General features: G+C 51.9%; 59 protein-coding genes and 2 pseudogenes (2 of these 61 only partly in view). 32 read left to right on the top strand and 29 right to left on the bottom strand.

Going from position 1 to position 56,527, the window contains the following annotated elements; genetic code table 11:
• On the top strand, positions 1-255 hold the 3' end of the coding sequence (locus tag IP581_RS09775; protein WP_193822426.1) for a sulfurtransferase. Its footprint begins 609 nt before the window's first position; only the last 255 of its 864 coding nucleotides appear in the window; its start codon lies off the left edge, out of view; its stop codon occupies positions 253-255.
• On the top strand, positions 255-671 hold the full coding sequence (locus IP581_RS09770) for a pyrimidine (deoxy)nucleoside triphosphate diphosphatase (RefSeq protein ID WP_193822425.1): 417 nt from the start codon (positions 255-257) through the stop codon (positions 669-671). The genes IP581_RS09775 and IP581_RS09770 overlap by 1 nt, the downstream gene beginning before the upstream one ends.
• Here the strand turns inward: IP581_RS09770 and IP581_RS09765 are convergent.
• Positions 637-924, bottom strand: a complete 288-nt coding sequence (locus tag IP581_RS09765; RefSeq protein WP_086869485.1) for a DUF1496 domain-containing protein — start codon at positions 922-924, stop codon at positions 637-639. The genes IP581_RS09770 and IP581_RS09765 overlap by 35 nt on opposite strands.
• Positions 925-1,159: 235 nt before the next feature.
• Between IP581_RS09765 and gdhA the strand changes: the two genes are divergently transcribed.
• The gene (gdhA, locus tag IP581_RS09760; RefSeq protein WP_193822424.1) at positions 1,160-2,503 is read left to right on the top strand and encodes an NADP-specific glutamate dehydrogenase; all 1,344 of its coding nucleotides are present in this window, start codon (positions 1,160-1,162) and stop codon (positions 2,501-2,503) included.
• A 29-nt stretch (positions 2,504-2,532) separates the two neighbouring features.
• Here gdhA and IP581_RS09755 read toward each other — a convergent pair whose 3' ends face one another.
• Positions 2,533-4,488, bottom strand: coding sequence for a DNA topoisomerase III (locus tag IP581_RS09755; RefSeq protein ID WP_193822423.1), 1,956 nt, complete (start codon positions 4,486-4,488; stop codon positions 2,533-2,535).
• Between the two features lie 4 nt (positions 4,489-4,492).
• On the bottom strand, positions 4,493-5,536 hold the full coding sequence (gene selD / locus IP581_RS09750; RefSeq protein ID WP_065368685.1) for a selenide, water dikinase SelD: 1,044 nt from the start codon (positions 5,534-5,536) through the stop codon (positions 4,493-4,495).
• A gap of 264 nt (positions 5,537-5,800) precedes the next feature.
• Here selD and phoC point away from each other — a divergent pair, with 264 nt between their 5' ends.
• On the top strand, positions 5,801-6,547 hold the full coding sequence (gene phoC, locus IP581_RS09745) for an acid phosphatase PhoC (protein WP_193822422.1): 747 nt from the start codon (positions 5,801-5,803) through the stop codon (positions 6,545-6,547).
• 126 nt (positions 6,548-6,673) lie between these two features.
• On the opposite strand, the gene IP581_RS09740 is transcribed toward phoC, so the two are convergent.
• The gene (locus IP581_RS09740) at positions 6,674-7,225 is read right to left on the bottom strand and encodes an NAD(P)H nitroreductase (protein ID WP_097400022.1); all 552 of its coding nucleotides are present in this window, start codon (positions 7,223-7,225) and stop codon (positions 6,674-6,676) included.
• 162 nt (positions 7,226-7,387) lie between these two features.
• Between IP581_RS09740 and sppA the strand changes: the two genes are divergently transcribed.
• From sppA to pncA, 3 genes are all read left to right on the top strand, one after another.
• Entirely contained in the window at positions 7,388-9,241 is a 1,854-nt protein-coding gene (gene sppA, locus IP581_RS09735) for a signal peptide peptidase SppA (RefSeq protein WP_193822421.1), read from the top strand.
• A gap of 61 nt (positions 9,242-9,302) precedes the next feature.
• On the top strand, positions 9,303-10,319 hold the full coding sequence (ansA, locus tag IP581_RS09730) for an asparaginase (RefSeq protein ID WP_086869499.1): 1,017 nt from the start codon (positions 9,303-9,305) through the stop codon (positions 10,317-10,319).
• A gap of 10 nt (positions 10,320-10,329) precedes the next feature.
• Positions 10,330-10,971, top strand: a complete 642-nt coding sequence (pncA, locus tag IP581_RS09725) for a bifunctional nicotinamidase/pyrazinamidase (RefSeq protein ID WP_193822420.1) — start codon at positions 10,330-10,332, stop codon at positions 10,969-10,971.
• A 42-nt stretch (positions 10,972-11,013) separates the two neighbouring features.
• Here the strand turns inward: pncA and IP581_RS09720 are convergent, their stop codons facing one another.
• On the bottom strand, positions 11,014-11,289 hold the full coding sequence (locus IP581_RS09720; RefSeq protein ID WP_017456515.1) for a YeaC family protein: 276 nt from the start codon (positions 11,287-11,289) through the stop codon (positions 11,014-11,016).
• 37 nt (positions 11,290-11,326) lie between these two features.
• Positions 11,327-11,740 (bottom strand): peptide-methionine (R)-S-oxide reductase MsrB, encoded by a 414-nt coding sequence (msrB, locus tag IP581_RS09715; RefSeq protein ID WP_193822419.1) that lies wholly within the window; start codon positions 11,738-11,740, stop codon positions 11,327-11,329.
• A 343-nt stretch (positions 11,741-12,083) separates the two neighbouring features.
• Here msrB and gapA point away from each other — a divergent pair, with 343 nt between their 5' ends.
• Positions 12,084-13,079: a glyceraldehyde-3-phosphate dehydrogenase gene (gapA, locus tag IP581_RS09710; RefSeq protein ID WP_017456513.1), complete on the top strand. Its 996-nt coding sequence runs from the start codon at positions 12,084-12,086 to the stop codon at positions 13,077-13,079.
• A gap of 75 nt (positions 13,080-13,154) precedes the next feature.
• The gene (locus IP581_RS09705) at positions 13,155-14,039 is read left to right on the top strand and encodes a D-hexose-6-phosphate mutarotase (RefSeq protein ID WP_193822418.1); all 885 of its coding nucleotides are present in this window, start codon (positions 13,155-13,157) and stop codon (positions 14,037-14,039) included.
• A 43-nt stretch (positions 14,040-14,082) separates the two neighbouring features.
• On the opposite strand, the gene IP581_RS09700 is transcribed toward IP581_RS09705, so the two are convergent.
• Together IP581_RS09700 and IP581_RS09695 are read right to left on the bottom strand one after the other, a co-directional pair.
• Complete coding sequence (locus IP581_RS09700) at positions 14,083-14,940, bottom strand: aldo/keto reductase (RefSeq protein ID WP_193822417.1); 858 nt, start codon at positions 14,938-14,940, stop codon at positions 14,083-14,085.
• Between the two features lie 89 nt (positions 14,941-15,029).
• Positions 15,030-15,779: a MipA/OmpV family protein gene (locus IP581_RS09695; RefSeq protein WP_097400028.1), complete on the bottom strand. Its 750-nt coding sequence runs from the start codon at positions 15,777-15,779 to the stop codon at positions 15,030-15,032.
• 341 nt (positions 15,780-16,120) lie between these two features.
• Between IP581_RS09695 and IP581_RS09690 the strand changes: the two genes are divergently transcribed.
• The 7 genes from IP581_RS09690 (at position 16,121) to IP581_RS24040 (ending at position 26,152) form a co-directional block, all read left to right on the top strand.
• Positions 16,121-17,260 (top strand): D-alanyl-lipoteichoic acid biosynthesis protein DltD, encoded by a 1,140-nt coding sequence (locus IP581_RS09690; RefSeq protein ID WP_193822416.1) that lies wholly within the window; start codon positions 16,121-16,123, stop codon positions 17,258-17,260.
• Positions 17,261-17,386: 126 nt separating this feature from the next.
• Complete coding sequence (locus IP581_RS09685; protein ID WP_193822674.1) at positions 17,387-18,505, top strand: MBOAT family O-acyltransferase; 1,119 nt, start codon at positions 17,387-17,389, stop codon at positions 18,503-18,505.
• On the top strand, positions 18,502-19,935 hold the full coding sequence (locus IP581_RS09680; protein WP_193822415.1) for an AMP-binding protein: 1,434 nt from the start codon (positions 18,502-18,504) through the stop codon (positions 19,933-19,935). The genes IP581_RS09685 and IP581_RS09680 overlap by 4 nt, the downstream gene beginning before the upstream one ends.
• 16 nt (positions 19,936-19,951) lie before the next feature.
• Complete coding sequence (locus tag IP581_RS09675; RefSeq protein ID WP_020454034.1) at positions 19,952-20,173, top strand: acyl carrier protein; 222 nt, start codon at positions 19,952-19,954, stop codon at positions 20,171-20,173.
• Positions 20,174-20,664: 491 nt separating this feature from the next.
• Positions 20,665-22,599: a protein kinase YeaG gene (gene yeaG, locus IP581_RS09670; RefSeq protein ID WP_086869517.1), complete on the top strand. Its 1,935-nt coding sequence runs from the start codon at positions 20,665-20,667 to the stop codon at positions 22,597-22,599.
• Between the two features lie 65 nt (positions 22,600-22,664).
• The gene (locus IP581_RS09665; protein WP_086869519.1) at positions 22,665-23,948 is read left to right on the top strand and encodes a YeaH/YhbH family protein; all 1,284 of its coding nucleotides are present in this window, start codon (positions 22,665-22,667) and stop codon (positions 23,946-23,948) included.
• A 653-nt stretch (positions 23,949-24,601) separates the two neighbouring features.
• The gene (locus IP581_RS24040; RefSeq protein WP_193822414.1) at positions 24,602-26,152 is read left to right on the top strand and encodes a methyl-accepting chemotaxis protein; all 1,551 of its coding nucleotides are present in this window, start codon (positions 24,602-24,604) and stop codon (positions 26,150-26,152) included.
• A 334-nt stretch (positions 26,153-26,486) separates the two neighbouring features.
• Here the strand turns inward: IP581_RS24040 and IP581_RS23875 are convergent, their stop codons facing one another.
• Positions 26,487-26,717: a hypothetical protein gene (locus tag IP581_RS23875; protein WP_086869521.1), complete on the bottom strand. Its 231-nt coding sequence runs from the start codon at positions 26,715-26,717 to the stop codon at positions 26,487-26,489.
• Positions 26,718-27,872: 1,155 nt separating this feature from the next.
• Here IP581_RS23875 and IP581_RS09655 point away from each other — a divergent pair.
• The gene (locus IP581_RS09655; RefSeq protein WP_086869523.1) at positions 27,873-28,370 is read left to right on the top strand and encodes a YbaK/prolyl-tRNA synthetase associated domain-containing protein; all 498 of its coding nucleotides are present in this window, start codon (positions 27,873-27,875) and stop codon (positions 28,368-28,370) included.
• A 14-nt stretch (positions 28,371-28,384) separates the two neighbouring features.
• On the opposite strand, the gene IP581_RS24170 is transcribed toward IP581_RS09655, so the two are convergent.
• The gene (locus IP581_RS24170; RefSeq protein ID WP_020454038.1) at positions 28,385-28,480 is read right to left on the bottom strand and encodes a hypothetical protein; all 96 of its coding nucleotides are present in this window, start codon (positions 28,478-28,480) and stop codon (positions 28,385-28,387) included.
• Positions 28,481-28,696: 216 nt separating this feature from the next.
• On the opposite strand from IP581_RS24170, the gene IP581_RS09650 reads away from it, so the two are divergent.
• Entirely contained in the window at positions 28,697-29,143 is a 447-nt protein-coding gene (locus IP581_RS09650; RefSeq protein ID WP_193822413.1) for a DUF441 domain-containing protein, read from the top strand.
• Here the strand turns inward: IP581_RS09650 and IP581_RS09645 are convergent.
• The 5 genes from IP581_RS09645 to IP581_RS09625 form a co-directional block, all read right to left on the bottom strand.
• Positions 29,123-29,818 (bottom strand): amino acid ABC transporter permease, encoded by a 696-nt coding sequence (locus IP581_RS09645; RefSeq protein WP_193822412.1) that lies wholly within the window; start codon positions 29,816-29,818, stop codon positions 29,123-29,125. The genes IP581_RS09650 and IP581_RS09645 overlap by 21 nt on opposite strands.
• Complete coding sequence (locus tag IP581_RS09640) at positions 29,808-30,566, bottom strand: amino acid ABC transporter permease (RefSeq protein ID WP_193822411.1); 759 nt, start codon at positions 30,564-30,566, stop codon at positions 29,808-29,810. Before IP581_RS09640 ends, IP581_RS09645 begins: the two co-directional genes overlap by 11 nt.
• The gene (locus IP581_RS09635; protein ID WP_097400033.1) at positions 30,566-31,387 is read right to left on the bottom strand and encodes an amino acid ABC transporter ATP-binding protein; all 822 of its coding nucleotides are present in this window, start codon (positions 31,385-31,387) and stop codon (positions 30,566-30,568) included. Before IP581_RS09635 ends, IP581_RS09640 begins: the two co-directional genes overlap by 1 nt.
• Before the next feature lie 2 nt (positions 31,388-31,389).
• Positions 31,390-32,214 carry an ABC transporter substrate-binding protein gene (locus IP581_RS09630; protein WP_193822410.1) on the bottom strand — a complete coding sequence of 275 codons (825 nt, stop codon included), beginning with the start codon at positions 32,212-32,214 and terminating at the stop codon, positions 31,390-31,392.
• A gap of 203 nt (positions 32,215-32,417) precedes the next feature.
• Complete coding sequence (locus IP581_RS09625) at positions 32,418-33,203, bottom strand: AraC family transcriptional regulator (RefSeq protein ID WP_407659131.1); 786 nt, start codon at positions 33,201-33,203, stop codon at positions 32,418-32,420.
• Between the two features lie 99 nt (positions 33,204-33,302).
• Between IP581_RS09625 and IP581_RS09620 the strand changes: the two genes are divergently transcribed.
• Positions 33,303-34,484: a CynX/NimT family MFS transporter gene (locus IP581_RS09620; RefSeq protein ID WP_193822409.1), complete on the top strand. Its 1,182-nt coding sequence runs from the start codon at positions 33,303-33,305 to the stop codon at positions 34,482-34,484.
• 78 nt (positions 34,485-34,562) lie between these two features.
• On the opposite strand, the gene IP581_RS09615 is transcribed toward IP581_RS09620, so the two are convergent.
• A complete protein-coding gene (locus IP581_RS09615; protein ID WP_193822408.1) occupies positions 34,563-35,270 on the bottom strand; it encodes a CTP synthase C-terminal region-related (seleno)protein in 708 nt (235 codons plus the stop codon).
• 154 nt (positions 35,271-35,424) lie between these two features.
• On the opposite strand from IP581_RS09615, the gene IP581_RS09610 reads away from it, so the two are divergent.
• Both IP581_RS09610 and IP581_RS09605 read left to right on the top strand, forming a co-directional pair.
• A complete protein-coding gene (locus tag IP581_RS09610; RefSeq protein ID WP_193822407.1) occupies positions 35,425-35,928 on the top strand; it encodes a DUF523 domain-containing protein in 504 nt (167 codons plus the stop codon).
• The gene (locus IP581_RS09605; protein WP_097400037.1) at positions 35,925-36,272 is read left to right on the top strand and encodes a DUF488 domain-containing protein; all 348 of its coding nucleotides are present in this window, start codon (positions 35,925-35,927) and stop codon (positions 36,270-36,272) included. The genes IP581_RS09610 and IP581_RS09605 overlap by 4 nt, the downstream gene beginning before the upstream one ends.
• Here IP581_RS09605 and IP581_RS09600 read toward each other — a convergent pair.
• Together IP581_RS09600 and IP581_RS09595 are read right to left on the bottom strand one after the other, a co-directional pair.
• Positions 36,269-36,574, bottom strand: coding sequence for a hypothetical protein (locus tag IP581_RS09600; RefSeq protein WP_020454049.1), 306 nt, complete (start codon positions 36,572-36,574; stop codon positions 36,269-36,271). The genes IP581_RS09605 and IP581_RS09600 overlap by 4 nt on opposite strands.
• A 92-nt stretch (positions 36,575-36,666) precedes the next feature.
• Positions 36,667-36,900: a putative hemolysin gene (locus tag IP581_RS09595; protein WP_017456489.1), complete on the bottom strand. Its 234-nt coding sequence runs from the start codon at positions 36,898-36,900 to the stop codon at positions 36,667-36,669.
• A gap of 319 nt (positions 36,901-37,219) precedes the next feature.
• Between IP581_RS09595 and IP581_RS09590 the strand changes: the two genes are divergently transcribed.
• The 4 genes from IP581_RS09590 to IP581_RS09575 all read left to right on the top strand — a co-directional run bounded on the left by IP581_RS09590 (position 37,220) and on the right by IP581_RS09575 (position 42,155).
• Complete coding sequence (locus IP581_RS09590; protein ID WP_193822406.1) at positions 37,220-38,248, top strand: sensor domain-containing diguanylate cyclase; 1,029 nt, start codon at positions 37,220-37,222, stop codon at positions 38,246-38,248.
• 118 nt (positions 38,249-38,366) lie between these two features.
• On the top strand, positions 38,367-38,420 hold the full coding sequence (locus tag IP581_RS24120; protein ID WP_071925284.1) for a hypothetical protein: 54 nt from the start codon (positions 38,367-38,369) through the stop codon (positions 38,418-38,420).
• 98 nt (positions 38,421-38,518) lie between these two features.
• A complete protein-coding gene (locus IP581_RS09580; RefSeq protein WP_086869547.1) occupies positions 38,519-40,351 on the top strand; it encodes an EAL domain-containing protein in 1,833 nt (610 codons plus the stop codon).
• 214 nt (positions 40,352-40,565) lie between these two features.
• Complete coding sequence (locus IP581_RS09575; RefSeq protein ID WP_193822405.1) at positions 40,566-42,155, top strand: methyl-accepting chemotaxis protein; 1,590 nt, start codon at positions 40,566-40,568, stop codon at positions 42,153-42,155.
• Between the two features lie 221 nt (positions 42,156-42,376).
• Here IP581_RS09575 and IP581_RS09570 read toward each other — a convergent pair whose 3' ends face one another.
• Together IP581_RS09570 and IP581_RS09565 are read right to left on the bottom strand one after the other, a co-directional pair.
• Positions 42,377-43,231 (bottom strand): glycosyltransferase family 32 protein, encoded by an 855-nt coding sequence (locus tag IP581_RS09570; RefSeq protein ID WP_086869551.1) that lies wholly within the window; start codon positions 43,229-43,231, stop codon positions 42,377-42,379.
• A gap of 302 nt (positions 43,232-43,533) precedes the next feature.
• Positions 43,534-43,788: a hypothetical protein gene (locus IP581_RS09565; RefSeq protein ID WP_020454056.1), complete on the bottom strand. Its 255-nt coding sequence runs from the start codon at positions 43,786-43,788 to the stop codon at positions 43,534-43,536.
• 395 nt (positions 43,789-44,183) lie between these two features.
• On the opposite strand from IP581_RS09565, the gene IP581_RS09560 reads away from it, so the two are divergent.
• From IP581_RS09560 to IP581_RS09550, 3 genes are all read left to right on the top strand, one after another.
• Complete coding sequence (locus IP581_RS09560) at positions 44,184-45,728, top strand: methyl-accepting chemotaxis protein (protein WP_193822404.1); 1,545 nt, start codon at positions 44,184-44,186, stop codon at positions 45,726-45,728.
• Between the two features lie 56 nt (positions 45,729-45,784).
• Entirely contained in the window at positions 45,785-46,255 is a 471-nt protein-coding gene (locus IP581_RS09555) for a GNAT family N-acetyltransferase (protein WP_228007835.1), read from the top strand.
• A 108-nt stretch (positions 46,256-46,363) separates the two neighbouring features.
• Positions 46,364-46,678 carry a PTS sugar transporter subunit IIB gene (locus tag IP581_RS09550; RefSeq protein ID WP_193822402.1) on the top strand — a complete coding sequence of 105 codons (315 nt, stop codon included), beginning with the start codon at positions 46,364-46,366 and terminating at the stop codon, positions 46,676-46,678.
• Positions 46,679-46,738: 60 nt separating this feature from the next.
• Here the strand turns inward: IP581_RS09550 and IP581_RS09545 are convergent, their stop codons facing one another.
• Both IP581_RS09545 and leuE read right to left on the bottom strand, forming a co-directional pair.
• Positions 46,739-47,029 (bottom strand): hypothetical protein, encoded by a 291-nt coding sequence (locus IP581_RS09545; RefSeq protein WP_097400047.1) that lies wholly within the window; start codon positions 47,027-47,029, stop codon positions 46,739-46,741.
• 17 nt (positions 47,030-47,046) lie between these two features.
• Complete coding sequence (gene leuE / locus IP581_RS09540) at positions 47,047-47,685, bottom strand: leucine efflux protein LeuE (protein ID WP_086869561.1); 639 nt, start codon at positions 47,683-47,685, stop codon at positions 47,047-47,049.
• Between the two features lie 150 nt (positions 47,686-47,835).
• Between leuE and IP581_RS09535 the strand changes: the two genes are divergently transcribed.
• The 3 genes from IP581_RS09535 (at position 47,836) to IP581_RS09525 (ending at position 50,011) form a co-directional block, all read left to right on the top strand.
• Entirely contained in the window at positions 47,836-48,120 is a 285-nt protein-coding gene (locus IP581_RS09535) for a hypothetical protein (RefSeq protein WP_097400048.1), read from the top strand.
• Between the two features lie 329 nt (positions 48,121-48,449).
• Positions 48,450-49,610: a type I restriction endonuclease gene (locus IP581_RS09530; protein ID WP_086869565.1), complete on the top strand. Its 1,161-nt coding sequence runs from the start codon at positions 48,450-48,452 to the stop codon at positions 49,608-49,610.
• Positions 49,611-49,771: 161 nt separating this feature from the next.
• Positions 49,772-50,011: a DinI family protein gene (locus IP581_RS09525; protein ID WP_193822401.1), complete on the top strand. Its 240-nt coding sequence runs from the start codon at positions 49,772-49,774 to the stop codon at positions 50,009-50,011.
• Positions 50,012-50,081: 70 nt separating this feature from the next.
• Here IP581_RS09525 and tolA read toward each other — a convergent pair whose 3' ends face one another.
• The 6 genes and pseudogenes from tolA to IP581_RS09495 form a co-directional block, all read right to left on the bottom strand.
• Positions 50,082-50,501 (bottom strand): cell envelope integrity protein TolA, encoded by a 420-nt coding sequence (tolA, locus tag IP581_RS09520; protein WP_193822672.1) that lies wholly within the window; start codon positions 50,499-50,501, stop codon positions 50,082-50,084.
• Between the two features lie 298 nt (positions 50,502-50,799).
• Complete coding sequence (locus IP581_RS09515) at positions 50,800-51,300, bottom strand: anti-virulence regulator CigR family protein (protein ID WP_193822400.1); 501 nt, start codon at positions 51,298-51,300, stop codon at positions 50,800-50,802.
• A 214-nt stretch (positions 51,301-51,514) separates the two neighbouring features.
• Positions 51,515-51,974, bottom strand: a pseudogene (tnpA, locus tag IP581_RS09510) (IS200/IS605 family transposase).
• Positions 51,975-52,169: 195 nt separating this feature from the next.
• Positions 52,170-52,337, bottom strand: a pseudogene (locus IP581_RS09505) (NADP-dependent isocitrate dehydrogenase); the annotation flags it as partial.
• Between the two features lie 387 nt (positions 52,338-52,724).
• Positions 52,725-53,558 carry a GIY-YIG nuclease family protein gene (locus tag IP581_RS09500; protein WP_193822399.1) on the bottom strand — a complete coding sequence of 278 codons (834 nt, stop codon included), beginning with the start codon at positions 53,556-53,558 and terminating at the stop codon, positions 52,725-52,727.
• A gap of 234 nt (positions 53,559-53,792) precedes the next feature.
• Positions 53,793-54,050, bottom strand: a complete 258-nt coding sequence (locus IP581_RS09495) for a hypothetical protein (RefSeq protein WP_193822398.1) — start codon at positions 54,048-54,050, stop codon at positions 53,793-53,795.
• A gap of 433 nt (positions 54,051-54,483) precedes the next feature.
• On the opposite strand from IP581_RS09495, the gene IP581_RS09490 reads away from it, so the two are divergent.
• On the top strand, positions 54,484-55,260 hold the full coding sequence (locus IP581_RS09490; RefSeq protein ID WP_228007834.1) for an HNH endonuclease: 777 nt from the start codon (positions 54,484-54,486) through the stop codon (positions 55,258-55,260).
• 77 nt (positions 55,261-55,337) lie between these two features.
• Here IP581_RS09490 and IP581_RS09485 read toward each other — a convergent pair whose 3' ends face one another.
• Positions 55,338-56,527 carry the 3' portion of a Y-family DNA polymerase gene (locus tag IP581_RS09485; protein ID WP_193822397.1) on the bottom strand. The gene runs 76 nt beyond the window's last position, so only the last 1,190 of its 1,266 coding nucleotides appear in the window; the start codon falls outside the window, past its right edge; it ends in the stop codon at positions 55,338-55,340.

Genomic DNA, 56,527 nt, shown 5'->3' with positions numbered 1-56,527 from the left:
GGGCAGGCCGCGGGCGACAGCCAGTTTATTACCAACTTTCACCACCCGGACGGCACGGTGCGAAACCCGTCAGAGATCGCCGCGCTCTGGCAACAACAGCACATCACTGGCGATAAGCCGGTGATTTTTTACTGCGGCACCTGCTGGCGCGCCGCGTTTGCTTTTTTTATAGCCCGCGCACTCGGCTGGGCAGATATCGCCGTGTATGATGGCGGCTGGTTCGAATGGAGCCAGCACTCAAACGGAACGCCGTAATGACTCTTTTAAAAACCCTGGATGTCGTGGCCGCTATCATTGAGCGCGACGGCAAAATTTTACTGGCGCAGCGCCCCGACCATGCCGATCAGGCCGGTCTGTGGGAATTTGCCGGTGGCAAGGTAGAAGCCGGGGAAACACAGTCACAGGCGCTAAAGCGCGAGTTGCGCGAAGAGTTGGGTATTGACGCCGAGCCTGCGCGCTATATTGCCAGCCATCAGCGGGAGGTTTCCGGACGGCTGATTCATTTGCACGCCTGGCACGTGGAGAATTTCAACGGCGAACCCGTACGCCACTATCACCGGGATTTGCGGTGGTGCTTACCCGCCGAAGCACTGAAACTGCCGCTGGCTCCGGCGGATATTCCGCTGCTGGAAGCGTTTATGGCTTCACGCGCCGCCACACCAGCGGGTTAGTGGAAATGACTTTCTCATCGCGCTGGCATTGTAATAACACGCCCTCGGTTTTGATAACCGCCCCTTCGCTGTAGTTTTGATTACCGTATACGCAGCATTGCATGCAAGGCTGCGTGGTCTGCGTCTGCCCACCGGAGCTGAACACTTCCGGCGGCACATTCACCTCAATCCCCGGCGACGGTAAACGTTCAGCCAGCGCGCTGGTTGACGCAGCGAGCAGTAACGCAGCTGCTATCCACTTAATTCGGGTCATAACTTGTCCTTTCTGATTGACGCCACTCATTACTATAACGGATCTCTGCGTCAGGACTTTAATTTCGCCGCCCATCGTTTTTAGTTATGACAGATTGCCAATTATTAATTTGCCTGGTGTGCGGATTTTTCCCTTGCGGCATGCAGCCTTGCGAATGTTATAGTCCAAAAGTGCCTGCTTTTTGCGCGCCACCATCACAACAAATTCACCACAACAATAAGAGACTCTTATATCTATGGATCAGACGCACTCTCTTGCATCATTTCTCCAGTATGTCGAACAGCGCGACCCGCACCAGCCGGAGTTCTCCCAGGCCGTTCGTGAAGTGATGACTACCCTCTGGCCCTTTCTTGAAGCTCACCCGCGTTATCGCCAGATGTCTTTACTCGAACGCCTCGTTGAACCGGAGCGCGTGATTCAGTTTCGCGTCGCCTGGGTTGATGATCGCAATCAGGTGCAGGTTAACCGCGCGTGGCGTGTACAGTTCAGTTCGGCCATTGGTCCCTACAAAGGCGGTATGCGTTTTCACCCGTCGGTGAATCTGTCGATCCTCAAATTCCTCGGCTTCGAACAAACGTTCAAAAATGCGCTCACTACCCTGCCGATGGGCGGCGGCAAAGGCGGCAGTGATTTCGATCCCAAAGGCAAAAGCGATGGCGAAGTGATGCGCTTCTGCCAGGCGCTGATGAGCGAACTGTATCGCCATCTTGGCGCGGATACCGACGTGCCCGCCGGGGATATAGGCGTCGGCGCTCGCGAAGTCGGTTTTATGGCCGGGATGATGAAAAAGCTCTCTAACAATACCGCCTGCGTGTTTACCGGTAAGGGGCTGTCGTTTGGCGGCAGTCTGATCCGCCCGGAAGCGACCGGTTACGGCCTGGTCTATTTCACCGAGGCGATGCTCAAGCGTCACGGTCTTAGCTTTGAAGGGATGCGCGTGGCGGTTTCCGGCTCCGGCAACGTGGCACAGTACGCTATTGAAAAAGCGATGGCCTTCGGTGCACGGGTGATTACCGCGTCGGATTCTGCCGGTACGGTGGTAGATGAAGCCGGTTTTGACCGTGAAAAACTGGCCCGCCTGTGCGAGATCAAAGCCAGCCGTGATGGCCGCATCGCAGATTACGCGCGTGAATTTGGTCTGACGTACCTCGCCGGCAAGCAGCCGTGGTCCGTGCCGGTCGATATCGCGCTGCCGTGTGCCACGCAAAATGAGCTGGATAGCGACGCGGCGCGCGTATTGATTGCCAACGGCGTAAAAGCGGTGGCGGAAGGCGCAAATATGCCCACCACCATTGATGCCACTGAACTGTTTCTCGGGGCGGGCGTGCTGTTCGCACCGGGTAAAGCCGCGAATGCTGGCGGGGTGGCCACCTCTGGTCTGGAGATGGCGCAGAATGCCGCGCGCATGGGCTGGAAAGCGGAAAAAGTGGATGCGCGTTTGCATCACATCATGCTGGATATTCACCAGGCTTGCGTTGAGTACGGCGGTGAAGGCAAACAGACGCACTATGTGCGCGGAGCCAACATCGCGGGCTTCGTGAAAGTCGCCGACGCGATGCTGGCACAAGGCGTGATTTGATAAGCAGGCCGGGTAACAGCGAAAAGGCGTTATCCGGCCGGAGACGCCGCGTCACCGCCCGCCTCTGCTGCTGGCGGGCGTTTTTTCCCCCGGCCTTTGGCAAACGTTTTTTTCTTCTCGCCGCCCGGAGCCACCAGCCCACGGAACTGACGCACCGGCGTGTTGCGCGCATGGTGAATCAGCTCGTGCAGCGTACCAACCAGCGGCTGCATAAAGTCCTGATAGCGGCACTCTTTCTCACTGATTTGCGTCAGTACCGACTCCCAGTGCGCGGTCATGTCCGGCCGCGCCGCCATCTCCGGCAGCGAGTGGATCAACGCCCGGCCCGGTTCGGTCGAATGGATGTAGCGCCCTTTCTTCACCAGAAAACTGCGCTTAAACAGCAGTTCAATAATCCCCGCGCGCGTCGCCTCGGTGCCCAGACCGTCGGTAGCACGCAGAATTTTTTTCAGTTCTTTGTCCTGCACGAACCGCGCAATCCCGGTCATCGCCGACAGCAAGGTTGCATCGGTAAAGTGGCGTGGCGGCTGAGTCTGGCGCGCGACCACTTCGCCTTTTTCGCACAGCAATTCGTCGCCTTTTGCCACCACCGGCAACGGCGTGCCGTCGTTCTCTTCATCGCGCTCTTTAGAACCAAGCAGCGTGCGCCACCCGGCCTCCGCCAGAAAGCGCGCTTTGGCAATAAACTTGCCGTTAGCGATATCAAGATCGATCTGGCATTTGCGGAACACCGCATCCGGGCAGAACTGCATCAGATACTGGCGAGCAATGAGGTTATAAACGTTGGCTTCGTTATCGCTGAGATTGACCTTCGAGGCGCGGGCTGTCGGAATGATCGCATGGTGCGCATCAACTTTCTTATCGTCCCAGCAGCGGTTGCGCGTCTCCGGGTTCACAACCGGCTGTGGCAACAGATCCGGGGCATGCGCGCCAATCGCGTTCATCACCGCGTGTCGCCCGGCGAAGTGCTCTTCCGGTAAGTAGCGGCAATCGGAACGCGGATAGGTAATAAGTTTGTGGGTTTCGTAGAGTTTCTGGCAAATATCAAGCACGTTCTGCGCACTGAGCCCATAGCGTTTTGCCGCTTCAATCTGCAGCGCAGAAAGCGAAAACGGCAGCGGTGCGGGTTCTGATTCCCGTTTATCGTTATAGGCCGTCACCAGCGCGGGTTGGCCGCTAATGCGGCTCACCACATGCTCCGCCAGTGGACGATGTAACAAGCGCCCTTCATCGTCCTGATAAGGTTCACACGCCTCGCTCGGCTGCCACAGGGCGGTAAAGCGCTCCCCGGCAGGCGTGACGATATGCGCTTTCACCTCAAAGAAATCTTTCGCCACGAAGTTTTCAATCTCTTCGTCGCGACGCACCACCAGCCCGAGCACCGGCGTTTGCACGCGCCCGACAGAGAGCACGCCCTGATAACCGGCGTTGCGCCCCAGCAGCGTATAAGCGCGCGTCATATTGATACCATAGAGCCAGTCGGCGCGGGCACGCGCCAGCGCCGACACACACAGTGGAATAAATTCGCTATTTGCCCGCAAGCGCTCAATCGCCCGTTCTACGGCCTGCGGATTGAGATCGTTAATCAGGCAACGCTGCACCTGCTGGCGTTTTTCGGCGGGCAGTTGCAGGTAATCAATCACTTCATCCACCAGTAACTGCCCTTCACGATCCGGGTCACCGGCGTGCACCACCTGTTCGGCATCGGCGAGCAGGCGTTTAATAACATTGATTTGCTTGAGCACCGACGGGCGCGGCTGCAACTGCCATTTTTCCGGCACTATCGGAAGATCGGCCAGATTCCAGCGCGCATAGCGGCTGTCATAAGCGTCCGGCTGCGCCTGCTCAAGCAGGTGACCAATGCACCAGGTCACCACCTGACCATTACCGCACTCAATATAGCCGTCGCCTTTGCGATGCGGCTTCGGCAGCACATCGGCAATGGCACGCGCCAGACTGGGCTTTTCGGCAATAAATAACCGCATAGGATTAACGGATCTCGATCATTGGTCGACCGCCGCGTGCGCTGACCAGCTCACCAATCGCGCTCAGTTGAATACCGTATTCCGCCGCCGTCGCTTTGACTTCCTCTTCCGAACCAGGCGCTACCGCCAGCAGCAAGCCACCGGACGTTTGCGGATCGCACAGCAAATCGCGCACCGCCGTCGGCATTTCGCCCATCAGGTGACCGTAGCTGGCGAAGTTACGCTGCGTACCACCCGGCACTGCGCCCTGCGCAATGTACTCTTCTACACCCGGCAATTTTGGCACATCCTGATACCAGACCTGTGCCTGCACGCCAGCGCCCTGACACATTTCACTCAGGTGGCCGAGCAGGCCAAAGCCGGTGACATCGGTCATCGCTTTTACGCCGTCGATCCCGGCAAAAGCGGCACCGGCAAGGTTCATGCGGCACATCACTTCTGTTGCCAGACCAACGTGTTCCGGTTTGAGCAGCGATTTTTTCTCCGCTGTGGTCAACACGCCAATGCCCAGCGGCTTGGTGAGAAACAGTTTGCAGCCCGCCTGGGCGGTGCTGTTTTTCTTCACGCGTTCGGTTGGCACCACACCGGTTACGGCAAGGCCAAAAATCGGCTCCGGCGCGTCAATTGAGTGACCACCCGCCAGGGCAATCCCCGCCTGCTGGCAGGCAAAACGCCCACCGTCGATCACCTCGCGCGCAATTTCCGGCGCCAGTTTGTCGAGCGGCCAGCCCAGGATGGCAATCGCCATAATCGGTTTGCCGCCCATCGCGAAAACGTCGCTAATGGCGTTGGTCGCGGCAATGCGGCCAAAGTCGAAGGGGTTATCGACAATCGGCATAAAGAAGTCAGTGGTGCTGATAATGCAGGTGCCGTTACCCAAATCGTAAACGGCGGCGTCATCACGCGTTTCGTTGCCGACAAGCAGGTTCGGGTCGAGAAACTTCGCCTGCTCGCTATGCAGAATGGTATCCAGCACTTTGGGGGAAATTTTACAACCGCAACCGGCTCCGTGGCTGTATTGCGTTAAACGAATGGCTTGCTCGCTCATGGACATCTCCTGTCATTGCAATCGCGCTATGGTAGCGCCCAAATGCTGAGCTGGTAAGTCTGGCAATCTGAATTCGCGCGTTATTGCTCATTAAGCAAACGAAACAGACATAACCTGCGATGATTTTTTGCTCGCAAACATCATCTCAATAACTACATCGGCCATTTTGCGAGTCACCGCAATGTTCTTTTTGGCATTTTATGACAGAAATATGACAGCAGCCACTGAGGGCTACAGACGCTTTTTTACATAAAGGAACCGCTCATGAAAAAAAATATCATCGCGTTTTGTCTTGCTAGTTTGCTCTCTACCAGCGCTTTTGCTCTGGTTCCATCCGGGAATGACGCCACCACCAAACCTGATCTTTACTACCTGAAAAATGCGCAGGCCATTGATAGCCTGGCGCTGTTACCACCGCCGCCGGAAGTCGGTAGCATCGCGTTTTTAAACGATCAGGCAATGTACGAGCAGGGCCGTTTACTGCGTAACACCGAGCGCGGCAAACAGGCAGCGGAAGACGCAAACCTGAGCAGCGGCGGCGTGGCAAACGCCTTCTCCGGCGCATTTGGCTCACCGATCACTGAGAAAGACTCCCCGCAGCTGCATAAGCTGTTGACCAATATGATCGAAGATGCGGGCGATCTTGCCACGCGCGGCGCGAAGCAAAAATATATGCGTATCCGCCCGTTTGCTTTTTATGGCGTGCCAACCTGCAACACCAAAGAGCAGGATTCACTGGCGAAAAACGGCTCATATCCGTCCGGTCATACCTCTATCGGCTGGGCGACCGCACTGGTGCTGGCTGAGATTAACCCACAGCGCCAGGATCAGATCCTCAAACGCGGCTATGACCTGGGGCAAAGCCGGGTGATCTGTGGCTACCACTGGCAAAGTGATGTGGACGCCGCGCGCATTGTCGGCTCCGCTGTCGTTGCCACTTTGCATACCAACCCGGCGTTCCAGCAACAGTTGCAGAAAGCCAAAGACGAGTTTGCCGCCCAGCATAAATAAATTGCGCGCCCTGACGGGCGGACTTTCACGATGATCCCTTCGCGTTTTTATCGGCGAAAGCGGACTGGGCTTTAAAAGAAAGCGGCTGCGGCAGAGTTGTCGCAGCCGTCAGATAGCAGGTGAAGCTTAGAAACGTGTCACGAACGGCGTGGTATCCGGTACGGTGACCGTGGTCGAGGCTTTCAATTGCGGTGTGCCGAGATACAGAAAACCGACGATTTTATCCTGTTCGCGGCAGGCAAACGCCTGGCGAACCACCGGGCTGTCGGTCAGCGGGCCGGTGCGCCAGATGCCATTAAACCCCTGCGCCAGTGCCGCCATCTGCATTGCCATTACCGCGCAGCCGGCAGAAAGCAACTGCTCCCACTGCGGGACTTTGTGGTGAACTTCGCATTTCGCCACCACCGCGATGATCAACGGCGCGCGAAAAGGCGATGTACGCGCTTTTTCGATACCTTTTTCATCCTGGCCTGCAGCGATCGCGGCCTGCTCCAGCGTCTGACTGAAACGTTCGCGCCCTTCCCCTTCGATGACAAAAAAATGCCAGGGTTGAAGTGTACCGTGATCCGGCGCGCGCATCCCCGCATGTAAAATGTTATCCAGTTGTTCACCTGCCGGGGCCGGTTCTGCCAGCCGGGATGCGCTACGACGATTGACGAGCAGCTCAAGTGCGTCCATTAGTTAAACTCCTGTATTGAAATTTGTTCACAAAATTAACACGGGCGTAGAAATTGTTACAGCGCCGGAGGCGATTCCTGCTGACAACTGGCGGCGGGGTAATTAGGATAACCACACTTTGCCGCTCGGGCAGCGGTGGTCGTTAACTACCAGGGAGAATACATGCGAACCCTTTGGCGAATTATTGCCGGTTTTTTCAAGTGGAGCTGGCGATTGCTGAATTTTATCCGCAAGCTGGTGCTGAATCTTTTCTTTATTTTGTTGGTGCTGGTTGTCGCAGGCGTGTGGATGCAAATGAGCGATAGCAAAACCAGTAGCAACGGCCGGGGCGCATTGCTGCTGGATATTTCGGGCGTGGTGGTGGACAAAACCTCTGCCAGTAGCCGCCTTGGCGCGCTGGGTCGCCAGTTGTTCGGAGCCAGCTCCGATCGCTTACAGGAAAACTCGCTCTTTGACATCGTCGACATCATTCGCCAGGCACAGCATGACCGGAATATCACCGGGATTGTGATGGATCTGAAAAATTTTGCCGGCGCCGATCAACCGTCGATGCAGTATATCGGCAAAGCGCTGCGTGAGTTCCGCGACAGCGGCAAGCCGGTTTATGCCGTGGGCGATAACTACAGTCAGGGCCAGTATTACCTTGCCAGCTTCGCCAATAAGATCTGGCTGTCGCCGCAGGGCGTGGTTGATCTGCACGGCTTTGCCACCAACGGTCTCTACTACAAATCGCTGCTTGATAAGCTAAAAGTCACCACCCATGTATTCCGCGTCGGGACCTATAAATCCGCCGTTGAGCCGTTTATTCGCGACGATATGTCCCCGGCAGCACGTGACGCGGATAGCCGCTGGATTAACGAGTTGTGGCAGAACTACCTCAACACCGTTGCCGCTAACCGCCAAATCACCGCGCAGCAGGTCTTCCCTGGCGCACAAGCGATGCTGGATGGTCTGCGTAAAGTGGATGGCGACACAGCGAAATACGCGCTGGATAACAAGCTGGTTGATGAGCTGGGTTCCGCCACCGATGCGGAAAAAGCGATGGTTAAACAGTTTGGCTGGAGCACGGAGGATAAGAACTTCCGCGCGGTCAGCATGTACGATTACCAGGCGAAAAAACCAAGCGATGTGGGCGATACCGTGGCAGTGATTTTCGCTAACGGCGCGATCATGGACGGTGAAGAGACGCCGGGGAACGTCGGCGGCGATACAACGGCCGCGCAGATCCGCGACGCACGCCTGGATCCGAAAGTGAAAGCCATTGTGCTGCGTGTTAACAGCCCTGGCGGCAGCGTTAGCGCATCGGAGGTTATTCGCTCAGAACTGGCGGCTGCCCGCGCGGCAGGTAAGCCGGTAGTGGTTTCAATGGGCGGCATGGCGGCCTCCGGCGGTTACTGGATCTCGACACCGGCGAACTACATTGTCGCCAGTGCCAGCACGCTGACCGGGTCGATTGGTATCTTCGGGGTTATTAACACGCTGGAAAACAGCCTCGACAGCATCGGTGTGCATACTGATGGCGTAGCAACCTCGCCGCTGGCAGATGTCAGCATGACCAAAGCGTTGCCGGACGAAGTTTCGCAGATGATGCAATTGAGCATTGAGAATGGCTACAAACGCTTTATCACGCTGGTGGCGCAGTCGCGCAACAGCACACCTGAGCAGGTTGATAAAATCGCCCAGGGTCACGTCTGGACCGGCCAGGATGCGAAAAATAACGGGCTGGTCGATGCGTTGGGCGATTTCGACGACGCGCTGGCGAAAGCGGCTGAGCTTGCGAAACTGAAACAGTGGCATATCGATTACTACGAGGAAGAGCCGAGTTTCTTTGATCGGGTAATGGATAGCATGTCTGGTTCGGTAAGCGCCATGCTGCCAAAAGCACTGCAGGCCTATCTGCCCGCGCCGCTGGCAAGCGCTGCGCTGGAGATGAAAGCTGAAACCGACAAACTGGCGGTGTTTAACGATCCACAAAATCGTTATGCGCTCTGTCTGAACTGCGCCAATATCCGCTAAAATCACCTGACCTCGTCCCCTCCACCGGAGGGGATTTTTTTGATGAAGCCAGAATATAACTATGCAAAAAAAATCCATTTATGTTGCCTACACGGGCGGTACTATCGGTATGCAACGCTCAGAACACGGCTATGTGCCGGTTTCCGGTCACCTGCAACGTCAACTGGCGCTGATGCCGGAGTTTCATCGCCCGGAAATGCCCGATTTCACCATCCATGAATATGAGCCGCTGATGGATTCGTCCGATATGACGCCGGAAGACTGGCAACATATTGCAGACGATGTAAAAGCTCACTATGACGATTACGATGGTTTTGTCATTCTGCACGGTACAGACACGATGGCCTACACCGCGTCGGCGCTGTCATTTATGCTGGAAAACTTAGGCAAACCGGTAATTGTGACAGGGTCACAAATCCCGCTCGCCGAACTGCGTTCTGACGGGCAGATCAACCTGCTGAATGCCTTATATGTGGCGGCAAATTTCCCGATTAACGAAGTGACGCTGTTCTTCAATAACCGTCTGTATCGTGGCAACCGTACCACCAAGGCGCATGCCGATGGTTTCGACGCGTTTGCTTCGCCTAACCTTGCCCCACTACTCGAAGCGGGTATCCATATTCGCCGTCTGGGCACGCCGCCCGCGCCGCATACCACGGGAGAGCTGGTTGTCCACCCGATCACTCCGCAGCCGATTGGCGTGGTGACGATTTATCCCGGCATTTCCGCCGATGTGGTGCGCAACTTCCTGCGCCAGCCGGTAAAAGCGCTGATACTGCGTTCTTACGGCGTGGGTAATGCGCCGCAAAACGGTGAGTTTTTGAAAGAGTTACAGGAAGCCAGCGCGCGCGGCATTGTGGTCGTCAACCTGACACAGTGTATGTCCGGCAAAGTCAACATGGGTGGCTACGCCACCGGCAATGCCCTTGCCCACGCTGGCGTGATTGGCGGCGCAGACATGACCGTGGAAGCGACGCTGACAAAACTTCACTATCTGTTAAGCCAGGATCTGGACGCTGATTCCATTCGTACTGCAATGACACAAAACCTGCGTGGTGAACTGACGCCGGATGAATGAGGAGGCTCGTATGACGCAACGCGCACTGCTGCTGGTCGATATTCAGAATGATTTCTGCGCTGGCGGCGCGCTGGCTGTGGCGGAAGGTGACAGCACAGTTGATGTTGCTAACGCCATGATTACGTGGTGTAAAACACGCGGCAATGCCATTGTGGCAAGCCAGGACTGGCACCCGGCCGGACATGGTAGTTTCGCCAGTCAGCACCACGTCGCGCCGTTCACGACTGGCGAACTGGCGGGGTTAGCCCAAACGTTTTGGCCCGATCACTGTGTACAAAACAGCGAGGGCGCGGCGCTACATCCGTTGCTAAACCAGAAAGCCATTGACGCGGTGTTTTACAAAGGCGAAAACCCGCTGATTGATAGTTACAGCGCGTTTTTCGATAACGGCCATCGGCAGGAAACCGCCCTGCACAATTGGTTGCAGCAGCACGATATCCGCGAACTGGTAATACTTGGTTTAGCCACCGATTACTGCGTGAAATTTACCGTGCTGGATGCGCTACAACTTGGCTACCAGGTGAATGTCATTACCGATGGTTGCCGTGGCGTGAACCTGAATCCGCAAGACAGCACACAGGCGTTTATGGAGATGTCAGCGGCTGGCGCGACGCTCTATACGCTCGCGGACTGGCAGGAAACGCACGCCTGATAATGCCCCTGCCGGATGGCATTACGCCTCCGGCATGACGACTTACGATTTAAATGTCGCGATAGGCTTTGGCGAAATACCAAAATCCTCTTTTAATTGCTGCTTACTTTTCATCACCATCTGGCCGTTGGTATCAATGGTCATGTGCTGCGCCTGCGTGTTATTGCGCGCCTGCCACAGCATCACCAGTTGCAGGCTGTTCTCTTTTTGCTCTGGTGTCAGCGCAACGCCATCCGGCCATTTACCTAACTCAACGGCAGTGGCCAGGCGCTGGTAGATCTCCGGCGTCATGCTGTTAACGATTTGATCAAGATTCATCTTGAAAACTCCGTGGAATAATTGCTGAATCGTTTTTTCAACCCTGAGACCGATCGCCGCTTTCGTCATCCGTAAAGCTCAGGGAAGCAGAGTTAACGCAATAACGTTCGCCGCTCGGTTGCGGGCCATCCGGAAAGACGTGTCCCAGGTGCGCATCACATTTTCCACAGCGGATTTCCACTCGCTGCATGCCATGGGAATAATCGTTGATATAGCGGATAGCGTCTTCGCTCACCGGCTCAAAGAAACTTGGCCAGCCGCAGCCAGAATCATATTTCGTTTGTGAATTGAACAGCGCGGCGTCACACACCAGACAGTGATAAACCCCGTCGCGTTTGTTATGCAGAAAACGTCCGGTGAACGGCGGCTCAGTGCCGTGGTTCTGCGTCACGTAAAACTGCATTTCAGTCAGTGTTTTTTTCAGGTCGTCTTCAGAAGAATTATGCGCCATTTGCTCACGCCTCACGGTAAAAACTCGACAACTTTTCAGCCTGATTCTAACAAAACATTAACACTGCGGCGTTAACTTTTGTTCTAAACTTATTTGTTGCGGTAAAGCAGCCGGTGAATTGTGATTAATCTCACATTTTTATCCTGTCCGACCTTTAAAATTCCGGGCGGCGCCCCTATATGGGGAGCATGCTCAAAGGAAGAGTGAGGCGAGTCAGTCGAACAAAGGTTATGCGGAGGATTGATTTGTCGCAATGATTGACACGATTCCGCTTGACGCTGCGTAAGGTTTTTGTAATTTTACAGCCAACCTTTTATTCACTAACAAATAGCTGGTGGAATATATGACTATCAAAGTAGGTATCAACGGTTTTGGCCGTATCGGTCGCATTGTTTTCCGTGCTGCTCAGGAACGTTCTGACATCGAAATCGTTGGTATCAACGATCTGTTGGACGCTGAATACATGGCGTACATGCTGAAGTATGACTCCACTCACGGTCGTTTCAACGGTACCGTAGAAGTGAAAGACGGCCACCTGGTTGTTAACGGCAAAACCATCCGTGTTACTGCTGAGAAAGACCCGGCTAACCTGAAATGGAACGAAATCGGCGTTGACGTCGTTGCTGAAGCTACCGGTATCTTCCTGACCGACGAAACCGCGCGTAAACACATCACCGCTGGCGCGAAAAAAGTTGTTCTGACTGGCCCGTCCAAAGACAACACCCCGATGTTCGTACGTGGCGCTAACTTCGACAAATATGCAGGCCAGGACATCGTTTCCAACGCTTCCTGCACCACTAACTGCCTGGCCCCGCTGGCAAAAGTTATCAACGACAACTTCGGCATCATCGAAGGTCTGATGACCACTGTTCACGCGACCACCGCAACGCAGAAAACCGTTGATGGCCCGTCTCACAAAGACTGGCGCGGCGGCCGCGGCGCATCCCAGAACATCATCCCGTCCTCTACCGGTGCTGCTAAAGCTGTAGGTAAAGTATTGCCGGAACTGAACGGCAAACTGACTGGTATGGCGTTCCGCGTTCCGACTCCGAACGTATCTGTTGTTGACCTGACCGTTCGTCTGGAAAAAGCAGCGTCCTACGAAGAAATCAAGAAAGCCATCAAAGCCGCTTCTGAAGGCCCGATGAAAGGCGTTCTGGGTTACACCGAAGACGACGTAGTTTCTACCGATTTCAACGGTGAAGTTTGCACTTCCGTGTTCGATGCCAAAGCCGGTATCGCCCTGAACGACAACTTCGTGAAACTGGTTTCCTGGTACGACAACGAAACCGGTTATTCCAACAAAGTTCTGGATCTGATCGCTCACATCTCCAAATAAGTTGAGATGAGAACCTGATCTGAAAGAGCGACTTCGGTCGCTCTTTTTTTGTTTTGAAGACAGAGGATTGCGTTAATGATTAATAAAATTTTTGCACTTCCGGTAGTCGAACAAATTACCCCTACTCTCTCCCTGCGCAAAATGGACGAGCTGGACGTCATCGTCGTCGACCATCCGCAGGTTAAAGGTTCATTCGCCTTACAGGGCGCACATCTGCTCTCCTGGAAACCGCAGGGCGAACAAGAAGTCCTGTGGCTGAGCGGCAACACGCCGTTTAAAAATGGCGTCGCGCTGCGCGGCGGCGTGCCGGTTTGCTGGCCGTGGTTCGGCCCGGCAAAACAACAAGGCCTGCCAGCGCATGGTTTTGCGCGCAATCTGCCGTGGGCGCTGAAAGCGCATAACGAAGACGCTAGCGGCGTCGTGCTGACCTTTGAACTGCAGAGCAGCGATGCCTCGCGTAAATTCTGGCCGCACGACTTTACGGTGTATGCCCGTTACAAACTGGGCGCGACCTGCGAAATGGAGCTGGAAGCCCACGGTGAGTTTGAAACCACCTCGGCGCTGCACACCTATTTCAACGTCGGTGATATTGCGGCGGTAAAAGTGAGTGGTCTTGGCGATCGTTTCATCGACAAAGTGAACGATGCGAAAGAAGATGTGCTGGCCGACGGAGTGCAGACATTCCCGGATCGTACCGACCGCGTCTATCTGAATGCTGAAGCCTGCAGCCTGATCCACGACAGCGCGCTTAACCGCACCATCGAAGTCATCCACAGCCATAACGCGAATGTTGTGGCGTGGAACCCCGGCCCGGCGCTCTCTGTCAGCATGGCTGACATGCCGGATGACGGGTATAAAACGTTTGTCTGTGTGGAATCGGTTAACGCGACCGTGCCGCAGAAAACCACAGAAGAGAAACCGTCCCGTCTGGCGCAGACTATCCGCGTCGTTAAACGCTGATCCTGCCAACCCTCTCCCCCACAGGAGAGGGTTATTACTCCTGTCATACCACGTCGAGCGGCGTTTTACGGCCCGGAGCCGGGAAAGCGTTATCCAGTCGCGCTAACTCATCGCGGCTTAACGTAATATTCAATGCCGCCGCATTTTCCTGCACATGCGCCACGCTGGACGCTTTAGGAATGGCTATCACGCCCTGATGGCTAATCACCCATGCCAGTAAAATTTGCGCAGCGCTCACACCCTGTGCCACAGCAATCTCACGCACCGTACTGTTTTCCAGTAAACCATCGCGCAGACGGCCAGCCTGAGCCAGCGGACAATACGCCATTACTGGCATTGCCTGTTGCTGACACCACGGCAGCAGATCATATTCAATCCCGCGCGAACCAAGATGATACAACACCTGATTTGCCGCACAGGCGTCACCGCCGCGCACGCGCATCAGCTCCTGCATATCGCTGTAATCCAGATTTGAAACGCCCCAGCGGCGTATTTTACCCTGCGCGATCAGCGTTTCCATCACCTCGACGGTTTCAGCGAGGGAGTAGTTACCGCGCCAGTGCAGCAGATAGAGATCGAGAACCTCTGTTTTCAGACGCCGCAGGCTGGCTTCGCAGGCAGCAATGGCTTTCTTACCACCGGCATTCCATGGATACACTTTGGAAACCAGAAATACCTTATCACGCAAACCGCCCTGTAAGGCTTCGCCGACCACCTCTTCCGCTCCGCCATCGGCGTACATTTCCGCCGTATCAATCACCGTTAATCCCAGATCGATACCCGCGCGCAGCGCATCCACTTCTTTCTGACGCAACTGCGTATTTTCACCCATGTACCAGGTGCCCTGGCCAATGGCGGGCTGCGAAACCTGGCCTGCAAAAACGACTTTTTTGTCTGCCATATACTCCTCCTGCTAAACGCTTCACCGTAAAGCAAAACAGGGCCAGTGGCCCTGTTTTATTGCACAGATCGTACTATTCAACTGCACAATCAGAAGCGGTACGTCACCCCGGTGGACAACAGCCCGCTCCAGGATTTGTCCACCATCGGGCTGTCTTTGATTTCATCCGACAGATGGGTGTAACGACCGGCACCGTACACGGTCCAGCTGTCCGTCAGGCGATAGCTAACCGAGAGTTCCAGATAGGGGCTCCAGCCATTATCCGGTTCGTAGCTCTTCAGGCCGCTGCGGCGCGCTTCGGAACGCGACACACCGTAGTAGTAGTTGTTCAGGTTATCGCTGGCCCACTCAACACCAATGCCCGGCGTGACGCTCAGCGCACCGTTGTTGTAGTTATACAACCAGCCGATGTCCCACATAACGCCGTTGCTGTTATCCAGCACATCGCCCGCAAGGGTGGTGCGCAGGAAACCGTAATCAGGAGTATTGTGGACGTAGGAAAGCCCCGCCATCATCGTCCCTTTACGGCGATCCAACTGGCGCAGCTGACGGTTATCGCTGTCTTTTGGTTTGAACTCCCACGGAGAGTAAAACGCGGTGATGGAGAGTTTATCCGCCTGGTCATTCCACAGGTAATAACCGCCGCCTAAGCCGCGAAACCAGAAATTATCACTCTCATAGGTGATAACAGGAATCGGCAGGACACGTTTATCATACTGTTTATACGGGGATTCAAGGACGCCCACGCCAGCGCCCAGTGAAAAGGTATTTTCTGCATTTGCTGCAAAAGCGCAGGACGCGGTCAGCACGCCCAGTGCCACGAGTTTGATTTTGGTCACAGTCCTTTCTTTCCTGTAGTCAAATAATTGGCGCATGAAGTTTAACCGCCCGCGCCAGCCTACCCAAATTTTTTTACCTAAACATTACAAAAAATCGCAAATTCTGTATGCCTGTTAGCCAGCCGCAACGGGTGCGGAAAAATACTTTCGAGCCCCGCCAATCAACCCTCTTCGGACATTTCTGGTGATCAATGACACGCTGTACATACCGTTACACGGCAGTGCTCATCATCTGTCATAAGGCTGGTATATAGTGTCGCGGAAACAGAGAGCCATTCTTCTGTCACGTTAAAAAACAACATATTTTAAACAAATGAAGATCACGTAGTTTTAATTTTATAATGAAAATCAAAAAAACTTTCTGCCTACATTTCCTGATGGCGCTTCTTGCCGTCCTGTTCCTGTGCGTTCATCCGCTGGTGACCCGCTTTGATCCACCGCTTAAATTCCAGCCGCTGATTAAAGCAATGGACGGCACGGCAAAAGAACAGGCGGAAAAAATAGCCACTATTTCTCATGCCCTGCAGGGGAATGCGATTTTTTTCATTGGCGCATCAGAAGTCGCCACCTCTGAAGATGAACCTTACGCTGTATATAATTACCTTAATAATGATTTACATCGTAATGTCGTCGCATTTGGCGACAGCTTTGATGATAGCGTCACCCATTTTCTTCTGCTGTCCCGCTTTAAGAATGACCTTAACGCAAACAGTAAAGTCGTTTTGCTGCTCGCGCCCGATAGTTTTTATTCAACCGGCGTACCTCCAGCTATTTTCGCGAATAATTTTCCGGCACCGGTTTTTAATCCTTTAATGCAGGATGAGCAAACACGCCCATTCCTGGTCAACTACTTACGCCATATCAATAAAAAAGAGACCAGCCATTTAACCTTTGAACAAATGAAAATTTCTGGCTGGGACCTGGATAATATCTGGCAAGAAATCAGTTACGAATTTGCGAATTTCTGCACACTGATTAAAAACGACTGGCTGGCGATGCTGGATGTGGAAGCGTCGCCTGCACGGCCCTGGCCTGTGCAACCCGCTGTCGACATCACGCCGAACTGGGAACACGAACTGGCCCACGCCCGCGAACTGAACGAGGCGCGACAGGAAAGCGCAGATACCTTGTGGATGGACAAAACGGTTTATGAACCCGGCGAAAAGCCAGAAGTCTGGGACGATTCGCCCGTTGAGCCGGAGCAGTTGAAAGCCTTTCGCGCCATGATCACGTTGCTTAAAGAGCGCCACGTTCAGGTGGTGGTGATTATCGATGCGATAAACCGTCGTGCGGTGCAAAATCCTGAACTTGTGCAGCCTGCGGTGACGCAGACCACCGCCATCCTGAAAGAAAACCAGATCCCCTATTTTGATATGTACTCCATGCCCTATCAGGATGGCTGGAACTGGGATCGCCTGCATCCCACCGATCTGGCATGGGTACCGATGGACCGCTTTATTATTGAGAGCTTTAAACGATGAAATACGCTATTCGCCTGTTTTTCCTTTATCTCTTACTGGCGGTCACCGTTATCGCGTGGTCCTCTGTTGATGAAAGCATGAATTTAAAAGTGCACTTTGAATACCAAAAGTTCTGAGGAATGAATGATGTACAGCTCCGGAACCTTTTTCTTTTTTCTCTTTTCCTCGGCGTTGTTGTTTGCGCTGGTTAACCGCGTGCTGCGCTATCGGTTAACTTATTTATCGGCTTTTTCCGTGCTGGCGGCATTTGGCTGGGGATATATATTTCAGGGCGACTATATCGTTCCCGTTGCGGTTTTTTTCAGCTTTTATATTCTCGTCACCTTAAAAGAGAAAGGCTGGTTAAAAACCTGGCAAGCGGTAACTTTAACATTAGTGCCTTTGTTCGCGGTGAAATTACATCTGAATAACCATTGGGGCATGATTGGCTTATCTTTTATGACCTTCCGCGCCATCGATGTTTTGCTCTATCGCAATAAAAAAGATGGCAACAATGTTTTGCACTACTTCTGTTACCTGTTTATGCCGTTTATTATTCTGGCCGGCCCTATGTACCGCTGGCGGACATGGATAACGGATATTAATAAACCCGTATTTACACTCACAAGTGAGCAATTTCTCATTGCCACAGAGCAAATTGTTACCGGCATCGTGCAGAAATTTTTATTCGCCATGCTGATCGATAACCTAGTGATCCAGGAATGGAGCCACCGCCCGTTTACATTCAGTGTGGGTGTGGTGATGTCGCTGGCCTACAGCGCCTATCTCTATTTTGATTTCGCTGGTTACAGCAATATGGCTATTGGTGCCGCTCGCCTGTTTGGCCTGAATGTTCCGGCAAACTTTAATATGCCCATTCTGGCGAAAAACCCGCAGGATTTCTGGCGTCGTTTCCACATCAGCCTTTCAGAGTGGCTGCGCGATGTGGTGTTTATGCCGATTTATATGAATTTAATGAAGCTCGACTTTTTCCGTCAGAACAAAACGCTGGCGCAGAATATCGGTATTTTCTGCACGCTGTTTTGTATGGGGGCATGGAACGGGCTCGAACGGCACTATGTGATTAGCGGCGCGCTGTTTGGCGCTATTTCTGTGGCACACAACATGCTGCTGTGGTCAGCCAAACGAAGCCCGACGCTGAACCGCTGGCTGCACTATCCCACCATTCTCTTTTTGGGACGCCTGTTAACGCTGGCAAGCGCTGCGGCATCTCTTTACATTTTTAGCGGAATGTCACCTCTATGAACCTACACTCTGACCTCCAGGCGCTGCAGGATTTCCTGCGTGCGGCATTACTCGATCCCGCCCGCCCGCATCAGTTAGCGATAAGCGGCAGCGACGACGCACTCAACTGGCAACAGCTTTCTGTCGCGGTGACAGACTGGGCCAAACGCTATCAGCGCTGTCAGCCTCAAGCCATGACACCCGTGGTGTTATACGGCCACCAGCAGGCGGAATTCGCCGTCGCCATCTATAGCTGCCTGCTGCATAACATTCCTTACATTCCGGTAGATTGCATCTACCCACAGGAGCGGCTGAAAGAGATTTGCCAGCTCGCCAGCGCGCCGTATTACTACGATGTCGCGATCCGGCAGTTTGTGCCTACCGGTGAAACCGGCCAGCCGCTGGCGGAGCCGGATCTCGCCTATATCATGTTCACCTCCGGCAGCACGGGTAAACCGAAAGGCGTGCAGATCGGCCGGGAAAGCGTATGGCACTTTATGCAGTGGGTACGCCAGGATTTCGCCTTGCCGGATGTACCGGTGCTGATGAATCACGCGGTGTTCAGCTTTGACCTTTCACTGATTCCTTTGTTGGCAAACCTGGCGACCGGCGGCCATATCGTGCTGAATGCTAAAGAGGATATCGCGGCGGAAAACTGGCTTGAGCGACTGAAAAATAACGCGGTCTCGGTCTGGGTTTCCACCCCCTCTTTCGCTTACCAGAAACTGCTCTCGCCGCAATTCAACAGTGATTATTTACCCGCGCTCAGCGTGTTTGTGTTTATCGGCGAAGTGCTTAACAAAGCGCTGGTCAAACAGCTGCGCCGCCGCTTCCCGCAGGCCAAAATTCTCAACTCCTACGGCCCGACCGAAGCGACAATCGCCACCACCGTTGTCGAAATCACTGACGAAATCCTCGCCAGCGAAAACGATCTGCTGCCGGTCGGCACCATGATGCCGGAAAGCCGAATGGAGATTACCGCCGACGGGGAGCTGATTATTTGGGGCAAAAACGTGATGCGCGGCTATCTCGGCCTGCCACAAGAGAACGCGGCGAAACTGCTGCACCGCGATGGCGAAAGCTGGCGCGGCTACAAGACCGGTGACCTGGGTTACGAAGATGGGCTTATTTACTGCCAGGGCCGCAACGACAGCCAGATCAAACTCAACGGTTACCGCATCGAAATCAACGAGATTGAAAACCGCCTGCTGGCAATGTCCGGCATTCGTGAAGCCGTGGTATTACCGCTGATGAAAGCGGGTGGCGGGGTGCTACGTATCGCGGCGTTTTGCGTAACCAATCTGGCGCCGGAGGCGATTAAACATTCGCTTGCACAGGTGGTACCGCCGTACATGGTGCCGTCGCAAATCATTATCCAGGAGGCTTTGCCGCTGAACCCTAACGGCAAAATCGACCGCAAACTGCTGGACACCCATGCCCGCAGCAACTGAATAGACAGGAAAAACCATGGAACAAGAAATTCTCGCGCTGTTTGAAAAAATTTTATCCCGCAAAGTGGGCTTTCATGATGAGCTGATTGAGTCCGATATTCTCGACTCCATCCTCGCCGTCGATATGGTGCTGGAAGTGCAGGACGTTTACGGCTGCATGATCCCACCGACAGAAGTCGCCAGCGTGCTGAAAACCCCGGCGGATTTAGCACAGTACATTGAAGAGCATCGCAGCTAACCAATCGTTTTCCGGTGTCGGGCGTTATCGTCTGGCACCGCTTCTTGCGTTTTGCTGGCGAATCCCGCCCTGTAAATCCTGGTTGTCATCATCCTTTAACACAGCTCGCGTACTTCTGTTGTCGATAATCGTTCCGCTTCGGCGAAGTGACCATGACGGCGTCACTTTTTCTATACTTGCGATCCCGCACATCCTGTAAAAATTTACCAACATTCGACTGATGTAAAATGTTGGCATTTTCCAACACAGAAACCCCATATTTAATATAAAAAATCTGTATAAATCACACTCAATAGATATTTACCCTAAATAAGGGGTAAAAAAAGCCCCTCAGCCATCGGAATCTTCTTCAACGATAACTTGATCAAAGCCGGATACACGCTCATAACAAATAGGACGGAGCATAATTTTTATCCCGTTGGTTTGCGACGCTAAAAGTGGAAAAACTGATAGCTGTACTGTTCCCACAGATTACGAAAGGACGGCATGCCATGAATATATTCGATCACTATCGCCAGCGTTATGAAGCTGCCAAGGACGAAGAGTTCACTCTGCAGGAGTTTCTTGCCATCTGTAAGCAAGATCGCAGCGCCTATGCGAATGCTGCTGAAAGGCTGCTGATGGCCATAGGGGAACCTGTGATGGTAGACACTGCCCAGGAGCCACGGCTTTCCCGTCTCTTTTCGAACCGGGTTATCGGACGCTACCCCGCGTTCGAGGAATTTTATGGAATGGAAGAGGCGATTGAGCAAATTGTCTCGTACCTGAAACACGCCGCGCAGGGTCTGGAAGAGAAGAAACAGATCCTGTACCTGCTCGGCCCGGTGGGCGGTGGTAAATCGTCACTGGCCGAACGCCTGAAATCCTTAATGCAGCGGGTGCCGATTTACGTGCTGAGCGCCAACGGCGAACGTAGCCCGGTCAACGACCACCCGTTGTGCCTGTTTAACCCGCAGGAAGACGCGCAAATTCTTGAAAAAGAGTACAGCGTCCCGCGCCGTTACCTCGGCACGATCATGTCGCCGTGGGCGGCGAAACGTCTGCATGAATTTGGCGGCGACATCAGCAAATTCCGCGTGGTGAAAGTCTGGCCGTCGATTTTGGAACAGATTGCGATTGCCAAAACAGAACCAGGCGATGAGAACAACCAGGACATTTCGGCGCTGGTTGGGAAGGTGGATATCCGTAAACTGGAAAACCACGCGCAAAACGATCCTGACGCCTACGGTTACTCCGGCGCACTGTGCCGCGCAAACCAGGGGATCATGGAATTCGTCGAAATGTTTAAAGCACCTATCAAGGTGCTCCACCCTCTGCTGACCGCCACGCAGGAAGGCAACTACAACGGTACAGAAGGTATCTCCGCCCTGCCGTTTAACGGCATCATCCTCGCCCACTCGAACGAATCCGAATGGGTACAGTTCCGTAACAACAAAAACAATGAGGCGTTCCTTGACCGCGTTTACATCGTCAAAGTGCCTTATTGCTTGCGCATCTCGGAAGAGATGAAAATTTACGAAAAACTGCTCAACCACAGTGAGCTGTCTCATGCGCCATGCGCACCGGGAACGCTCGAAACGCTGGCCCGCTTCTCGATTCTTTCGCGTCTGAAAGAGCCGGAAAACTCCAGTGTCTACTCGAAAATGCGTGTCTACGACGGTGAAAGCCTGAAAGATACCGATCCGAAAGCGAAGTCCTACCAGGAATACCGCGATTACGCCGGTGTTGATGAAGGGATGAACGGCCTGTCGACACGTTTTGCCTTTAAGATCCTCTCGCGCGTGTTCAACTTCGACCACGTCGAAGTGGCAGCCAACCCGGTTCACCTGTTCTACGTACTGGAACAACAAATTGAACGTGAGCAGTTCCCGCAAGAGCTGGCTGAACGTTACCTGGAGTTCCTGAAAGGCTATCTGATCCCGAAATACGCCGAGTTTATCGGCAAAGAGATCCAGACCGCTTACCTCGAATCCTATTCCGAATATGGGCAGAACATCTTCGATCGTTATGTCACCTATGCGGATTTCTGGATTCAGGATCAGGAGTACCGCGACCCGGATACCGGCCAGTTGTTTGACCGTGAATCCCTGAACGCGGAACTGGAAAAAATTGAAAAACCGGCCGGCATCAGCAACCCGAAAGATTTCCGTAATGAGATCGTCAACTTCGTGCTGCGCGCCCGCGCTAACAACAACGGACGCAACCCGAACTGGACCAGCTACGAAAAACTGCGCACGGTTATCGAGAAGAAAATGTTCTCGAATACTGAAGAGCTGTTGCCGGTGATTTCGTTCAACGCCAAAACCTCTACCGACGAGCAGAAAAAGCACGACGACTTTGTCGACCGTATGATGGAGAAAGGCTACACCCGCAAACAGGTTCGCCTGTTGTGCGAATGGTATCTGCGTGTACGTAAATCATCATAACAACGCACAGGCCGTGCTCTGTGCGCGGCCTGTTGCAACGTTGGCATACGCAGCGGGAGGGAACTATGACCTGGTTCATTGACCGGCGTTTGAACGGTAAAAATAAAAGCACGGTTAACCGCCAGCGATTTTTACGCCGTTATAAAGCGCAAATAAAGCAGTCGATCTCCGAAGCGATCAACAAGCGCTCGGTGACCGATGTGGAGAATGGCGAATCCGTCTCCATCCCGACGGAGGATATCAGCGAACCGATGTTCCATCAGGGGCGTGGCGGCTTACGCCATCGCGTGCATCCGGGAAACGACCATTTTGTACAGAATGACCGCATCGAGCGCCCGCAAGGCGGTGGTGGCGGTGGTGGCAGCGGCCAGGGCGAAGCCAGCCCTGACGGTGAAGGCCAGGATGAGTTTGTTTTCCAGATCTCCAAAGATGAGTACCTCGATTTGCTGTTCGAGGATCTGGCGCTGCCGAACCTGAAAAAGAACCAGCAACGGCAGCTTAATGAGTTTAAAACGCACCGCGCGGGTTACACCGCCAACGGCGTACCGGCGAATATCAGCGTCGTGCGTTCGTTGCAAAACTCGCTGGCACGTCGCACCGCTATGACGGCAGGAAAACGCCGTGAGCTGCGCGAACTGGAAAGTAGCCTTGAAACGGTCGCCAAAAGCGAACCTGCCCAATTACTGGAAGAGGAGCGTCTGCGTAAAGAGATTGCCGAACTGCGGGCAAAAATCGAGCGCGTGCCGTTTATCGACACCTTCGATTTACGTTACAAGAACTACGAAAAACGGCCGGAACCCTCCAGCCAGGCGGTGATGTTCTGCCTGATGGACGTTTCGGGTTCCATGGATCAAGCCACCAAAGATATGGCCAAACGTTTTTACATTCTGCTCTATCTGTTCCTGAGCCGAACCTATAAAAACGTCGAAGTGGTCTATATCCGCCATCATACGCAGGCGAAAGAGGTGGACGAGCATGAGTTCTTCTACTCGCAGGAAACGGGCGGCACCATCGTTTCCAGTGCCCTGAAACTGATGGATGAAGTGGTGAAAGATCGCTACGACCCGGCGCAGTGGAATATTTACGCCGCGCAGGCGTCGGACGGTGACAACTGGGCGGATGATTCACCGCTGTGTCACGAAATCCTGGCGAAGAAAATCCTGCCGGTGGTGCGTTACTACAGCTATATCGAGATCACCCGTCGGGCGCACCAGACGTTATGGCGCGAGTACGAACACCTGCAAACGATGTTCGATAATTTCGCCATTCAGCATATCCGCGATCAGGAGGATATCTACCCGGTATTCCGCGAACTGTTCCATAAGCAAACCGCCAATTCTGGCAGTTAATCTCGCTCAATCAGCCAGTTAAATTTATTTTCCTGGCTGATTTTTTTCATCCTGGGCGTTGACCAACAATAATCAGCTCATTGTCTGATTCTTTCGTCATTAATCTGTTCCTTCCATTTCAGGTAATTCATAAGTTGCCCCCTATAAAAGTTATTAATGGCGAGTTTTTACTGGAGAAATTACAGGCTGGTAGCGTTGTGGCAAGACCCTCACCCAATTAATTAAGCTACGCGAGCATCGATATAAAGAGGGCATTATCGGGTTGAAAATAGATTTCCTGAATGGCTCACTCTATTTACACCCTTTTTCCTGTTCCTTCTGACCGTCGACGATATTGTTTGTGATAAAGACATTACGAACACACTATTTGATATATTATATTTAACGCTGGCCTTTTTCACTCTCTCTTAAGGCCCTGCCGTGGCTTCTGGTCTATCCCGGCCAATTAATACTGTCCATGCTGAGTAATATCGCCTTGAGAGCACAGTAGCTATCCCTTTGAAAATTAGCCTGTAAAAAATCAAGAATGAATATATTCTCTTCGCCTCATATTTTCATCGGTTTTAGTTAAAGCCAGAAAAATCCTTGCCGATATCTTATATGTTTTACGTCTCTTCAGGCTCCTCTCTTAAATTATGTGGAACGAGGTTAAAATGTTCAGGAACTTACCTATCAAGAAAAAATTCTTTTTTGCCTTTGGGGTCGTTTTAGTATTACTACTGTCACTGTGTGCAAGCTTCTACAATAACTTTTCCAATATTGTTAATACTAACGAATGGAATATTCATAGCTGGCGTGTCATCGATAAAAGCCGAGCCCTGACCCAAAGCCTGGTGAATATGGAAACCGGCCTGCGTGGATATGCGATTAATGGTAAAGAGGAAATGCTGGCTCCGTGGAATTCAGGCAAAGAGGATTTTGTTAAATTTTGGCAGGACACTAAAGACTTAACTGCGGATAACCCTGCACAGCAGAAGCGCCTTGATAATTTGCTTAATCAGCAGAAAGAGTGGCAGGAGAAGTTTGTCGCAGAGTTACTCGATCACCGTCGCGCACTAAATGACGGGTCAATGACACAAGTGGATTTCACCAACGCCTTCGAAGCCAATACTGGCAAGCCGCAAATGGATCAGATGCGTAAAACCATTGATGAAATCGTCAATGACGAAACACATCTGCTCAGCGAACGCCAGAATTCTGTCGATTCCGTTCAAACTCAGACCAGGTTTACCTTGTTTATCGGCGCACTGTTGGGTGTTTTCATCGCTTCTGCTTTAGGCTATGTCCTTGCCCACACCATTACTCTTCCGCTTGAGGAAGCGGTAAAAGCGGCTAAAGCAATTGCCGCAGGCGATCTCTCTTCCCGTCTGGAAGCGCGTTCAAAAGATGAAACCGGCATTCTTATCAGAACCCTTACCGCCATGCAGGAGCAGCTCAAAAAAGTGGTGTCTGATATTCAGACCGCCGCGTCCTCTATCGACAGCGCCTCGAAAGAAGTCGCGATGGGCAATACGGATCTCTCTGTACGGACAGAGCAGCAAGCCGCCTCGCTGGAAGAAACCTCAGCCAGCATGGAGCAGCTAACGGCGACCGTAAGGCAAAACGCCTCTAACGCGCAAAACGCCAGCAGCCTGGCGTCTGACGCCTCCGAGGTTGCGCAGCAGGGCGGAAAAGTGGTGGACAAAGTCGTCTCGACCATGGCTGCCATTTATGACAGCTCACAAAGCGTGGTCGATATTATCGGCACCATAGAAAGCATCGCTTTCCAGACCAATATCCTGGCGCTCAACGCGGCAGTGGAAGCCGCTCGCGCTGGCGAGCAGGGGCGCGGTTTCGCCGTCGTGGCAAGCGAAGTACGCGCGCTGGCGCAGCGCAGCGCGACAGCGGCAAAAGATATTAAATCACTGATTGAAGCCTCGAATAATCGCATATCGGAAGGCACAGACCTGGTCGCTCAGGCGGGCAACACCATGGCTGAGATAGTCACGGCGATCAGCAACGTCTCAGCAATCATGTCAGAAATCTATACGGCCACCGGCGAGCAGGTTAACGGTATTGAGCATGTCGGCATCGCTATCACCCAGATGGATGAAGTGACCCAACAAAACGCCGCACTGGTTCAACAGGCCGCCGCCGCTGCCGCTTCTCTGGAAGATCAGGCTGCGCAGTTAAACCGCTCGGCGGCAATTTTTAAACTTGCCTGACAAAGGGATTTATTTTTAAAAAACCTCGCAACTATTTTGGCGTCTGTATTTGGTACAAATCGGATGGGCAGGAAGGTTGCAAATCGGCGATGAGCGAACAGCGGAAGTTAATAGTTACTTGCGTAAAGCATGAGTGATGCTGACCTGCTCCTCGTTGGTTAATACGTCTGATGTTAATAATGTCTTCCTAAGTCACATGAAGGCATCACCATGAAGACGCGTTTTAGCGACGCTATCTTGTACACCTGGCTGATGATGATTTCATAAAACTTAGCAGTAACTAAAGCGGGCCATCGGGGAGCGCCCGCTTTAATACAATTGCGATTGATCGACGCTACTTCAGCAGTCTGTTTGAAGCCTCAACGATTTCCTGTGACGTAACCTCTCTGTCAGAGGCGACACAAAACTCAGTATGATCGCCGGTTAGAGAATGAACTCCCGCATACATAATTTTAAGGTGAGCTTCCTCACCATTCGGGTATTCACGGAGTATGGTGGTAGTACCCTCTACAACGCTGACAGCAACCACCGGCTGTCGGTTGAAGAACACCAGAACATTTTTCATAAACACCCCTAACGTTGAGAAAAGGCCACAATAAGTGGCCTTTAATTAGTATCAGCTTGAAGTCAGAATGGTGATTCGCAGGAGCCACCCGCGCGATTCATGTTTTCTGTTCCACCAATAACCGCTGCCTTTCAGGTGTGGGCAAGACGACGGTGGATTGAGTCTACAGAGTTTTACGGTTTTCACAGCGCAAAGAGAAAGATGATGGCAGTTATGCTGTACACCTTGATTTTCATCTCCGATAAAACTGCTTGAGTAGTTTTAATCACTGCTCGCTGTGCAAGTTAGCCCGCTCATAGCGGCAACTTTTCAGTGGTGGTTATCCACCCGGTTTACTTTTCGGCGTTAGCTCCCGCGGTGTTTTAACGCTGCTGCGCTCTTTTAGATGCCTGCAACGTGGTTATTGCCCTGCAGGATGGTTGCACACCTCCCTCACACGGCTTAAGCCTCTATGACTGATTTGCATCAGTCCACACCTGCTTTTCGGGCGGCAAAGCGTTTGATAAACCCACCCATGAAATCTGGCCTCGGTAGCCAATAACCACGCTGGCTATATCGCGCAGCGCCCACGTTTCAAAGTCTCTTTACCTATGGAGCCTTAAGCCCGACGAAAATAGATGCTGCCAGAAGGTTTGAGGACTCGTCAGAATGGCGTCAGAAAGCCATCGCGCCACTTTAAAGCGCACTCGACGCCTTTCCACTGATTGTCCCGGCTATGAGTCCTAACGCTGAAGTAAGGCGGAGCAGTCACCATCAGGCCAATTGTGTTATCAGGAAGGGTTGCGATGTCATGCAGGCGATCAGCATTGATTAAATCAACACTGTTTACATTAATGGATGAATTGCCGTACAAAATAGCGGCTATTTACCCTGTTGACCGCGCGTAAATGTGGCACATTAATCCCATCGAAGCATTTGTGGCACGGCGGGCGTGGAGAACGTTTGCGTCGGTGCTGTTGCGCTCCGTTCATCCTGATGAACATATTGAGCCTGGTAGCGTCTGGCTACCTTTTGAAAAGAAACTAACAGTACACACAAAAAAGCGTTGTTTGTAGTGCTTGTATTTCTTCGCCGCCTCTTTAAGGCGGCTTTTTTATTTTCATCTCCCTGTACGTGAATTATTCTTTCTCTTCAACGTTTTCATCGGGAGTGAACATGTCTGAAATTGCCAGCCGTAACATCCATCAGCATTTGATAACCCTGCTTGAACAGCAAGAGGCGCGCTTTCGTGTCGTTGAACACGAAGCCGTCGGCAAATGCGAGGCCGTCAGTGAAATTCGCGGTACCGCGCTGGGCCAGGGGGCGAAAGCGCTGCTGTGTAAAATCAAAGGTAACGGGGTGAAAAAGCATGTGCTGGCGATCCTCGCCGCCGACTTACAGGCCGATCTTTCCCGCCTGGCGCAGCACTTTGGTGGCAGTAAAGCCTCGCTGGCAAGCCCGGCGGAAGTGGATGCGTTAACGGCATGCGTTTTTGGCGCGATCCCCCCGTTCAGCTTTCACCCGGATTTGCATCTGGTTGCCGACCCGGTACTGTTTCAGCGCTTTGATGACATCGCGTTTAACGCCGGGTTACTGGAGAAATCGGTGATCATGAATACCAGCGACTACCTGCGCATCGCCCGGCCAGAGCTGGTGGATTTTCGCCGCGAATAAGGCGCTTTTCCCGCTTACCAGCCGCTTCTTTCCAGGATCAATACGGAAATCACCAGCCCGGCGGCCAGCGTGAAGAACAGTGCGGTAATAATCAATACATCTGAAGGCATGATGGTCACTCGCAAAGGCCTGGTCTTTCACCGGGCGATGCCTCATTCATATCCCTGAATTATGAATTACCGATGACAATTCAGCTGACTTTTGATTAAAAACCGCCCTTCGCTTCTGGCAACTGCCTGAAATTATCTGCCTGCACGAAAAAAGCCTGTTTCATCACTGGTTTATGCGTAGAGTAAACAGGTTTCTTTGTTGGCAAGGAATTTCTGATGTTTGATACCACGCTGTTTATTCTGCTGGCGCTCGCGGCGCTGGGTTTTGTCAGCCATAACACCACCGTTGCTGTCTCCATCCTGGTGCTGATCATTGTACGCATCACCCCGCTCAACACCTTCTTCCCGTGGATTGAAAAGCAGGGGCTAACCGTTGGCATTATTATCCTCACCATTGGCGTGATGGCGCCGATTGCCAGCGGCTCATTGCCGCCTTCCACATTGCTGCATTCGTTTATGAACTGGAAATCGCTAATTGCGATTGCGGTCGGCGTTTTTGTCTCATGGCTGGGTGGGCGCGGCGTAACGTTGATGAGTTCGCAACCCTCGCTGGTGGCGGGATTACTGGTCGGCACCGTGTTGGGTGTGGCCCTGTTCCGGGGCGTTCCGGTCGGGCCACTGATTGCTGCCGGGTTGGTTTCGCTACTCATTGGCCGGCAGTGAGTGACGCCGCTGCCACTGTTTGACCGTAAATTCCAGCGCGCTGCACAGCAGGTAATAGACCAGGCCGGTAAAGACAAACAGCGCGGCAGGATAGACCTGCACCCGGTTATTCACCTGGCCTGCGACTGTCGTCAGTTCCGGTACGTTGACTATAAAAGCCAGCGACGTGTCTTTCAGCAGTGCGATAAGCAAACCGATATACGACGGCAACGCGTTGCGTAACGCCTGCGGCAACAGCACCAGCCGCAGGATTTGCGCACTGCCAAAGCCGCTACTGAGCGCGGCTTCATACTGCCCGTTCGGCAGCGCCCCGAGCGCGGCAAGGGTCGAATACATCACTGCCGCCGAGGTAAACCATGCCAGCGCCAGCGTCACGGTCACCGCGCCGGGAAGATCGGCACCGGTTAACCAGGGCAGTAAAAACCACAGCCAGAAGATGACGAAAATCAGTGGAATGCCGCGAATCAACTCCGCCCAGAGAAAGAGCACTTTGCGGGGCCAGCCGCGAAACCGCCACGCACAGCACGCCAGCAGCACACCTCCGGGAAACGCCAGAATCGCCGCGCCGATGGTCATCAACAGCGATAGCAGCCCCCCGCCAGGCTCGCCCTGCGCCGCTCGCCCCCACAGTAAATAGTCGAGGTTATCGGTGATCACGGTGATATTAGCGATCATGTTGCACCCCCGCAGCACGGCGCAGCGCCCGCCAGTGGCGTGGCAGGTTAAACAACACGCTCATCACCAGCCCCAGCAGCAAATAGAGCGCGCTGCCGATGGCAAACGCTTCCAGCGCGTGGGCGTTAAAACTCTCGATTTGCCGGGTCTGGTAAGTTAATTCCCCCAGCCCAATGCCGGTCGCCAGTGAAGAGAGCTTCATCAGATTCAGATACTGCCCCACTACCGGCTGCCAGGCATTCTGTAACCCCTGCGGCAGCAACACCCAACGGAATAACGCCAGCGGACCAAAGCCCTGCGACTGCGCGGCTTCAACCTGTCCGCGCGGCACCGCATGCAGACCCGCCTGGATCTCTTCGACCAGAAAAGCAGCGGTAAACAGCCCCAGCGCCCAGGCCGATGAGAGAAACTCTGGCGTAAACCACCAGACATCGCCCGGCAGGATGCTGAACGTGTGGTCGTCGTTAACGTACTGGCGAAAACTCAGCGGCAGCACATTCCAGGCGGCGAAATACCAGAACAAAAGTTGCACCAGAAGCGGCGTATTGCGAAACAGCGACACCCACACCGCCACCACGCTCCGCCCCGCCTTGCCACCAGCGAGACGCAGTGCCAGCAGCAGTACCGTCAATACCGTCGCCAGCACGGTTCCCGCCACGGTCACCCAGATGGTGGTAAGAAACCCGGAAGTGATCCATTGTGCGGGCTGCCCGGAAAGCACGCCCGCCCAGTCGAGATGCAGCACCATCACAACTCCTTGCTATCGGCATGCAGCGGGTTGAGCACTTTCTGTAAAAAGCGCTGCGCGCGCGGGTGCTGCGGGGCAGAGAAGAATTGCGCCGGTGCTGCCTGCTCAAGGATTTCGCCCCCGTCGATAAAGATCACGCGATCGGCAATTTCCCGGGCAAACTGCATCTCATGGGTCACCACAATCAGCGTAATGCCGCTGTGCGCCAGCGATTTCATTACCTGCAACACTTCGCCGATCATCTCCGGATCAAGCGCCGAGGTAGGCTCATCAAATAGAATGATATGCGGATCGGCGGCCAGCGTGCGGGCGATTGCCACACGTTGCTGTTGCCCGCCGGAAAGCTGCGCCGGATAGTGATGCGCTTTATCCTGCAAGCCAACGCGAGCCAGCAGCGCCAGCGCGATGGCCTGCGCCTCGGCGGCGCTTTTGCCGTGAATACGACGTAAGGCCAGCGTAATGTTATCCAGCGCGTTGAGGTGGGCATAAAGATTAAACTGCTGAAAGACGAAACCGACATGGCGGCGCAACTCGCGAAGCTGGCGCCCTTTCAGCTGGCTGGTCGGCTGACCGTCAACATAGATTTCCCCGCCGCTCAGGGTTTCGAGCTGGTTAATCAAACGGATAAGCGTTGATTTACCGGAACCCGATGGCCCGCACACCGCCAGCACTTCTCCGGCGGCAACCTGTAAATCAATCGACTTTAATACCACGTTGTCGCCATAGCGTTTGCTCGCCTGGCGAAACTCCACCGTGCCTTTCGCCACGGGCAAGACCTCTGTGGCATCCGCCACAGAGGTAGAAAACAGACCTGCCAGCATAGTTACTTCGCTTCTATGGTAAAGCTGCGTGGAGCGGGCGTTTTGGTTTGCGGACCAAACCAGGTGTCGTAGATTTTTGCCGCGTCGCCGTTTTTCTCAAGATTAACCAGCTCAGTATTTACCGCGTTAAGCAGTGCGGTTTCGCCTTTGCTGACGCCGACGCCAATCTCCTCTTTTGACAGCAGATCCGGCAGGATTTTGTATTTCGCTTTATCCGGCGCTTCCGCCAGCAGCCCGGCCAGAATGGTGCTGTCCTGGGTGATCGCCTGCACGTTGCCGTTACGTAACGCGGTTAATGCCAGTGGGATATCATCATAGGCCAGCACGCGAGCTTGCGGGAAACGCTGGTGCAGCGTTTGCTCGCCGGTGGTGCCTTTAACCGCGCCAATGCGCGCTTTGCTGTAGGCATCCAGCTTGTCGGCCGCAGACGCCGGTACGAGGAATTGCTGGCCGGTCACAAAATATGGCGTGGAGAAGTCGATGACCTGCGCGCGTTCCGGGGTGATGGTGATATCCGCAACGATCAAATCCACTTTGCCCGATTGCAATAGCGGAATGCGGTTCGCCGGGTTCGTCGCCACCAGTTGCAGTTTTACGCCGAGGCTTTTTGCCAGTGCTTTGGCAAAATCGACGTCATAACCCACGATATCATGCGATTTCGCATCGATAGCGCCGAACGGCGGGTTGGCGTCAAAAGTCGCTACTTTGACGACACCAGCGGCTTTGATATCCGCCAGTTTGTCTGCGTGAGCGGAAAAAGAGAGCGCTGAAAGCAGCGCCAGTGCGCTGATTGCGCTTATTTTTTTCGTATATGATGAGGTTGCCATGCTAATCCTTGTGCCCTGTTATTGTGTTAATTGAGCGCTAAAGTCACACAACCTTATTCATCAGACAAATATCAAAAAGTGCATTGATTATCCGGAAAAGTTATAAAAAACAAGCCTCCCATACTTACTGCTTATCTTTCCCGCTCTGCCAGTACAAACACGCCAAATCCACACAAAAACAACGGAATAGAAAGCAGAAAATGTCACGCTTCACCGAGCGCCGCCAGATAACGCCCCGGCGTCTGTCCAAGCCCTTTTTTAAACATGGTGATAAAGGCGGTCGTCGAGTCATACCCGAGCGCCTGCGCAATATGCTGCACCGGATGGCCGTCAATTAATAACCGTAGCGCGAGGATCAGTTGCATCTGGTGCCGCCAGCGACGAAAGCTCAGCCCTGTCTCCCTGACGACCAGCCGCGCCAGATTGCGCTCGCTCATGGCAAATACCTGCGCCCACTGCGTCAGGGTTTGCCTGTCTGCCGGGTTGCTTTCCATGCTGTCGACCATCTGGCGGATTTTCGGATGCGCGGAAACCGGTAGCTGCAAGTGCATTTGCGGCTGCGCCGGCAGTTCATCAAACAGCACCGCTACCAGTCGCCGGGTGGCGGGTTGGCAGCGCTGGGCAGGCGTGCGTGTGGCTAATGTGAGGATTAACTCGCGTACCAGTGCCGACACTTTGAGCGTACAGCAATGCTCCGGCATCACCACCGCCCAGGGTTCAATAAACAGGAAACAGAGTTGCGCATTCGCTGTCGCGCGATTGCTGTGCGGAACCTGCCCCGGAAGCCACATCGCATGGTGCGGCGGCACCATCCAGCGGGCATGTTCGACCTCGCAGGTAATCGCGCCTTTCAACGCCAGAATGAGTTGCCCTTTGCGGTGGTGATGCGCCGGGATCAATTGTTCACTCTCTTCAACGGTAATGCTGAACGCCACCGCCGCTTCCTGCTGGCTATCCGGATCGTAGCCGCCGAGCCCAAGTCCGTGCATTATTTTGTCCGAATTTAGCGATAAAGTGTCATTTTAGCTTGATTCAAACAGCGGCAAAAAACGTTATCGTAGCGGCCTGTTATTTTTTCAGAGAAGACAATGACTAACCGCCTTTCCTCCCGCGGTAAGCAAAGCGTGTTGCTGATTGCCGGGATCCTGATGATAGCGACCACGCTGCGTGTCACCTTTACTGGCGCAGCGCCGTTGCTGGACGCCATTCGCGCGGAATATGGTTTAACCACGGCGCAAACCGGCATGCTCACCACCCTGCCACTGCTGGCTTTCGCATTGATATCGCCGCTGGCGGCCGGTGTGGCGCGCCGTTTCGGCATGGAACGCAGCCTGTTCGCGGCGATGGTGCTGATTTGCCTTGGCATCGCCCTTCGTTCCCTGCCCTCCGCACTGCTGCTGTTTACGGGGACAGCGATCATCGGCTGCGGGATCGCACTCGGCAACGTGCTGCTGCCGGGGATAATAAAACGCGACTTCGCCCAACATGTGGCGAAACTGACGGGCGCTTACTCACTCACCATGGGTGCTGCGGCGGCGCTCGGCTCGTCGGTCGTTGTGCCGCTGGCGCAATACGGTGCAGGCTGGCATGGCGCATTATTGATGCTGATGATCTTTCCGTTACTGGCGCTGTTGCTATGGCTACCCAGGCTGCGCCACGGCGCACCTGCGGCACTCAGTAACACCGGCGCGCTGCATAGCCGCAGGATTTGGCGCTCGTGGCTTGCCTGGCAGGTCACGCTGTTTTTAGGCATCAACTCATTAATCTATTACATCGTGATTGGCTGGCTGCCGTCGATTCTGATCGCGCACGGCTTCAGTGAAGCGCAGGCGGGTTCTGTACATGGCATTCTGCAACTGGCGACGGCAGTACCGGGTCTGCTGGTGCCGCTGGTTCTGCACCGGCTGAAAGATCAGCGCGGTATCGCTGTCGTGGTCGCGCTGCTGTGTTCCGTTGGTTCACTGGGATTGTGGCTGATGCCGGAACATGCCACGCTCTGGACCCTTGTTTTTGGCTTTGGCTCCGGCGCGACCATGATCCTCGGGTTAACATTTATCGGGCTGCGAGCCAGCACCGCTCACCAGGCCGCCGCGCTTTCCGGTATGGCGCAATCGGTCGGCTACCTGCTGGCGGCTTGCGGGCCGCCGCTGATGGGGAAAATTCATGATGCCAGCGGCGACTGGCATCTTCCGCTACTGGCATGTGCCGTGTTATCGGTTGTTATGGCGGTGTGCGGGGCGTTCGCCGGGCGCGATCGCGAAATGGTGTAATGCCTGCAAACCACTCGCCACCTCTTCAGAAGGTGGTTCAGGGGTGACAACAAAAAACAGGCCCGCAGGCCTGTTTTTTTATTCACATGCCGCACGCAGCATCGCCTGAACCAGCGGTACCGGACGCCCGGCGAGCGCCGCGCGTTCATGCTGGAACAAGGTGGCGACAAAAAACGGGTGCGTCACCAGCTCGACGGCACGGATTTCGCCGTCTTCATCCCAGCCGGTAACCCGCAGATCGCCGCTTTCCAGCTCGCGGGCAAACTCTTCTGCTACGCCAAAGCTGCACCGGTAGGCTTCTTCAATCAGTTCACGACCATAAGCGCGGGCAATGAGCGTGTTAGGACGCAGCTCAATAGCACCGTTTTGATCCACCAGCGCACAGGTCAGCGGCGTGATCACCATCCGCCCGATGTTGTCCGTCTCGGCGTGCGCCGCATCTGCCCAGCCCAGCACATTGCGGGCATATTCAATGACCGCATGCTGGAAGCCGCCGCACGTCCCAAGGAACGGCACCGCGTTTTCACGAGCGTATTTAATGGCGATAAACGCGCCATTGGCGTTTTTGTAGGGGCTTCCCGGCACAACCCAGATGGCGTCATAGCCAACCAGATCTTCATCGCTATTGATTTCGCTGGTCGGTAACCAGTCGTAATCCGCGGTGATTTCCAGCACGGCGGCAGCATCGTCAATCGCCAGCGGGATCGCCTGATGCGCCACGACGTCGTGGCTGTAATCGCCGACCAACGCGATGCGTAATGTTTTTTTCGGAGGAATGTGATGCATGAAAGTGTCCTTATGCCGGAGCGGATAACGAATAACATAAGGAATATCACATTAGCTGTCTTTTAATGTAATCACAACACCTTAAAATCAGCAGGCATATATCATGCAAAATTATGAAAAAATGGATTTCCGGCAAGGCATTAGGGCGAATGAGATGCACCAAACCAAAATTCTTGTTAGCGCGTGCCTGATGGGTTTCAACGTGCGTTACAACGGCAGTGCCAAAGCGGATCTGCATGAGGCGCTGCGACGCTGGCAGCAGGAAGATCGGCTGGTGATCCACTGCCCGGAACTGGCCGCCGGTTTACCCGTGCCACGAAGACCGGCGGAGATTGTCGCGGGTTACGGCGCAGATGTGATGCGCGAACAGGCGCGAATTATCGAAAACGACGGGCGGGACGTTACCGCGCACTATCAATTAGCCGCCTGGCTGGCGCTGCAGGCTGCGCAAAACGCGGGATGTCGCGCCGCCCTGCTCACCGATGGCAGCCCCACCTGCGGTAGCCAGTTTATCTATAATGGAACCTTCAGCGGTACGCGGCAGCAAGGTATGGGCGTCGCGGCTGCGCTGCTTGCAGAACATGGCATTCGCGTCTTTTCCGATCGGCAATTGCCGGCGCTGGTGGCGTGGATGGAAGAAATGGAGAGGGAACAATGATCCAGTGCAAACGGGTGTATGACCCCGCCGCCGATGACGACGGCTACCGGGTGTTAGTCGACAGGCTCTGGCCGCGCGGCATCAGGAAAACGGATTTGGCTTGTGATGAGTGGAACAAAACGCTGGCACCGTCAACGGAACTGCGCAAAGCGTTTCACGGCGAAACCATTGATTTCGCCGCGTTCAGTGAAAGCTATCGTCAGGAGCTTGCCGCGCAGCAAGAGGAAGGGAAAACGCTGGCGGCACGCGGGGAAAAAGGTACTGTCACGCTGCTATACGCGGCAAAAAACAGTGAGCAGAACCACGCGCTGGTGCTGGCGCAATGGCTGCGCTCGCTGGCTTAGCCGATGACGCGTTCGCGCACATCCTGTGGTTCGCTGTCCGGTTGCAGCGGCATCAGATGTTCGGCGCGTACAAATGCGAACCCATGCTGACCATCAAAGGCGGTCACATCGCCGGTCACCAGCCACAGCGCACGCGCGGCATTACGCGGCATTTCCGTCACTACGCCGTTTACCGGATTAAGAAAACGCTCGCCGGGCTGACACAGCCCGAAAAGCTCAACGGATTTGCCAATATTGCTGCGGCCATTGGCGGTTTGGGCGCCGATAATTAAGGCCGGACTGCCCGGACGTAACTGGAACATACTTCTCTCATGCGCTCCCGCGCCAGCTGAAAATAGGATAATTCTGAGTGAGAAGTGTACCCTGGCAACCCGCCGATTGTCACGCGGTGCTATTACGGATGGTCGCGCCGCCACAGCGCCCATTCATCGATCACTTCGCCGCCCGGCAATTTGCACTCCGTGCGTACGCCCTGCGGGCTTTGCACCGGCACGCGCTCGCCGCCCCGCTGCTGGCAATAAACCGCCGCCGGATTAGCCATCCCGATTTGTGGGTGACGGGGAGATTCAGGCTGTGTGGAAGAACACGCCGCGAGAACAACAGGTAACGCCAGTAACCAATAACGCATCTTTTATTCCTTCAATCGCCTGTAAACCGCTTTCCAGCATAGCCACGCAACAGAGATATCTCCATGATTTCTCCATTCTTACTGCACTTTCAGTCGGTATAGTTAGCCTCGTTCTCACCCATGACCAGAGAACATCATTCCGTAATCAATGAGTTTTTGCCCCGCTTCATCAACGGGGCTTTTTTTTCGTTCTCACCTGCTACTCTTTAATGCCATCCCGCTACGATATGTCAATCACGCTTTTTTCATGATTTAATGACGCGCCATAAAATCTTCAGCTTGAATGTCCATATTGCCAGGGCACAGGAGTAAAAAAGTCATGTCCGATTTCATTCTCGCCCGTGTCTCTGAAACGCTGTCAAAAGAGCACTCGCTTGAAGGTTTAGTTCGCCAGTTTCTGGAAATGCTGGAAATGGTGACGGAGATGGAATCAACGTACTTAACAAAAATTAGTGACAACCCCCGCCTGCAGCATATTGTCTATTCCCGCAACAGCAGACAGCTTGCTATCCCGGAGGGTTTCTCCCTGCCGTGGGGCGATAGCCTGTGCAAGCGCGCACTGGATGATGGCTGTCTGTTCAGTAATGACGTTGCCAACCGCTGGAGTGATTGCGAAGCGGCACAGGCGCTGGGCATCACCACCTATCTAAGTACCCCGGTTCATCTGGCCGACGGCTCGCTTTATGGCACGCTGTGCGCCGCCAGCCAGGCAAAAAAATCGCTGAGCGTGCGTGGCAAACAGGTTCTGCGGCTGTTTGCCGGGTTGATTGCGCAATTCATTGAAAAAGAGAGTCTCGTTGAGCAGTTACGCGAAGCTAACGCGGCGCTGATCGCCTACTCCTACACCGATGCGCTGACGGGTTTACCCAACCGACGCGCTATCTTCGAAAATCTCGCCACGCTGTTTTCCCTCGCCCGCCATCTGGAAATGCACGTGGTTATCGCTTTTATCGATCTCGATAATTTCAAAGGCATCAATGATCAACTGGGACATGAGGCTGGCGATCAGTTTCTGATTGACGTGGGTCAACGGCTGGCGGCGGATCGCGGTAAAGACGATATTGTCGGGCGCCTTGGCGGCGATGAGTTTTTACTCGCCTGCCTGGGCAGACCGCTGAAGCAGGCGGAAGGTATTCATCTGACCTCGCTGAAAACGAGTCTCGATAAACGCATAACCGGCGAATATCAGCTCGGGGAAACACGGATTTACTACCCAGGCGCCAGCGTGGGCGTCATCGAAATCAACCCGACATTGACCGATGCCGAGGGTGCGTTACAAGCGGCAGATGAAGCGATGTATCACGTGAAGAAGAATAAAGAAAAAAAACCCTTTATTCGTCTCGATTAAGCGTATCTCTGTGACGTGAAGGCTTGAGAAAAATCTCATTTTCTTCTATTTCTTATACAATTGATTTCTGGCAATTATCGCCAGCAAAGGAGTTTTCGTGAGAAAGACAACCATCATTATGCTCGTCGTGGCGGTTATTGCTGTGGCCGGAACCCAGTTCGGTTGGTGGTAATTGCGCGTCAGGATTTTTATTAAGCCGTAAGCCTAAGCGCATGATGGAGTCATCTGAACAGAACACCACCGTCTCATTGATTTGGGCAGGAGCTCGCTATGTTCACTGGTCTCAAAAAAAGCGAAAGCAAACGGCTTGCCGCTCTGGAGCTGCTGAGTAAGGAAGACAAATCCCGCGATGCAGCACTGGCCGAATTTGCGCGTCTGGCATGCGAAGTGATGGGCGTCGAAGGATGTTTTATCACAACATTCGACGACGAATATCAATATATTAAATATGTTAAGAATATCCCGATTGAGCACGTCAAAATTCGTATCGAACAGACCATGTGCCAATATTCGCTACACGGTTGCCAGACCGTAATTAGTTCTGATACCCGACTCGATGAACGCTTTAATCATCAACCGTTGGTAAAAAGCGGAAATATTCTTTTTTACGCTTCAGCACCGATGATAAATAAAGAAGGCACGGTGCTGGGCACATTATGTGTCAGTCATCCTGAAATCTATACGCCGTCATCACGCCAGATAACGAATTTCCATCGCGTTGCCGCGCTCGCCACCGTTTATCTTGAATCCTGCTATACCATTGGCTTAATCGATGCCCTCACCGGTTTACCGAATCGTCAGTTTCTGATGAAAGAGATGGAGCGGCTGACGCTGGACAAAGCGAGCGGTAACTACGCGCTGATGATTTTTGACTGCATTGATATGCCGCGCGCGTATGAATTATCCCGCTATCTGGGGGTGGAGGCGCTGGAAAAGATGCTGCGCAGTTTTGGGCCACTGCTGCGCTTGCGCTTAAAGCTGAAAGAAGAGACCACGCTGTATGCGTTCACCACCGGGCGCTACGCGGTGTTGGTGGATATGGACTATGCGCTGACGCTGGCGAAACGGGCAGAAAAATTGCCCGGGATAAAGGCGAAAATCACCGGTGATATCGATATCAACCTGACGATTCACGCAGGCTATGTGAAATTTTCGCCGCAGGACGATAACGTGCAGGAGATTGTGCGTCAGGGCATCAGCGCGCTGCATGAATCGATTCGCGAAAAGATTCGGGTGTTGCAGTTCAATCCGATCCTCGATCACAAACGGAATAAAGATTTTAAACTGCTCTACGATCTCAGCGAAGCAATCAAAGCCACCGATCAGCTCTACCTCGTCTTTCAACCCAAAATTTCACTGCGTTCTGGCAAAACTGAAGGCGTGGAAGCGCTGTTACGCTGGAAGCACCCGGAACTGGGCCAGATCTCACCGGCGGTAATTGTGGCGCTGGCGGAAAAAACCACGTTGATGACGGATTTGACGCAGTGGGTGATTAAGTCCGTGATTTCTCAGCTTCAACAATGGAAACAGCAAGGGATCCTGCTGCCGGTGTCAATTAACGTTACAGTCAGTGATTTTTCGCGCCCCGGATTTGCCGATGAGCTGGAACATAACGTGCTGGCCGCCGGGCTGTTCACCTCGGATGTGCGTATTGAGTGCCTGGAGACCGAGAAAGTGCTGGAAAGCGATCCGGCACTGGAAGAACTTGACCGTTTAAAATTGCTCGGCTTTACCATTTTGCTGGATGACTTTGGCGCAGGATACAGCAATATCAGTTATTTACGCCGCATCCCCATCGATGTGATTAAGCTCGACCGTTCGCTGGTAAGCCAGGTCACCACCGACACCGGCAGCCGGATTATCGCCCGCAACGTCATTATGATGCTCAAAGAGTTGCATTATGTGGTGCTGGCGGAAGGGATCGAAGATCTGGAAACCGCGCGAATGCTTGCCGAATACGGCTGCGATGAAGCGCAGGGCTATCTTTTCTCACGCCCGTTGTCGCCCGAGGAGATCCCGGCCTGGCTCGCGGATAACAAGCCGTTCCGCTTATTATCGAAAATGGCGACTGAGCCGCAGCAGCAACATTTGTACGGTTCGTAATGCCGACCAATTAGCCTGACTGTTCTCTTTCCCAACGGTCAGGCGTTGTCACGAAAATGTCATAAAACACCGATTACATTCCGCTTCAAATAGTTAAGCCAAATTCTGCTTGTTTACTGCCCTTTCCCCCATTAAAGCTGCGCTTAAACCCGTCGATATTGCTGGTGTGCGCTCTTTTTCTTCGCGCCTCACTGACTATGGGAAGTATCGATTGATGAAGCTCAACCATCTCACTATCGGGCAACGGCTCGGTTTCCTGGCGGCCATTCTTTTACTGGCAACGCTGTTTATGGGTATTCGCGGGTTGTCGATTAACGCCAGCGGATTAGTACAAAACCAACAGATCATGGCCACGGAGAAGGTGGTTGCGGAGAGTATCGACACGGCCCGCAACGCGCAGGTGCAGTTTAAGATTCAGGTGCAGGAGTGGAAAAATACCCTGCTGCGCGGCACGCAAGGAGAGCAAGCGTTCGATAAATATAAAAATGCCTTTGTCGAACAGAGCCAGAAAACGCAGGCACTGCTGAAAACGCTCAGTGAACTGCTGCCGCAAATTGGCCTCGCCAATACCGAAGCGATCAAAACCATCAAGTTGCACGCTGAACTGGAAAGCCAGTATCTGACTGCGCTGCAACAATACAGTGTCCAGGACGCCACCAGCGCCCAACGCGTCGATCATCTGGTGACAGGAATCGATCGTGAACCGACACGGATGATTGATGAAATGGTCGCCAGCACGCTGAAACAAGCGGAGCTTATCCGCTTACAAACTGACGCGAGTAATCACGAGCATTACCAACAGACACGCCTGATGCTGATGCTGGTGATGGCATTCACGTTGATGGTCGGCATGCTGATCACCTGGTGGCTGATCCGCAGTATCACTCACCCGCTGGCGCAGGCGGTATCGGTTGCCCGCAATGTCGCCGCCGGTGATTTACAGTCGGCTATCGTGGTGTCCGGGCGCGATGAAACCGCCGAGCTGATGCACGCCCTTCAGGAGATGAACAGCAATTTAACGCGCATCGTTACCGGCGTGCGTTCCGGCACCGAAACGATTGCCGGTGCGTCGCAGCAAATCGCCAGCGGCAGCCGTGAACTTTCCTCGCGTAATGAAGCGCAGGCCAGCGCGCTGGAACAAACGGCAGCGTCGATGGAAGAGCTCACCTCGGTGGTAAAAAATAATGCCGAGAATTCACGTGTTGCCAGCGATATCACCCGGGAAGCGACCCGAGTGGCAAACCAGGGAGGCGAAGTGGTGGAACACGTTGTCACCACGATGAGTGAAATTAATCAGCTCTCCGGCGAAATCAGCAACATTATTGGTGTTATCGACAGTATCGCCTTCCAGACCAATATCCTGGCGCTGAACGCCGCGGTTGAAGCGGCGCGCGCGGGAACTGAAGGCCGCGGCTTTGCGGTTGTCGCCGCTGAAGTCCGGGCGCTGGCGCAACGCTCCGCGACAGCGGCGAAAGAGATCAGTGAGTTGATCCAACGCTCAGTCAGCCGTATTGATGAAGGTAATAAGCTGGTGAAAAACGCCGGTAACGCCATGGAAGAGATCATGCAAAGCGTGGGACGCGTCAGCCAGTTAGTGGAGACGATTTCGCTGGCCAGTAATGAGCAAAGTACGGGCATCGATCAGGTACATATCGCTATTACCCAGATGGATGCCGCCACGCAGCAGAACGCAACGCTATCGCAGGAATCGTCAGCCGCAGCGCACGCGATGCAGCAGCAGGCAGAGAATCTGTTGGAGATGGTGCAAATTTTCAAACTGCATGAGCAGCGCAACCCGGCATAACGCCAGGTGACCGGCTTCGGGGGTGATCAATCAGCAACCGTGATGAATTAATATGCTGATCATAAATTTTATCAATCCAACCGCAGAAAAATTTGCGTTTGCGCACTTTATGCCCACAGGTTATAAAGTGCGCAAGTGACGGATATACGCTTTAACAATCTCAAAAAATCTTCGCTGGCAGTTTTGGTGTCGAAACTGCCATCTTTCTTTTACTTTTCCCTTCAGATACATCGCGACTTCAGCTTGCTCAGCACCTTCCTGCTCTCATTAATTGTATTTTTCTTCAAACGCCAGAACGGAAAAACAAAAGTGCGCCAGAGCAAATAATAGAAATGATCGATCCCGGTCAGCGTAACAACAGGCGATCGTAACTTGCTGTAGTGGCTGGCATTGAATTGCCTGATGACTTTTTTGCTGACATTGCGATAGACCAGCCCTACATTGCGGTGGTTTTCCTGCTGGCGAAAACGCTCGCACTTGCGGACTTTTTCAATACCCAGCGTAAACGGGATTGGCCCGGTGGTATTTAATACCCCTCGCATACCGACACCATAGCGCCACGGCTTATAGCGTTTTAGTCGATCAACGACCTCATCAATAACGGCTTTAATATAAGGTGAAGACGGCGCGACAATAATATTCCATTGCTGATACTCTCCGTTTTTGAGAAAAGCGAGTTCTTCATGTTTACCCATATTATTATCGCAACCCTGCGGTTTGTTATCCCAGTTACATAATAATATTTCGCAATCTGGCGGAATAACCTCGCTAAACGGAACAGTACAGGAGCTTTTGATATCTAAATAAACGCCGCCTTCACGATACATCAATAAATAGCGGAAAAAATCCGCGCGCGCTGCGCCATATTGCGGGTTTATTTTTTCATATAACGCCAGCATCTCCTGACCATAGTGGTCATGCAGATAAGCCAGCATTTTTTTCTCGTCGTAAAAATAATATTCCCAGCCGGGATTTAATTGCCTGAGTCTGTCGATAGAGGCATGCACCTCTGCCGGTAGTGCTGCCATCCCCCTGGTGTAGACCTGGTGGATTTTATGCGGGATCGTATTCATCATCTATCCTGCGCTCATTAACTTTAAATACCTGAAAGGTAAAAACATAAAAACGTCTAAAGTATGAGAAAAAAGATAATGTGTTAATCTGACATTAGCATTACGCACAGTCGGATAATTGTCTTGCAGAATCGTCTGTAACTGCCCTTGCGTATTACTCAGTAAATGGACAGAAATTTAACTTAAGGTTATGCATGGCCACAGAAAAACGTCTTTACTGGTAGGAAAATGTCCGGCCTGGATAACAAAGTGAAGGTTAGCGTCAGCTCGCCCACCAGTGGCGAGCTGACGCACGCTGGCGCTGTTTAATGCGTTCGCAGGATATAACTAATCGCATCCTGTTCCGATAGCCCGTAACCCTTCATAAAAACATCCATCGACTCGTCCTGCGTCTCATTGAATAACGTTCCACCGCCGCTGGTCTGCAGCTCGCCGGACACGACATCGCCCCTTTCGACATCGTAGCTCCCCAGCAGCTCCGCGACAGCGAATTCTCCATTCTCATCGCGGATAACAATAAACCCAATTCGGTGTTCGTGATGAACGACATTACCTTTCATATGAACAATCCTTTCGTTGTTGTTCATTTCAGATTAGCCGAATCCGTACGCAGCGGAAATGCTCATTGCTGTTTTTAGTGAGCCAGAGAACGATTCAGCTATTTATTTACGTACCTTATCTTAAATATTAGTCAGCACACTAACTATCTGAGATGTTCACCCACGCGCGTTCTGACCAGTCGGTGACAATTCCAGATATATAATGTTTTCTCCACCTAATCATAATTAAAGCACTTTTATTTTGTATGGCTATGTTTATGGCGCAAAACCTCTTTTTGTTTTACGGTTATCAGAAATGCGTCAAAAAATATAAAGCTCTGAGTGAACCATGCCGTAAATAGATATAAGAATTTAGAAATATCCAATGCCCTTTCTTTTTCCCGAGAATACTCACTATGCGCAACAATGAGCCCGTTACACAGCAAGAGTACGTTTTCGATAATGATGCAACGTTAATGTCCACTACCGATCCGGACAGTTACATCAATTATGCCAATGATGCCTTTATTGATGTCAGCGGCTTCTCGCTGGAGGAGATCAAAGGCCAGCCGCACAATCTGGTGCGCCACCCGGATATGCCAAAGCAGGCATTTGCCGATATGTGGTCGACATTGAAAAAGGGGGAGCCCTGGACAGCACTGGTAAAAAACCGTCGCAATAATGGCGATCATTACTGGGTGCGCGCGAATGCGATTCCGGTGATTCGCGAGGGCAAAGTGAAGGGCTATATGTCGGTGCGTACCCGACCAGCAGCAGAAGAAGTCACTACCGCCGAAGAGGTTTATCGCCAGTTTCGTGAAGGCCAGGCGAACGGCAGACGTTTTCATAAAGGGTTGATTATTCGCACGGGCCTGATGCGCTGGCGCTCTCTATTTGTCACTATGCCTCTGCGCTGGCGGCTACGTTCGGCGTTAATCACCGCGTTGCTCTTCAGCCTTGCCGCTGCCTGGGGGCATGATCTCACGCCAGGTCAACTGGGTAGTTTCGCCAGTTTTATGACGCTATTGCTGTTGTCTATCAATATCTGGCTGGAGCTGCAAATTGTCCGCCCGATCGAGCGCTTATGCCGTCAGGCTTTACAGGTAGCGAGTGGCGAAGCACATCAAGTGGATCAGCTCAATCGGGTAGACGAAGTCGGGATGACATTGCGCGCGATAAGCCAGCTCGGACTCATGTTCCGCTGGCTGGTTAACGATGTCAGCGGCCAGGCGATGACCGTCCTGAAGGCCTCGGAGTCGCTGCGACGAGGCAATGATGACCTGAGCCGTCAGACAGAACAGGCGGCAGCAAACGTTGAACAAACGGCCGCGACGATGAACGAATTAACCGCCACGGTAAAAAGTAACCGGGAAACCGCCGCTGAAGTTACCGCCTTGTCGCAAGGTACGCGCGATGCCGCGCGTCAGGGTGGCCAGGTGATGCACCAGATGATAGAAATGATGTCGGCGATTGCAGAAAGCTCACGGCAAATCGCCAGTATCACCAGTATTATCGACAGCATCGCCTTTCAGACCAACATTCTGGCGCTGAACGCGGCGGTTGAGGCGGCGCGAGCGGGTGAACAAGGTAAAGGGTTTGCCGTCGTCGCAGGAGAGGTACGCAGTCTGGCGCAGCGTAGTGCGCGTGCCGCCAGCGAAATCAAAGAGCTGATTGAAAACAGTGTTACGCATGTGAATTCAGGCAGCCAACTGGCGGACGACGCGGGAAAAACCATGAAGGAGATCGTCGAGCAAGTGCAAAATGTGACCTCGCTGATAGCCCAGATCAGCGCGGCAACTGCCGAGCAGGCAACGGCCTTGGGTGAAGCCAGCCTGGCGGTGGAAGATCTGGATAAGATCACCCACCAGAATGCACAACGAGTACAAGAAGGGGCGGAAGCGACCGGTCGCATGAACCAGCAGGCCATTCGGCTGGCGGAAGCGATATCGGTGTTTCGCTAACCCGTTGCGAAGCGCGCTCCGGGCAACAATGCCCGGAGAACAGATTGAGGTCGAAAATGATTCGGTTACGTCCCATGTCAGCGGCAGAATTCGCTGATTTTGTTGATTATTTTATCCCTGATTATGCTCAGGAAATTGCAGCAAATTACCGCTTATCCCTCGCGGAGGCGACAGAACAAGCCAGGCGAGAAATCGAAACGAGCTTGCCTGCGGCGCAGAAAACGCCTGGCCATTCATTGACGAGTATTACGCTTGCCGGCAACGGCACAACACAGATTGTGGGATCGCTGTGGTACAGAGCCGACTTTATCGATAAATCCGCTTTTATTTATGATTTTTACCTGCGACCTGCCTTTCGTGGCAAAGGCCTGGGAAGCCAGGCAATGCAATCATTAGAATCGAAGCTTAGCGCGGCGGGCATTCGGCAAATTAAACTTCGCGTGGCCGCGGAAAACGAACATGCCAGGAAAGTTTATGAAGCGAATGGTTACCAGATTACTGGCTATAACATGAATAAACTGCTTTGAATCAGGCCCGCATAAACTTTCGTATTACATGGTGTAAATCTGGATGCCGCGCTCATTTTTCCGCCAACGGCGGGCATAGTGTGGTCGCAACTACCACAGGAGGCACCTATGAAAAAACTATTAATATGTTGTCTTTTTGGCAATACCGCCACATCACTGGCCAAAAAGATGCAAAAAGCGGCTAATGAGCATAGTTATCCAATGCTCGTCAGTGCTGTCGGCGTGGATAACTTCGCCAGCTTCGCCCCTGCTTTTAACTGTTTTCTGGTTGCGCCACACATTCAGTACAAACTTGATGAACTCAAAAGCCATATTGCTGCAGACGCCCCCATTGCCATTATTGAAAGCTACCCTTTCGCGTCAATGGATGGGGAGAAAGTATTGAAGTTTGTGATGGATCATATGCCTGAATTAACGCAGTGAGCCGCTTAAAACCACGTCTGCGGACGTGGTTTTACGCAATCAGTTCATTCGCAGGGGTAATTATTTCCGGCAAATATAAGCAGCCATCATTTTCAACAGGTGGATAGCCACGGGCAGCAAGACCATGACCTGGAAAAACTGGACGGCATAGAGTGAAAATTGCATCACGACCGGCGCGGTTAAATAATCTACTACTGGTGTATAAATCACCACTTGCCATGCCAACAGATACAGCCCCATCAACAGCGCGAAAGCCAGCACACTATAAAGCAGAAATTTGGTCAGTTGTTTCCCGCTCAATGTATGTCCAGGGCGGAAAGCGTTTCGGTAAGTCGTGATGTAGCAACGCATTTCTATTACCCCAGGACTCAGGATTGCAGCGTCGCAAGGCGTGCGGCGAAACCGACAAAAACCAGCCCCAGCAGGGAGTTCCCCAACCGGGTGAGTTTCTTCCTGGTTTTTACCCACTGTGTGAGATACGAACCGGAAACGATCAGGAAACTGAAATAGCAAATACTGATCAACTCCAGCGTACTGGCGAGAATAAAGAATGACATTCCAGGCCTTGCATAGGTAATGTCGATAAATTGCACAAAGAAGGAGACATAAAATAAAATCGCTTTCGGATTCGTCAGGCTTAATATCAGCGCACGCTTGAAGATATCGCCTTTATGCACGTCATGATCGCCCTCTCCTTTCATGCTGCGTTTAAGCGTGGCGTACAACATTTTAACGCCGAGGTAGAGCAGATAAAACGCCCCCAGATAGCGAACGATATTGAACAATAGCGGCGTGGTTTTAATCAGCGTGGCAACGCCTGCGTAGGCCAGAAACATCAAGACCGCATCACCAATAAACACGGCGCTCGCTGCAACGTAGCCATTTCGTAGTCCATGGGCAACACTGGTTTTCAATACAAAAAAGGTGTTCGGCCCCGGCAGTAAAATGATGAAAATGGCACCGATAAAATAGGACCAGTAACTGAGCACTCCATATTCGGCAAACACAACAACTCCTGTAAAACAATACATACCACTTATAGGTACAACGGTATCACACTGCGGCAGCGGCGCACAGAAGTACGAACAAAATGCGGCTGAAGACTGGATTAGCGCTGCCGATAATGTCTCAATGTGACTACCGTAAGCAGGTTTTAAGTGAAATTAATTAAGCTAACGCTCATCTTCATTATTAAGCTGATATATGTCTTTATCACACTCTTTATCACCGGTCTGGTGATGAGAATGACGTCAGGGGTTATCAATGATAATGTCGCCATGCTCGACATGAACCAGATCGCGAAAAATAGCGCGCTTCATGGCCTGTTTGCGGTTGCCGCTATTGGCGTAGGTTTACCCGCTTTTTATGCAATCGAGCACTGGATTTGGCCCGCGCTAAAATATATCGGTCTGAAGATAAGATATTTCTTTCACGGGTATTGAATTGGCATTCAAATTTGTTAACTCGCAAACAATATTGCGACAGAAATAAAAATCCACGTTACCTCATCTGCCAATGATGATCTGGATCATGGAGTATCCAGACGCCTGGTGAGATTACTTATTTTCGTCGCGATAACTTCCTGAGGAGTGAATTATTTCCAGCATCGGTAAACGCTGATGAAGAGAGAAAGATAAGCGAGTTATAACTATTTACGTATTGAGTTAATTCATTCCAGACTGAAATAGCAGTGACGTGCAGACAGGTATTCTTAACCTGAAATAGTTGGTTTTGTTTGAGTGACTACACACTCTAAGGTTATGGGAAAGAAATGGAAAATTTTAAACTAAGACTTAAAAATCATATCGAACATGTCAAAAACGTTGGCATCCACTGCACAACGGAAGAAACCACCAAACAAGCGTTGATCCTGCCTTTTTTAGATATTCTCGGCTTCAATGCTTACGACCCGCAAAAAGTGAGAGCGGAATATGGTGCCGACTTTCCGGGGGTTAAAGCAGGTGAACGCGTTGATTACGCGTTGTTTTGCCAGGGCGTTCCTGTCATGTTCATCGAAGCAAAACCGTATAAAGAGAAAATCGATAACCACTGCCCACAGCTTTCCCGATACTTTAACTGCACGCCGGAAGTGACGATTTCCGCGATCACGAATGGCCAGGAGTGGCGTTTTTTTACCGATCTCCAGGAAAAAAATATTATGGATCCCACGCCATTTTTGCGTATTCGCATGGACGACATTACCGACGCAGATGCCGAACAACTCTTCCGCTTTCGCCACGACAAATTCAAACCAGAGGCATTACGAACGCTTGCAGAAGAGAGCGTCTATATCTCCTCATTCTCTAAAGTTATTACCTCCAGCCTGAAAGAGGTAGATTCAGAATTTGTAAGGTACGTCGCCTCACGCGCTAATATTGGTCGACAACTCAATCAGCGATTTATTGATGCGATCACCCCGCTGGTCAGAGAGGCAGTGCAGCGTTCTGTCAGCGCCATGGTGGTTTCCGGACTTACCGCCCATCAGCCTATCCGGGAAGAGCTGACAAACCACGGCATCGACGAAGCAGTAACGATTGATGAAAAAGCGGATCATATCGATCCCGACAATCCCAACATTATCACAACGCATAATGAACGCGCGTTATATGAAAAAATTGTCTCGATTATCGGACCAGAAAAAGATCTGCAGCCAAAAGATACCGAGTCGTATTACAGCGTGCTTTATCAGGGAAAAACTAACCGTTGGATTGTTCGTTATTATGATAAGAAGAATCGCTCATCTATTCAGCTGCCTATTGAATTGACGCCTATTGCTTTAAATGAAGTGGCGCGCGCGGGCCTCGAGCACGATGGCACACGAATCTATCTCGACCATCCCGAAGATGTCTTGCGGATCTCAGGCTTGATACTGGATTCGTTCCAGCATGTGATAAACGATGAGAACTTTAAAAAGAAAAAAAGCGTCAATTAACTTCGCCTACCATCCCGCCTCGCGCGGGATTTTTTGTGCAACGCCTTCCACTGCGGCCCAAAGATTACACTTTCGTTGAACGTAAAAGGATTCTTCACTTGAATACTGGCTTTTCATCCAGTATAAGTACTGTACGAAAAAACAGTAAAAAGGGCTGCTTTGTGTTTGTTGAACTGGTTTATGACAAGCGTAATGTTGCGGGTTTACCCGGCGCTAAAGAGATTATCCTTGAAGAATTAACTAAGCGTGTGCATCGCATCTTTCCTGGTGCTGATGTGCGCGTTAAACCGATGCAGGCCAATGGACTGAACAGCGACGCCAGTAAAAGCGATCGTGAAAAGCTCAACCGTATGCTTGAGGAGATGTTTGAAGAGTCGGACATGTGGCTGGTGATGGAGTAATTTCCTCTCCCTTGCACCGGCGGCAATAGTGAAAAGCGTGTCGCTTATCTGTGCGCTCCTGCATTACCCTTTACAGTTTGAATTCCAGCGTCGCGTTCTTGAAGGCCGCATAAGCAGCCTGCGAAGGTGGTTTCGGGAGCCTCGCTTGCGTGATAGCGATAATAGCCGCGCGGCAAAGTGCAGGATCGCCGCTGGTCGGCCGCGCATCTTCTAATGCGCCATTCTCAGCAAGCCTGATTTGCAGCGTACATGATTTTCCGGCATAACGACCCGCGTCAAAAAGGTGACTTTCAGTCGCTGATTTGATCTGCCCTGCATAGCGGTTGATATCACTTTCAGCCGCAGTTGTCTGTGCCCCGCTATATCGGGCGAACATGTTATCCACTTCAGTGTCCACTTCTGCGTGCTGCGTTGCAGAACCGGTCTTTGCACAACCCGAGAGTAATAATGACGTCACCAATAGCAACGCATGTCCGGCGTTAATCTTCATCATCTTCCTTTTGTAAGGCTTGCTTTATAAACGGGAACAATTTAACAAATAGCAACTGGCAATAATATTACGGCGACCTGGATTTATCTTAAGTCAAGAAAATATTTTACTTGTCAGTCATCTCACAAGCGTAACGCCCACAGAGTAGCTGAAGAGAGTTTCAATCGTTGCTTTTCCGTTTGGTAAATTCCAGCATCAAAACGATCTTATTAAATATTCACAGTGCCCATGAGGTTCTTTTTTGGCACATAAAAAGCCCCGCATGTTGCGAGGCTTTGAGGATAAAACGCACGTCGTGTTAATCAAAAACACCATTGATGATCGCGGTGACAATAGCGGTGCTCAGCGCGACCAGAACCAGATCATTCCCGACAATGCGCCACTCATAACCGGGATAATAAGGCAGTTGACCAAGCATCGATGCCGGTACTGCTTTTTTCGCGATTCCCGGAGGCAAAGGCTTGCCACGGGCAAGATTTTTCGCTATCCCCGGCGGGAGAGACTTATAACCGGTCAGGCCGTAATTGACGGCCAGAGACCGGGCACGCGAGACACTGATATCTGACTCAACATGATCCGGCTTTCCATAGTTTTTGCGGTTAACCCGGTCATCGGAGGAAAAGCTATTGCCTTTATTCGCATGGTTACCGCTATTGCCATGATTGCCGTTACTATTGCCATGACCGCCGCCATTTCCATTACCATTTCCGTTTCCCGGATTTGCCAACACAGGCGCGGAAAATACGACCAGGGAAATCACCGCCGCAAGTGCAGTATTAAGAGTGCGACGTTTAAACATGATTTTTATACCTCTACGGTGAGCACACATTATCAGAATAAATAATATTTATTGCCTCAACCATATCGCGAATTCTTATTTTTAATTAGGCTGGTATATAACCATAATAAATATCCTCCGGCATAGCCGGAGGTTTTTCAGATGCGCCTGTAAGGCTCTGTTACCAGCCGCGCCCTAACAGGCGCATACGATCTGACATTTGCATCAAACTTCTTTACTTACGGCCCGTAAACGGGCTGCCCGGATAAGGGATCGACAATTGCTCGCCCATTTTATCCTCTGCAAGCTGGTGCTTTATGTATTCCTGTATCTTCTCCGTGTTCTTCCCTACCGTATCTACGTAATATCCCCGGCACCAGAATTCCCTGTTCCTGTATTTGAATTTCAGATCGCCAAACTGCTCATAAAGCATCAGACTGCTTTTCCCTTTCAGATATCCCATAAAGCCGGATACGCTCATTTTGGGCGGGATTTCCACAAGCATATGGATATGATCTGCGCAGCATTCCGCTTCCAGGATCCGTACGTTTTTTCCACTCACACAGCTTTCTTAAAATGCTGCCTATCGCCAGGCGTTTCTCTCCGTAGAACGCCTGTCTTCGGTATTTTGGCGCAAAAACTATGTGATATTTACAGTTCCATCGGGTGTGCGCTAAGCTCTTTTCGTCCCCCATCGGGCCCCCCTTTTGATTTCTTGTTGAACTTTTGCAGTTGCCAGACCGCAAGCTGTTTTAACAAATCAAAAGGGGTTTTAATAACTGGCTTAAAGCTGAAAGCTTTCCGGAACCCCCAGCCTGGCTGGGGGTTTTCTATAGACAAAAAAACGGGAACCATCCGGCTCCCGTTTTTGCTTAGCTCGCGAGGCGCGATTACATGTTCGCGATAATCGCGTCGCCAAACTCTGAGCATTTCAGCAGCTTAGCGCCTTCCATCAGACGTTCGAAATCGTAGGTCACGGTTTTGGCGTTGATCGCGCCGCTCATGCCTTTAACGATCAGGTCAGCCGCTTCAACCCAGCCCATGTGACGCAGCAGTACATAGTCTATTTAATGCCAACAAGCTGATTTTATTGAATAAACATATCATTTTTGTCTCTTAAAAAGTCAGTCAAGCACAATAACTAACCTATTGATTATCAAAACTATGTGGATCATTTTGGGGAACGCGTTTCCGAGCCAAACAAGGGATTTTAAATCAGGCGCATTATCAATAAATAATCAACGGCTTATTTGGTTTTTTCGCCAATAATCTACTAATTTCTTTTCAACTAATTCAACAAGTTGCCACTAACAATAGTTATTAATGGCGAAGTTTTTGCTGGAAAAGTTTAGCTATGAACGAGGAATGGAAGTTCACAATTGCTCCCACAGGGATGGCATGTGTTAATCAATAGGGAATAGGTCTGAGTGTTTTCACAGGCTTTATTAGTTTCGGTTATGGCCAAATTCTCGCGAGAGTAATATTTGTTTCCAGTGGCTTTCACGGCGGTTAATCTCCCCGTTATCAGTATTGGGATCAATAACTTCGAGGATCGCAAAAGTGATATTCTGTAATCTTTTTTCATCGCCAGTACCGAAAGCTTCCTTGAGCCCTATATTACCACCATGCCCAGAGCCAAAATAACATTCCCATCTCCCCCATATCCCCTCCATTCCATCGGCTTTTCCCACATAGAGCTTTCCTCCGTCACGATCAGTTAATACATAGATGCCTTTGACCATAGATAATGCAGTACGCCAAGATTGCAAGTTAAGCCTGAGGATCGCGCCAATGCTGTTCCGATCTAGCACAAAGTGACGGTAACCAGGGAACTCGCCGAAGCTCAGACGTACCGGGGAGATAGCGCTGACTACCAATTCATTCTGAATACTTTCCCCCCGGCGGATGAAGTTGCGGGCTGTATTTTTAAAGCTAATATACATCCTCCCCACATATTCTTCAGTCTCGGGGATTTTCTGAAGGTAGTACTGATAATACATTTCCTCACGGTTAGAGTAGGTTTTCTTTCCTGCGTTGCCTTTTTGTTGAAACACTCCCGCGAACAGCCAAGTTTCAGTCCGCGGAACCCTGATTAGTGAAACGACATATCTGCGGCTAAATTCCAGCCGTTTCTGCCAGCACTGCCAGTCGTCGAAAGCCTCTTCTCGGAATTTAACCAGCGGATCCTCTTTGTGGTCATTCATTTGCGCAAGGTGGACTTTGGTTGTCTCAGGTGTCAGATCCGGAAGTGCCATCTTCAAATAATCAAAAAGTTTCAATACTTCTCCTAATGATAAGTTGAGTCTATTGACTCTTTGCCGTGGCTTTACACACCTGCATTACAGCTGATCTGCCGCCAATAAAACTGCACGATACTACGGTAGCAATGCCTACTTCTGAAGCGAAGTGGATAGTACTGGCCTGCAGGGCTTGAGCGTTCTGCAGACCCTCACAGAAGGTGAGTCTCTTACGACGTATTCCATTCCTTCTTCCACATACAGAATGAAGTAGATTCATCTTTTTTTGCCTAGCGAAGGCAACCCTCCGCGCAAGGTCGTACCATCGGATTTATTGATATTTTTCAGGGTTGCATTTTTACTTTTTTTCTCTGTTTCGGCATGGAAATCCTTCATTGCACGGCGAGCGTCACGGATTAGCATAAGCTCACGCTCAGTCGCATTTTTGTGGTATTTGCCAATATGGAAATCAGGTCGGAACATTGAAAACCATCGACCACAAACAGGGCACTGAACATCTTTATAGTTGTTCATGGGATCTCTCAAACTAGTAGCGATGGGTTATTATGACGCTTTAAGTGGTCCGCTGCTTGCTCACCATTGATTAACTTCGCTATCCACCTAAGCGGCTAGTTTTTTGTCCAGTACCTGATGTTTTCGATGACATCCTCTTTTGTAGCTCGTAAGCTTTTGTTGATCGCCGGTCTGAGCCATCTGAACGACTGCTTAGAGCGAGAAGCGTAAGTCAGTTATGGTTCCCACCATTGCTAAGAGCTGAATGAATACCACATTATATTAACAGAGAGCAGATTAGAGTATGTGTCCGGAAATGAGAAGTTTTGATAAGAATTATGAATTATTTTCATGTAACTATCAATTTTCAATCGTGTATTTAATATAAAGATTCACTTCCATCGCTTTAAAGTCAATAATGTATTGAAGATAATAATTCCTTATGGAGGCATGAATGAACTGGTTGATTTCGGCAAACCCAAAAGTATATGATCATGAGTCTTCATTTAACCATTCTAATAGTATAGACTGGCGTCAAGGTAGAACTAATTATTCTATTGGCGATGTCGTTTATATTTATGTTTCACACCCAGACATGCATCTAAGATATAAGTGTATTGTCCAGGACGTTGGACTTACCAGGGATAATATTAGAGATGATAAATCATATTGGCGTGACAAAGATAAGTATTATAATTCACTCAATGGGCGCTATGTAAGATTACACTTACTAAATAAAATATCCTCTTCAGAGCTAAGCTTTAATCAGTTAATAAAAAACGGAATGAAACAAGCACCACAGTCACCAATAAAATTAGAAAATAATTTGGAGTTACTGGAGTACATTCAGAGTATTTTTGAAAGTGAAGAAAATGAAGTCTTAACATTGGATGATGTAAGTAATATTTTTTATGGAAAGGTATCGGAATCTCTTAAGGACAATCAAGCAGCCAGACTAGCTCGTATATCTACAATCGATAAAAAACCCACAAAAAAAGTAGTGATAACAGAAATATATTCCCGTAGCCCCGATATTGTTGCGATAGCATTACTGCGTGCAAAAGGAGTTTGCGAGCGTTGTAATAAAAAAGCTCCATTTAACAGAAAGTCTGATAATACACCATATCTAGAAGTTCACCATGTGCAAAGTCTCTCCAATGGTGGGGCTGACTCATTAGCTAATGTGCTAGCTCTATGCCCTAACTGCCATAGAGAACTTCATTATGGGTGATCGCCCCCCCGTTGATTAAATCATCGATATATCAGAAACGTCTGTTTTGGCTGTGAGTTCATCCAAAACAATTCATCTCACTTAATGACCGGCAGATCAGAGTAACGTGTCGTGTATCGGGGAGACAGCATATCGCGTTTCATCTGCCACTGCTGCTGTATCCCCTGCCCGGCAAAGTATAAAGTGCCTCGGCCATCTTTTTTATTTAGCTCATCCAAAACTTCCATAAGCTTTTCACTGTTCGCGCGCGGAGCGTTGTCGTCAAACAAATTAAGCTGCGCGACGCCCTGGCTGAAGAAGTCGCCGAGCATGACACCTGCTTTCTGGTAACGGTGACCATCTTTCCAGATTGCATCAAGGCAGCGTGTGGCCGCGCTGATTATGTCCCTGCTGTCTTGCGTGGGAGTGAGCACCTTTACCGATGCGCTGTTGCCGTAATACGGCTCGTTTAATGCAAACGGACTGGTTTTAACGAAAGCTGAGATAAACCGGCAATACTGATGCTCACCACGTAGCTTTTCTGCGGCCCGGCTTGCATAGCTGCATATCGCCTGGCGCATTTCTTCGTAATCGGTGATTCGGCCACCGAAAGAACGCGAGCAGACAATCTCCTGCTTTGCCGGCGCGAACTCTTCGAGATCGAGACACGGTTCGCCGCGCAGTTCCCGCACAGTTCGCTCGAGCACGACATTAAAATGCTTGCGGATGATCCAGGTGCTTTGTTCGGAGAGTTCAAGCGCGGTTTTAATGCCCAGAGCGTTCAGCTTTTTACTGATGCGCCGACCGACTCCCCACACATCCTCAACAGGAACAAGAGCCAGCAATCGGCGCTGGCGGTCAATGTTCGACAAATCAACCACGCCGCCGGTCTGCCGCTGCCACTTTTTTGCAGCGTGGTTGGCCAGCTTCGCCAGGGTTTTAGTTTGCGCTATGCCGATGCCGACAGTCAGGTGAGTGCGCTTCAGCACCGTCGCGCGTATCTCGCGCCCAAAGTCAGTTAAATCACGACAATTACGGACGCCGGTCAGATCACAAAAGGCTTCATCAATTGAGTATATTTCGACGCGCGGTGACATTTCTTCAAGCGTGGTCATCACGCGATTAGACATGTCTGCGTACAGCTCATAATTGCTGCTGAATGCGACGATACCGTGGCGCCGGAACGCCTCTTTCTGCTTGAAGTAAGGCTCGCCCATGACGACAAAAGGTTTCGCTTCGGCGCTACGGGCTATCACGCAGCCGTCGTTATTCGACAAAACAACGACCG

It is taken from the genome of Kosakonia pseudosacchari (assembly GCF_015167415.1).
GTDB classification, from domain to species: domain Bacteria; phylum Pseudomonadota; class Gammaproteobacteria; order Enterobacterales; family Enterobacteriaceae; genus Kosakonia; species Kosakonia pseudosacchari.
The sequence above is the reverse complement of the archived record's forward strand: the minus strand, read 5'-3'. Positions and strand labels throughout refer to the sequence as shown.

Coding starts and splice junctions, on each gene's coding strand:
- IP581_RS09770 (WP_193822425.1), top strand. CDS start 255: ATGACTCTTTTAAAAACCCTGGATGTCGTGGCCGCTATCATTGAGCGC.
- IP581_RS09765 (WP_086869485.1), bottom strand. CDS start 924: ATGACCCGAATTAAGTGGATAGCAGCTGCGTTACTGCTCGCTGCGTCA.
- gdhA (WP_193822424.1), top strand. CDS start 1,160: ATGGATCAGACGCACTCTCTTGCATCATTTCTCCAGTATGTCGAACAG.
- IP581_RS09755 (WP_193822423.1), bottom strand. CDS start 4,488: ATGCGGTTATTTATTGCCGAAAAGCCCAGTCTGGCGCGTGCCATTGCC.
- selD (WP_065368685.1), bottom strand. CDS start 5,536: ATGAGCGAGCAAGCCATTCGTTTAACGCAATACAGCCACGGAGCCGGT.
- phoC (WP_193822422.1), top strand. CDS start 5,801: ATGAAAAAAAATATCATCGCGTTTTGTCTTGCTAGTTTGCTCTCTACC.
- IP581_RS09740 (WP_097400022.1), bottom strand. CDS start 7,225: ATGGACGCACTTGAGCTGCTCGTCAATCGTCGTAGCGCATCCCGGCTG.
- sppA (WP_193822421.1), top strand. CDS start 7,388: ATGCGAACCCTTTGGCGAATTATTGCCGGTTTTTTCAAGTGGAGCTGG.
- ansA (WP_086869499.1), top strand. CDS start 9,303: ATGCAAAAAAAATCCATTTATGTTGCCTACACGGGCGGTACTATCGGT.
- pncA (WP_193822420.1), top strand. CDS start 10,330: ATGACGCAACGCGCACTGCTGCTGGTCGATATTCAGAATGATTTCTGC.
- IP581_RS09720 (WP_017456515.1), bottom strand. CDS start 11,289: ATGAATCTTGATCAAATCGTTAACAGCATGACGCCGGAGATCTACCAG.
- msrB (WP_193822419.1), bottom strand. CDS start 11,740: ATGGCGCATAATTCTTCTGAAGACGACCTGAAAAAAACACTGACTGAA.
- gapA (WP_017456513.1), top strand. CDS start 12,084: ATGACTATCAAAGTAGGTATCAACGGTTTTGGCCGTATCGGTCGCATT.
- IP581_RS09705 (WP_193822418.1), top strand. CDS start 13,155: ATGATTAATAAAATTTTTGCACTTCCGGTAGTCGAACAAATTACCCCT.
- IP581_RS09700 (WP_193822417.1), bottom strand. CDS start 14,940: ATGGCAGACAAAAAAGTCGTTTTTGCAGGCCAGGTTTCGCAGCCCGCC.
- IP581_RS09690 (WP_193822416.1), top strand. CDS start 16,121: ATGAAAATCAAAAAAACTTTCTGCCTACATTTCCTGATGGCGCTTCTT.
- IP581_RS09685 (WP_193822674.1), top strand. CDS start 17,387: ATGTACAGCTCCGGAACCTTTTTCTTTTTTCTCTTTTCCTCGGCGTTG.
- IP581_RS09680 (WP_193822415.1), top strand. CDS start 18,502: ATGAACCTACACTCTGACCTCCAGGCGCTGCAGGATTTCCTGCGTGCG.
- IP581_RS09675 (WP_020454034.1), top strand. CDS start 19,952: ATGGAACAAGAAATTCTCGCGCTGTTTGAAAAAATTTTATCCCGCAAA.
- yeaG (WP_086869517.1), top strand. CDS start 20,665: ATGAATATATTCGATCACTATCGCCAGCGTTATGAAGCTGCCAAGGAC.
- IP581_RS09665 (WP_086869519.1), top strand. CDS start 22,665: ATGACCTGGTTCATTGACCGGCGTTTGAACGGTAAAAATAAAAGCACG.
- IP581_RS24040 (WP_193822414.1), top strand. CDS start 24,602: ATGTTCAGGAACTTACCTATCAAGAAAAAATTCTTTTTTGCCTTTGGG.
- IP581_RS23875 (WP_086869521.1), bottom strand. CDS start 26,717: ATGAAAAATGTTCTGGTGTTCTTCAACCGACAGCCGGTGGTTGCTGTC.
- IP581_RS09655 (WP_086869523.1), top strand. CDS start 27,873: ATGTCTGAAATTGCCAGCCGTAACATCCATCAGCATTTGATAACCCTG.
- IP581_RS24170 (WP_020454038.1), bottom strand. CDS start 28,480: ATGCCTTCAGATGTATTGATTATTACCGCACTGTTCTTCACGCTGGCC.
- IP581_RS09650 (WP_193822413.1), top strand. CDS start 28,697: ATGTTTGATACCACGCTGTTTATTCTGCTGGCGCTCGCGGCGCTGGGT.
- IP581_RS09645 (WP_193822412.1), bottom strand. CDS start 29,818: ATGATCGCTAATATCACCGTGATCACCGATAACCTCGACTATTTACTG.
- IP581_RS09640 (WP_193822411.1), bottom strand. CDS start 30,566: ATGGTGCTGCATCTCGACTGGGCGGGCGTGCTTTCCGGGCAGCCCGCA.
- IP581_RS09635 (WP_097400033.1), bottom strand. CDS start 31,387: ATGCTGGCAGGTCTGTTTTCTACCTCTGTGGCGGATGCCACAGAGGTC.
- IP581_RS09630 (WP_193822410.1), bottom strand. CDS start 32,214: ATGGCAACCTCATCATATACGAAAAAAATAAGCGCAATCAGCGCACTG.
- IP581_RS09625 (WP_407659131.1), bottom strand. CDS start 33,203: ATGCACGGACTTGGGCTCGGCGGCTACGATCCGGATAGCCAGCAGGAA.
- IP581_RS09620 (WP_193822409.1), top strand. CDS start 33,303: ATGACTAACCGCCTTTCCTCCCGCGGTAAGCAAAGCGTGTTGCTGATT.
- IP581_RS09615 (WP_193822408.1), bottom strand. CDS start 35,270: ATGCATCACATTCCTCCGAAAAAAACATTACGCATCGCGTTGGTCGGC.
- IP581_RS09610 (WP_193822407.1), top strand. CDS start 35,425: ATGCACCAAACCAAAATTCTTGTTAGCGCGTGCCTGATGGGTTTCAAC.
- IP581_RS09605 (WP_097400037.1), top strand. CDS start 35,925: ATGATCCAGTGCAAACGGGTGTATGACCCCGCCGCCGATGACGACGGC.
- IP581_RS09600 (WP_020454049.1), bottom strand. CDS start 36,574: ATGTTCCAGTTACGTCCGGGCAGTCCGGCCTTAATTATCGGCGCCCAA.
- IP581_RS09595 (WP_017456489.1), bottom strand. CDS start 36,900: ATGCGTTATTGGTTACTGGCGTTACCTGTTGTTCTCGCGGCGTGTTCT.
- IP581_RS09590 (WP_193822406.1), top strand. CDS start 37,220: ATGTCCGATTTCATTCTCGCCCGTGTCTCTGAAACGCTGTCAAAAGAG.
- IP581_RS09580 (WP_086869547.1), top strand. CDS start 38,519: ATGTTCACTGGTCTCAAAAAAAGCGAAAGCAAACGGCTTGCCGCTCTG.
- IP581_RS09575 (WP_193822405.1), top strand. CDS start 40,566: ATGAAGCTCAACCATCTCACTATCGGGCAACGGCTCGGTTTCCTGGCG.
- IP581_RS09570 (WP_086869551.1), bottom strand. CDS start 43,231: ATGATGAATACGATCCCGCATAAAATCCACCAGGTCTACACCAGGGGG.
- IP581_RS09565 (WP_020454056.1), bottom strand. CDS start 43,788: ATGAAAGGTAATGTCGTTCATCACGAACACCGAATTGGGTTTATTGTT.
- IP581_RS09560 (WP_193822404.1), top strand. CDS start 44,184: ATGCGCAACAATGAGCCCGTTACACAGCAAGAGTACGTTTTCGATAAT.
- IP581_RS09555 (WP_228007835.1), top strand. CDS start 45,785: ATGATTCGGTTACGTCCCATGTCAGCGGCAGAATTCGCTGATTTTGTT.
- IP581_RS09550 (WP_193822402.1), top strand. CDS start 46,364: ATGAAAAAACTATTAATATGTTGTCTTTTTGGCAATACCGCCACATCA.
- IP581_RS09545 (WP_097400047.1), bottom strand. CDS start 47,029: ATGCGTTGCTACATCACGACTTACCGAAACGCTTTCCGCCCTGGACAT.
- IP581_RS09530 (WP_086869565.1), top strand. CDS start 48,450: ATGGAAAATTTTAAACTAAGACTTAAAAATCATATCGAACATGTCAAA.
- tolA (WP_193822672.1), bottom strand. CDS start 50,501: ATGAAGATTAACGCCGGACATGCGTTGCTATTGGTGACGTCATTATTA.
- IP581_RS09515 (WP_193822400.1), bottom strand. CDS start 51,300: ATGTTTAAACGTCGCACTCTTAATACTGCACTTGCGGCGGTGATTTCC.
- IP581_RS09495 (WP_193822398.1), bottom strand. CDS start 54,050: ATGAACAACTATAAAGATGTTCAGTGCCCTGTTTGTGGTCGATGGTTT.
- IP581_RS09490 (WP_228007834.1), top strand. CDS start 54,484: ATGAACTGGTTGATTTCGGCAAACCCAAAAGTATATGATCATGAGTCT.